A 54930-nucleotide genomic window follows, 5' to 3' on the forward strand; every position below is an offset into this window, starting at 1 on the left:
TACATGTCTGTCAACCGCGAATTTGGAGACGGACATGCTCGCCTTATTTCAAACCATTGATCTGGCTTTGAATCTTTATACCTGGGTGCTGATCGCCAGCGCTATCTTTTCCTGGCTCTATGCGTTCAACGTCATCAATTCGAGCAACCAGTTCGTCAATTCCGTCGGCAACTTCCTCTATGCAGTCACCGAGCCAGCCCTGCGCCCGATCCGCCGCATCCTGCCGGATCTCGGCGGCATCGACATCTCGCCGGTCATCCTGCTGCTGATCATCTTCTTCATCCGCTCGCTGATGTGGAATTCGATCGTCCCGTTGTTCCTGCGGTGAACAAGCCCTGGCAGGCCTTTCCGGATCATGTCAGGCTTTCCGTGCGGCTCACGCCCAATGGCGGGCGTGATGCGATCGATGGGCTGGAAGCCGGCAGCGACGGCGAATGCTATTTGAAGGCGCGCGTCTCGGCAGCACCTGAAAAGGGCAAGGCCAACAAGGCGCTGATCGTGCTGCTTGCCAAGAGCCTCAGCATTCCCAAATCTTCGCTTAGCCTGGTCAGCGGCGACACGGCGCGCAAAAAAATCCTCCGGATCGAGGGCGAACCGGAGGATTTGATGAAGAAGCTTGGAGCTTTGGTAGAGGCCTGATCAGGCCTTTGCCTTCTTGGCGCGGGCGATGGCTTCGACGATGAGCTCACCGGCTTCCTTGGAGCCGCCCCAGCCAAAAATCTTGACCCACTTGCCGGGCTCGAGATCCTTGTAGTGCTCGAAGAAATGCTCGATCTGCTTCACCGTGATCTCCGGCAGATCGGTATATTCCTTGACCTTCTCGTAACGCAGCGTCAGCTTCGGCGAGGGAACGGCGATGATCTTCTCGTCCTTGCCGGAATTGTCTTCCATCTTCAGCACGCCGATCGGGCGGACATTGATGACGCAGCCAGGAACCAGCGGACGCGTGCTGGCGATCAGCACGTCGATCGGGTCGCCGTCTTCGGAGAGCGTGTGCGGAACGAAGCCGTAATTGCCCGGATAGGTCATCGGCGTGTAGAGGAAACGGTCAACGACCAGCGTGCCGGCCTCCTTGTCCATTTCATACTTGATCGGATGACCGCCGACCGGCACTTCAACGATGACGTTGACGTCTTCGGGCGGGTTCTTGCCAATGGAAATCGCGTCGATACGCATACTTGTCCCCTAGATAAGGATGGTTGCCGCCAGCCAAATAATAGGATTCATGCCGCAACGCAACAACACATCGGGAAAGAGGCGGATTTACTGCATGATTCCTTAAATCGGAATCGATGCGCTACAACGCCGCTCAGGGCCAGACGAAACCGATCTTGCGAAGCTGCCTGTGATCGAATGTCTCGATGCCCTCACAGAAATCCGCACCGCCCTGCCCGCGATAGAAGCGGTAGGCATTCTCGTTTTCTTCAAGGCACCAGACGACAAGACCCTTGCAGCCGAGCGACTTCAACAGCCGGCGCGCTTCGCCGAACAACATGCGCCCGAGGCCAAGTCCCTGATATTGCGGGCGAAGATAGAGTTCGTAAATTTCGCCTTCCTGCGGCAGCGCGCGGGCACGGTTGAGGCCGAGCGTGGCATAGCCCGCGATCTCGCCGGCGACATCCAGAACCAGCAGCGTCGCCGGACCGCTGGTCGCCTTGCGCCACCAGTTTTCGCCGCGACGCTCGATCATTTGCCCGAGGGCGCGATGCGGAATGATGCCGGCATAGGTGTACTGCCACGATTGGCGGTGCACCTCCGAAATGGCTCGGGCATCATGGGGTTCTGCCCGCCGAACATCGATCGACAACGTCTTCATAACGTCTACTCTGGTCTTACCTACGCGAATTAACCATCCTCATTCATAAAGATGGCGAACTTGCCCACAGGCTTTATCCGTGGATCATCGACAAAAATTAACGACTTTTTAACCTTTAGGACAAGGGCTCAAAAACCGAACATGCAAATAAAAACCCCGGCACAATGGCCGGGGTCGAATGGCTCGAAGCGAAACAGCCTATCAGGCGAGGCGTGCCTTCTCGTAACGCTTGCGCTCGTTCGGATCGAGATACATCTTGCGGAGCCGGATCGACTTCGGCGTCACTTCCACCAGCTCGTCGTCCTGGATCCAGGATAGAGCGCGGTCCAGCGTCATGCGGATCGGCGGCGTCAGCTTCACGGCTTCGTCCTTGCCGGCGGCGCGGATGTTGGTGAGCTTCTTGCCCTTCAGCACGTTGACTTCGAGATCGTTGTCGCGCGAGTGGATGCCGATGATCATGCCGGCATAGACCTTCTCGCCGGCGTCGATGATCATCGGGCCGCGGTCTTCCAGGTTGAACAGGGCGTAGGCCACGGCTTCGCCGGCTTCGTTGGCGAGCAGCACGCCGTTCACACGGCCGCCGATTTCGCCCTTGTACGGCTGGTAGTCATGGAACAGACGGTTCATGACGGCCGTGCCGCGCGTGTCGGTCAGAAGTTCCGACTGATAGCCGATGAGGCCGCGCGTCGGCGCCAGGAACACCAGACGGACGCGATTGCCGCCCGAAGGACGCAGCTCGGACATTTCAGCCTTACGCTCGGACATCTTCTGCACGACGATGCCTGAATGCTCTTCATCGACGTCGATGACGACTTCTTCGATCGGCTCGAGCAGCTGACCGCTCTCATCCTTGTGCATGACGACGCGCGGACGCGAGACGGCAAGCTCGAAGCCTTCGCGGCGCATGGTTTCGATGAGAACCGCGAGCTGCAATTCGCCACGGCCGGAGACATAGAACGAATCCTTGCCTTCGGCTTCCTCGATCTTCAGCGCGACGTTGCCTTCGGCTTCCTTGAAGAGGCGGTCGCGGATGACGCGCGAGGTGACCTTGTCGCCTTCGGTGCCCGCATAGGGGCTGTCGTTGACGATGAAGGACATGGTGACGGTCGGCGGGTCGATCGGCTGTGCGACCAGCGGCTCACTGACCTGCGGGTCGCAAAAGGTGTCGGCAACCGTGCCCTTGGAAAGGCCGGCGATGGCGACGATGTCGCCTGCCTGCGCTTCTTCGATCGGCTGACGCTCGATGCCGCGGAAGGCGAGGATCTTGGAGATACGGCCGGTTTCGATGAGGTTGCCGTCTGCACCCAGAACCTTGACAGCCTGGTTCGGCTTGATCGAGCCGGAGTGGATGCGGCCGGTGATGATGCGGCCGAGGAAGGGGTTGGCTTCCAGGATCGTACCGATCATGCGGAACGGGCCTTCGCCAACGGTCGGCTCGGGAACGTGCTTGACAACGAGATCGAGAAGCGGGCCGAGGCCCTCTTCCTTCGGGCCGTCAGGCGAATAGTTCATCCAGCCGTTACGGCCGGAACCGTAGAGGATCGGGAAATCGAGCTGCTCGTCGGTCGCGTCGAGATTGGCGAAGAGATCGAAGACTTCGTTGATGACTTCGTCTGCGCGGGCGTCCGGACGGTCGATCTTGTTGATCGCAACGATCGGGCGCAGGCCGACCTTGAGCGCCTTGCCGACGACGAACTTGGTCTGCGGCATCGGGCCTTCGGCGGCGTCGACGAGAACGATCGCGCCGTCCACCATCGAGAGAATGCGCTCGACTTCACCGCCGAAGTCGGCGTGGCCGGGGGTGTCGACGATATTGATGCGGGTGTCCTTCCAGACGACCGAGGTCGCCTTGGCAAGAATGGTGATCCCGCGCTCCTTTTCCAGATCGTTGGAGTCCATGACGCGCTCGGCAACGCGCTGGTTCTCGCGGAACGAGCCGGACTGCTTCAAGAGCTCGTCGACGAGGGTGGTTTTCCCATGGTCAACGTGCGCGATGATCGCGATGTTGCGAAGTGCCATATGTCTTAATCTCTGAGGCTGGGGCGCAGTGTTTCAATAACACGCCAATTGCATTTGGCGCGCTCATAGCCTTTTTTTCGCGAATGCGAAAGGGGGGAGGCAAGAAAGGGGCTGAAAGCTTGCCCTTGCGCCCCAAGAATACATCGATCTCGCGTTGGCCGACGGCAAAGCCTCCGCTGACCCATGCCGCCAAAACAAACTGCATGCTACGCCTTAGCCGGGATTTTTGTGCCCTCCTCAGGCAGCCTGCTTCAGCAACCACGCATCATGATTCACCAGGAAGGCCTTGAGGCGCTCGGGGTAGTCCTGCGTCACCGCATCTCGCACGCTTTGCCGCGATGCCAGCTCTGTGCGCCATGTCTTGACACGCGGTAGGCCGTCGAAAACGCCGGTCGATGTGATGGTGTCGAACACATCGAAGTAACGGAAGATCGGCGCAAAAACTGCATCGACCAGGCTGAACGCCTCTCCGGCAAAAAAGGGACCGTTTCTCAATTCCGCCTCGACACGAGCAAATTTATCGATCAGCGCTCTGCGCTTGGCCTCATAGGTCCCCTCGTCCTTCGCGGTCTCGAACCCCCACAAGTCCGAAAGGATGGAAGAGCCGAATTCCATCCAGCCGCGATGGCGGGCACGCGCGAGCGGATCGGCCGGGTGGAGCCGAGCGCCGGATTGGGTTTCCTCGAGATATTCGCAGATCACAGCGCTTTCGAACAATACCGTTTCTGATCCGTCACCCTGCCGCACGATCAGGAGGGGCACCTTGCCGAGCGGAGAAATGGCAAGAAACCAGTCGGGCTTTGCCGACAGGTCGACATAGCGGATCTCGAATGGCACGGCCTTTTCAGCGAGCGTGATGGCTGCCCGCTGGACGTAGGGGCAGAGATAGTGGCTGACGAGGATCAGCTTTCCGTCGGACATGATCAAATCTCCCAGAGGCTCAGTTCAGATAGATGTAATTGCATCTATATTCGGACTTGCCGCAGCCGTCAATATAGATGTAATTGCATCCATGTCCGATGATTCAGATGCCGCCCCTTCAAAACCCTCCGCCGCGGTGACGCGAGCATGGGTGCGCCTCATGCGCACCCAGCAAATCGTGCTTGCGGCGATCGAACAGGATTTGAAGGCAGCCGGCCTGCCGCCACTCGGCTGGTACGACGTGCTGTGGGAGCTGACGCAGGCCGCGGAAGGGAAGTTACGGCCCTATGAGATCGAGGAGCGCACGCTGCTCGCACAGCATAATCTCTCCCGCCTTCTCGACCGGATGGAAAAGGCCGGTCTTGTTCATCGCGAAATATTTTCCGAGGACGGCCGAGGCCGCTGGGTGGTTATCACCGAGGCAGGGAGTGCCATGCGCAGCCGCATATGGAGCGTCTATGCTGCGGCGCTCCAGTGCCACGTGGGCGATAAGCTGGACGACGCCCAAGCCGATCAGCTCACCGAGTTGTTAGATCTGCTTTCGCGCAAGCCTTGATTGACCGGGAAAGATCAACTCAGTCGCGAAAGTGGACCTTCCGCGACCGATCTTGTCACACACCGAAGGTGGGGAATCAGGCCGCCAGCCCCTTCTTCTTCAGCATCGCATCTGCACTCGGCAGCTTGCCGCGGAAGGCCTTGTAGGCATCTTCCGGATCGATCGAGCCGCCGACGGAGTAGATGTTGGCCTTCAATTTTCCGGCCATGTCGGAATTGAAGGCATCGCCGGTTTCCTCGAAGGCGGCGAAGGCATCGGCATCGAGCACCTCCGACCACATGTAGGAATAATAGCCGGCCGAATAGCCGTCGCCGGAAAACACATGCTGGAAGTGCGGCGTCGCATGGCGCATCACGATGGATTTCGGCATGCCGATCTCCGCAAGCACCTGCGCTTGTACCGCCATAGGATCCTCGACGGCGCCGCGCGTATGGAAGGCCATGTCGACCAGAGCCGAGGAGGTGAACTCGACCGTGTTGAAACCGGCATTGAAGGTGCGGGCCGCCAGAACCTTGTCGAGCAGCGCCTGCGGGATCGGCGCGCCGGTCTCGTAGTGGACGGCATATTCCTTGAGGATGGCGGGTACCGTCAGCCAGTGCTCGTAGAGCTGCGACGGCAGTTCGACGAAATCGCGCGAGACGCCGGTGCCCGATACCGAGGGATAGGTGACGTTGGAAAGCATTCCGTGCAGCGCATGGCCGAATTCGTGAAACAGCGTCCGCGCATCGTCGAGCGACAAGAGCGCCGGCTTCCCTTCCGCCGGCTTGGCGAAGTTGCAGACATTATAGATGATCGGCAGTTCACCGACCTTACCGTTCTTCAGCGGCAGCTTGTGCTGGGACTGGAACGAGCTCATCCAGGCGCCGGAGCGCTTCGAGCTGCGCGCGAAATAGTCGCCGAGGAACAGGGCGACGAGCTTGTCGGAACGGTCACAGATCTCGAAGACGCGGACGTCGGGATGATAGGCGGGAATGCCCTTCTGCTCGACAGCCTTGATGCCGAAGAGGCGGCCGGCGACATCGAAGCAGGCGGCGATGACCTTTTCGAGCTGCAGATAGGGCTTCAATTCGGTTTCGGAGAAATCGAACTTCCGCGTCCGGATCTTCTCGGCATAGTGCCGCCAGTCCCAGGGCATGACCTCGTGATTGCGGCCTTCCTCGGCAATCAGCGCCGCAATATCCCTTTCCTCTTCCGCTGCACGCGCGGCCGCTTTCGTCCACACGGTCATCAGAAGATCGTTCACCGCATCCGGCGTCTTCGCCATGGTATTGTCGAGCTTGAGTTCGGCGAAATTGGCATAGCCGAGCAGCTTTGCCTTCTCTGCCCGCAGCGCCAGCGTCTTGCGGACGATCTCGCGGTTGTCGGTCTCGCCGCCATTGGCGCCGCGCGCCACCCAGGCGTTGAAGGCTTGTTCGCGCAGATCGCGGCGCTCGGACGAGGCGAGAAACGGTTCGATGATCGAGCGCGACAGCGTGACGGCATATTTGCCTTCGTCGCCGCGTTCGCGGGCCGCCGCCGCCATGGCATCGCGCAGATAGTCGGGAAGACCTGCAAGATCGGCCTCCTCAGACAGCAGCAGCGCCCAGTTCTTCTCATCCGCCAGCACGTTCTGGCCGAACTGCGCGCCGAGGCCCGCAAGCGTCTCATTGATCGCAGAAAGCCGCTCCTGCTCCGCCTTCGGCAGCTTTGCGCCCGACTTGACGAAGCCTTTCCAGTGCCGCTCCAGAACGCGGGTCTCTTCAAGCGTCAGCCCGAGCGCTTCGCGGCCCTCCCACAGAGCGTCGAGACGGGCAAAGAGCGCCGCATTCGTGCCGATCTTCGAATAATGCCGCGCCATCTTCGGCGCGATCTCGCGCTCGAGTGCCTGGATGATCTCGTTCGTGTGCGCACCCGCCTTGTTCCAGAAGAGCGCGGAAATGCGCGAGAGTTCATCGCCGGCGATTTCGAGCGCGATCACGGTATTGGCGAAGGTCGGCGCCTCGCTATTGCCGGCAATCGCATCGATCTCCGCCTCATGCGAGGCGAGCGCCGCATCGAAGGCAGCGGCAAAATCCGTATCCTTCACCGCATCGAAACGCGGCAGCCCCTGATGTCCGGTCCATTCGGTGAGCGCAGGATTGACGGCGGCAAGAGAAGACATGCAAGGCATCCTTTCGACAGCATCTGATCGAAGCACGATATAAGGCTGCTCCCGCCGAATTGGTATGGCGGGGGAGCGAACAAATTGAACGAGGATGGTCAGGCCTTGCGCCAGCCAAGCAGGCCGGGCGTGGCATGCCAGAGCGCCTGTGCCGCAAAGCCCATGAAGAGCACGCCCGAGCAGCGCACGATCAGCCGCTCATGTGCGCGATAGAAACGCCGGACAGCGCTGGCGCCGATGATGCTGATCAGGATAAGATCGGCAGTGATGAAACCCGCAAGGGAAACGGCGAGCAGCAACGGCAGCGCGCTGAAGGTCAATGCGCCGGCGGAACCCGCGACAAGAGCCGTGAAAGTCGCCAGGGCCACGGGATATCCCTTGGGATTGGTAACGCCGAAGATCAGGCCGCGACGGAACGGGCGGTTAACATTGACGAGTGCCTTGCCGTCACCCTTCGGCTTGGCGGTCACGGCGCTCCAGCCGATCCAGGCGAGATAGAAGCCGCACAGCAAACCGAGCAGATCGAAGACGAAGGTGCCGATGGTCTTGGCACCGACGATGGCGACCAATGCGAGCGTCGACCAGACGAGATCACCAAGCAGATGGCCGCTGACGAAGAATGCACCCGCCTTGCGACCCTGGCCGGCGCCAATGCCGAGCAGCGCCAGGAATGCGGGACCGGGAATAAGGACGTAGAAAAGCGCGGCCAGAAAGGCGCCGACAACAAGCGATTGCGTCATGATGAGTGTTCCCGCTGTTAATCGCGCGAGAGTAGCAATCTGCTGAACCCGGTCAAGCAGCAGCGCGTTTTCGGACAGAAGTCGTTGTGTTCATAGAACGAAATCAATAAGAACGTTGTGGGGCCTAAAAATTAAAGAGCGTAGGTAGGGAAGCGCTTATGAGCAGCAGGATTAATACGGATTCACTTGCCTTTCTTGTGACCGACTGCGCCCGACTGATCAGGGCGGCCTTCGAGCGACGTATTCTTGTCGCGGGGCTCGGACTGACGGCGGGCGAAGCGCGGACGCTGATGCAGGTGGCTGCCATCAACGGCAGCCGCCAGCTCGACATCGCCTCCCGGATGGGGCTGGAGCCGATGACGGTCAGCGCCTTTCTGGACAAGCTGCAGGCGCGCGGCTTGATCGAACGCCAACCCGACCCGCTCGATCGCCGCGCCAAGCGGATCGTGCTTTCGGAATCCGCCGACGCCAAATTGAAGCAGATTGACAGGGAAATCTGCGAAGTTGAACGCAACGCGACGCAAGGCTTCGACAAAGACCTTCAAGTTCAGCTGCATGACGCACTCTGCGCCTTCCGCAGCAATCTGCAGAAAGCCGAAGCACCTGCCGAAGTCGAACGTGAATTGAGGCCGGTCGATTAACTCCGGCCGCCACTTTCCACATAAGAAAGCCCGCCTCCGGCGACCGGAAGCGGGCCCTTCAGCATCTGGAAATGTCGATTATTTCGACAGGTTGCGCTTGGCGAGCGTGCGCAGGCGCAGCGCGTTCAGCTTGATGAAGCCGGCGGCATCCTTCTGGTCGTAGGCGCCCTGATCGTCCTCGAAGGTGACCAGCTTGTCGGAATAGAGCGACTTCGGGCTTTCGCGGCCGATGACCATGACATTGCCCTTGTAGAGCTTCAGCGTCACTTCGCCTTCGACGTGCTCCTGGCTCTTGTCGATCAGTGCCTGCAACATTTCGCGCTCCGGCGAAAACCAGAAGCCGTAATAGATCAGCTCGGCATAGCGCGGCATCAGCTCGTCCTTGAGATGTGCGGCGCCGCGATCAAGCGTGATGGACTCGATGGCGCGATGGGCTGCGAGCAGGATCGTACCGCCGGGCGTTTCGTAGACGCCGCGCGACTTCATGCCGACGAAGCGGTTCTCGACGAGGTCGAGACGGCCGATGCCGTTGTCGCGGCCATACTCGTTCAACTTCGCAAGCAGCGTTGCCGGGCTCAGACGCTCGCCATTGATCGAAACTGCATCACCCTTTTCGAAGCCGATCTTGATGACCGTGGCCTTATCGGGAGCAGCTTCTGGCGAGATCGTGCGCATATGCACATACTCAGGCGCCTCCTGCGACGGATCTTCCAGAACCTTGCCTTCGGAAGAGGAGTGCAGCAGGTTGGCATCGACGGAGAACGGCGCTTCGCCCTTCTTGTCCTTGGCAACCGGAATCTGGTGCTTCTCGGCGAATTCGAGGAGGTCGGTACGGCTCTTGAACGACCAGTCGCGCCAGGGGGCGATGATCTTGATATCCGGGTTCAACGCATAGGCCGAAAGCTCGAAACGAACCTGGTCGTTGCCCTTGCCGGTCGCGCCATGCGCGATGGCGTCGGCACCGGTTTTCCTGGCGATATCGATGAGGTGCTTGGAGATCAGCGGACGGGCGATCGAGGTGCCGAGCAGGTAGACGCCTTCGTAAACGGCATTGGCGCGGAACATCGGGAAGACGAAATCGCGCACGAATTCCTCGCGCACGTCCTCGATATAGATTTCCTTGATGCCGAGCATTTCAGCCTTCTTGCGCGCCGGCTCCAGCTCTTCGCCCTGGCCGAGATCGGCGGTAAAGGTGACGACTTCGGCGCCGAGCTCCGTCTGCAGCCACTTCAGGATAATCGAGGTGTCGAGACCGCCGGAATAGGCGAGAACGACTTTCTTCACGTCTTTATGTGATGCCATGATGAGTTCCGTTTCAAGGCGGACCAGAGAAAAGGCCCGCAAAGCTGTATCGCGGAACTTTTAGCGAGATTATCGTGCGGCGCAAGGGGAAGCGCGGCGGGACCTCTCAGGACGGCATCAGAGATGAGCGCCGATGTTCATCCGCCGATGCAGGATGCGGATGATCGTGACCGTTTGGGCGCTATCCTTATAGCCGGAGGCGAGAGCAAGATAATCTCGTTTGATGCCGCTGACCTTGCGACCACGTGCGGTCCCAGCTGCCAGTTCCGGAAAACAACCAATCAGCTCTTTATAATAAGTATTTGCCTGCTGAAGAGACCAAGCCTCAAATGTATATCGCCAAATAGCTTCCAAATCCTGTCGTGCTTTCGGCAAGAGCTTATAGGATCGGCCTTTAACGGACATGTTTGCGGTGCAGCTCGGTCAGAAACGCTTCACCGTCAAACTCCTCCGGCTCGCCCGAGGCTTCGCCTTCGGCGATCGCCGCCGCAATCGCTTCTATTTCCGCCCGGCTGCGCAGCAATTTCAGCGCAGCATCGATGACCTCGCTTGGCGAATCGTAATTGCCGTGGCTGATCTGCTCGCCGATAAAGGCGTCCATCTGCTCGTCGATCTCTACGGACATATGTTTTGTCACGGGCGCGACCTCCAGCGGTTTGACTTGATTGCCGAAAGTACCATATTCGGCGGCGACCGAACAATGCCTGAGGAGGGCGCCGCTCGTGACCGATATTCAAACCATTTTCAAGAAATCCAATGTTGCCGTCATCACCGGAGGTGCATCCGGCATCGGTTTTGCCGCGGCGAAATATTTCGCCTCGCTGGGCATGAGCGTCGTTATCGCCGACCTCGCGGGCGAACGGCTGGCCGACGCTAGCGCTGAACTCAAGGCAATCACCGGCGAAGAGCATGTCATGGCCATCGAGACCGATGTCGCCAGCAAAGACGCGCTGGAAGCGCTGGAGCGCGCTGTCCTGCAGCGTTTCGGCCGCGTACATGTGTTGATGAACAATGCCGGCATCGGCCCGGACACCTCGATCTTCAGCGGCCAGGCCGGCTGGGACGCCATCCTTAGCGTCAATCTGCTCGGCGTCATCAACGGCACACGCACCTTTGGACCCGGTATGCTGGCGCATGGCGAACCGGGTGTCATCATCAACACCGGCTCGAAACAGGGCATCACCACCCCTCCCGGCAATCCTGCCTACAATGTCTCGAAGGCCGGCGTGAAGGTCTTCACCGAGGCGCTGCAGCACGAACTGCGCAATACGGAAGGCGCCAAGATTTCGGCCCACCTCCTCATCCCCGGCTTCGTCTTCACCGGTCTGACCAAAGGTGATCGAAGGGAAAAGCCTGCCGGAGCCTGGACGCCGGAGCAGACTGTCGAGTTCATGGTGGAAAGCCTGAAGCGCGGCGACTTCTATATTCTCTGCCCCGATAACGACGTGGCCCGGCCGGTCGACGAACGTCGCATGCTCTGGGCCGCCGGCGATATCGTCGAGAACCGGCCGCCGCTATCGCGCTGGCACCCCGACTATGCCGATCAATTCAAGGCCTTCCTCGAAAAGAAGGATTGATTTGCAATCAACCGAAAGCCGGATAACAACGGGCAGACCCTAAAGCACGTCGCGATCTTTCAGATTCGCTTCCTGTGCTTTAGGTCGTTAATTTTGTGCATGTCGTTCTGCAAAACCGCTACACACTTTTGCGCGACATGCTTTAATCCGGCTTGCGGAGCGACTTTCATGGATTTCATACCGAGCCTGCCGACCCTCCTTGCCTTTGCGGCAGCGAGCCTGTTGCTGGCCATGACCCCAGGTCCCGACATGACGCTGTCGATCAGCCGGGCACTGGCACAGGGCAAGAAGCCGGCGCTCTTCGTCGTACTTGGCACCAGCCTCGGCGTCATCGTCCACACCTGCCTGGTGGCCTTCGGCATTTCGGCGCTGATAACAGCCTCCCCGCTTGCCTTCACCATGCTCAAGACCGGTGGCGCTGCCTATCTGCTTTGGCTGGCGATCCAGGCAATCCGCTTCGGCTCAAGCCTGTCGGTCAAAAAGGTCGATGCCATCAGGGGCACGCCGCTTGCCAACATTTCAACCGGCTTCTGGGTCAATCTGCTGAACCCGAAGGTCATCATCTTCTTCATGACCTTCCTGCCGCAGTTCGTCACGGCGGGCGATCCGGCCGTCACGCACAAGCTGCTCTTCCTCGGCTTCTTCTTCATCGTCATCGGCATGCCGGTAAACATGCTCGTCGTCCTTGCCGCCGATGGCCTGTCGTCGTGGCTGCAGAGGAACCGCGGCGTGATGCGCGGCCTCGACTATGCCTTCGCCGGAGTCTTCTCAATCTTCGCGGTGAAGATCTTCTTCACTCAGGCTCGTTGAGTATGGTGCAACGGCCGGCAAACCGGCCGGCAATCCACCAATAGACGGTGGCGCTGGCCATGCCCAGGAATGCGAAGCAGACCGCAATGGTGATCAGATTGAGGGTCTGCGGTCGTTCAATGCCGCCGGAAATCAGGGTGGAAGCCACGGCAGACAGACTGGCCCCGTAGATCGCATAGCCGTACCAGCGACGGACCCGCCGCCATTCGAGGATGGGGATCACGACCAGGGACGGCAGGATGCTGACGATCATGGCGACCTTCGTCAACCCGACGGTCAGAACGAAAAGCTCGGGCGCCGCAGTCTCCGGCACTGTCCATACGGCAGCGCAGGCCAGCACGAAGCCCATCAGAACGCAAGCGGCGAGATAGCCCCATAAGAGCCGTATCGGCTTGCGCAGTCCAAGAAGCATCAATCTCAATCCTCGCCGTGGTTGGCGATCATCATTGCTTCGAAAGCCAACCGCTCCGTCTTGCGCATGCGCTCCGACTCCGATTTCAGCTGACCGCAGGCGGCAAGAATGTCACGCCCGCGCGGCGTGCGGATCGGAGAGGCATAACCGGCCGAATTGATGAAATCGGCAAACTTCTCGATCTGCTCCCAATCGGAACACTGATAGTTCGTGCCTGGCCAGGGATTGAAGGGGATCAGGTTGATCTTGGCCGGAATGCCCTTCAGAAGCTGGATCAGCCCCTTGGCGTCTTCGAGGCTGTCGTTGACGCCCTTCAGCATCACATATTCGAAGGTGATGCGGCGCGCATTCGACAGGCCAGGATAGGCGCGGCAGGCATCCATCAGCTCCTTCAGCGGATACTTCTTGTTGATCGGCACCAGCATGTCGCGCAGATCGTCCCGCACGGCATGCAGCGAGATCGCCAGCATGACGCCGATCTCGTCGCCGGTGCGGTAGATTTCCGGCACGACGCCAGAGGTCGAAAGCGTGATGCGGCGCTTGGAGAGCGACAGGCCGTCGCCGTCGGAGGCGATGAGCAACGCCGTCTTGACGCTGTCGAAATTATAAAGCGGCTCGCCCATGCCCATCATCACGATATTGCTGACCTTACGGCCCTCGGCGGGCATGATCGTGCCCTGCGGCGCTTCGCGGTCCGGGAAATCTCCCAAACGATCGCGCGCCAGAAGCAATTGCGACAGGATCTCTTCCGCCGTCAGATTGCGCACCAGCCGCTGCGTGCCGGTATGACAGAAGGAACAGGTGAGCGAACAGCCGACCTGGCTGGAAATGCAGAGCGTGCCGCGCCCTTCTTCCGGAATATAGACGCTCTCGACCTCGACGGGACGCCCGGCGCCACGCGGCGGGAAGCGGAGCAGCCATTTGCGGGTGCCGTCATTGGAGACCTGTTCCTCGACGATTTCGGGACGCGCGATGGTGAAATGCGTCTTCAGCATTTCGCGCATGTCTTTCGACACATTGGCCATGGCATCGAAATCGGAGACGCCGCGCACATAGATCCAGTTCCAGAGCTGGCTGACGCGCATCTTGATCTGCTTGTCGGCTACGCCTTTTTCCTTGAGGGCGGCGCCCATCTCTTCACGCGTCATGCCGATCAGCGACGGCTTCGGCGAAAGCTCGACCGGCTGCGACACGGGCATCGGCTTGAGCCTGGAGGGGGTTATGACATCGGTGGCGGACATAGGATCGTTCCAACGGTTCACATCGGCGATGCCGCAAAAGCTGACCATAGCTGCGGATGCGGGCAAGGCACGGAAATCTGAAGATTCATGCGGTGGCGGGACAAGCTGTCTGCCGGACACCTATCGTTGGCGCGGCCTTTAGCATTAATTTCCGCTCGCGTCATCCCTTTCCCTGAAAAGCAAAAGGCCGGTCGAATTGACCGGCCTTGTCATTACGGTCGTGGCGTTTGGGCGATCACGTTTCCGTGATGCCTCGGCCTTCGATCTTACTTGCAGTTTTCGATCTGCTTGAGCGCAGCGCTGACGCCCTTCAGCGAATAGGTGTAGGAGGTCGCCGTGCCCTTCTTGGAGGTCGCCGAAACCTTCAGCGAATGGCCGGACTTCAACGCTGCGACCAGAGCAGGTTCTTGCGCTGCGTTTTCGACCCAGGCAGCCTTGTCCTTGGTGAACATCACGAAGGTCTTGTTGTCGATGGCGACGTTGACCTTGGAGTTCTCCTTGAGCGAGTAGCCCATCATCGCCTGCGGCTCATACGAGATGTTCTGGCCCGGACGCTGCGACACGATGAAGAAATTGTCGCCGTGATCAATGCCCGTTGCCGGCGTCTTCGCAGTCGGCACGGAGAGGACGTAGCAGACTTTGCCGCCGGCGGACTGGTAGGAATAGGCACCCCAGGCGTCGAACTGCTGAATGCGCGTCGGAGCCGCCGGCGCTGCTGGCGCCGCTGCCTGCGTCTGCGTCTGCTTCTTGGTCTGCGCGGACGCTATGCCGGTTCCGGCCAGAACGAGCGAGAGGGCGATTGCGAAGCTTTTTACAAACATGGTTTCCTGCCGATTTCTTGCGATCCAGAGCGCATGGCGATTCGATTGACGCACGCCTGTGCTCGTGAGCTGCTTTATTTTGACTTTATTCAGGTTACCAAACCGTCAACGGAGCGCTGCCGCCACCGGCCCCGTGCCATTTCAATCCAGTTATCGCGTAAAGCTTGAAACGCATCAGAAGGAATTGGAAAACCCGGATGATGAAGTACCACCCTGCAGGTTCGATTTAAGACAGAAAGATTCAGGCAAGAATTTGACCTCGCTAAAATCAGGGGCGTCTCATAAATCTCTGGAAACCTGAGAGGATTCAGATCGGCTCTTTAAGACAGGCATCAGGCAGTCTTGACAGACTCCGGCTCGTTCTCCAGCGCGCGGTCGGCGGCGTCGTAATGTTCCTGACGGATATGCCCCCTGATCATGCTGAAAGCGAGCGTCAGCACCGCGACATCGTCGGAAAAGCCGATGACGGCAAAGAAATCGGGGATGATATCGACCGGCATGACGAAATAGCCGAGTGCTGCCAGGAGGATGCCGCGAACACGCGTCGGCGTCTGGGGGTCGAACGCACAATAGAAGGCGGCCACGACGTCGCGGGAAAACGGAATATGGCGAGCTGCCTTCCGCAAGGTCGGCCAGAATTTGCTGCGCACCGATTTCTCCTGCTCCCTTTGGGTCTCTTCATCACCAGGCATCAGGATTTCCCCATACTTGATGTCATCCATTCCATTCACCTCTAGCGAGGCCCGTCGCCCGGGCCGGGTAAACATATGGTGATCGCTTGCCGCGATTCAATCGAGCCGGCGTGCAGCCGCCTTCTCCATCGCCTTTGCCAGCTTGACGTCATGGTCGGTCAGGCCACCGACGTCGTGCGTCGTCAGCTTCACCTCGACCCGGGAATAGACGTTGAACCATTCCGGGTGATGGTTGAATTTTTCCGCGGCAAGGGCGGCTTCCGTCATGAAGCCGAAGGCCTCGACGAAATTTCGGAATTTGAAGGTCTTCGAAATCGAAAGGCCGTCATCCGCAAGCGCCCAGCCGGAGAGCTCCGCAAGATTTTCCTCGATTGCCGCGCGGTCCAGCTTGTCGTACTTCATGGCAAGTCACTCCTCTCTAAAGCAATTCCGGGAAAAGTGCGTAGCGGTTTTCCGTCCGGAATTGCGTATAAACAAAAGGATGGAGGGTTTTCGCATTCGAAGAAAAGCTGAAAAGCTCCAGCGGTTGAACGATAACATGGATCGTCACAGGATTCTTTTCGTCTGCGCCGGCAATATCTGCCGGTCGCCCCTTGCCGAAGGCATATTCAAACATCTGGCAGGCGAGGCGGGCCGCACGGCAGAGTTCGAAGTCGATTCGGCCGGTACCGGCGGCTGGCATCAGGGCGAGCGTCCGGATCGGCGTTCGATTGCCGTTGCGGCCAATCACGGAATCGATATCTCGGATCAGCGCGCCCGGCGTATCGAACCCGCCGATTTCGGCAGATTCGATCTGATCCTGGCAATGGATCAAGACAATTTGAAGAACTTGCGCAAGGCGGCATCCGCCGATGCGCTCGGCAAGCTGCATCTCTTCAATGCCCTGGCGCTCGGCAGCAACCAAGACATTCCCGATCCCTACTACGGCGATCGCGGGGATTTCGAGACCGTTTACACCATGCTCTTGGCGGGCTGCAGCATGCTGTTGCCCAAGGCCGGGAAGGTGCCGCGCGGCTCGTGAAGCGGGAATATCTCTTCGGTGAGATAGGGCCCGCCGCCAACCGATTCGCGCGAGGACAGAAGCACGAAACGCCCGACCGTGAACGGCGCGGTATAGAAGTTGCCGCGACCGGAGAGATAGTGGACGACATCATCGACCCGTGAGGATTTCAGCCTGGCGAGCGTCACGTGCGGCGTGAACTTGCGGGGGTCCGGCTGCAGGCCGATACGCTGGCAGATGCGCTCGATCTCGCCTTGCAGCGCGAACATATCCGGTGTCTGCGAGACCCCGGCCCAAACCGAATGCGGTTTCTTGGAGCCGAAGGAACCGATGCCCTCCAGCCGAAGCTGGAATTCAGGCCGATCTATCCGGTCCAGACGGTCGACGATCTCATCCGCAGTACGGCCATCGACATCGCCGATGAAGCGCAAAGTGATGTGATAATTTTCAACGTCGATCCACCTGGCTCCCGGGAGACCACCGCGCAACAATGACAGGCTCATGGCCGCATTGCGCGGAATTTCGAGGGCGGTAAAAAGTCTCGGCATGACGAGCACTCCCCGAATCTCTTGCAGGTACAACTAGGGAATCACGCATTTGCAGTCGGTGCAAGCACCTATTTCGCACCTGCGTCAATCGTCCCTACAAAACTGATAACAGCCGGCAACATATGCTCGACCATCACATCCACGCCCTTAGAGTTCGGATGCATGCCATCGGCGAGCTGCAGATCCGCATGCGTGGCGACGCCATCGAGGAAGAACGGATAGAGCGCAAGCTTATATTTGTCGGCAAGACGCTTGTAGATCGGGTTGAATTTATCGGCATAATCCGGCCCCATGTTCGGCGGCGCCAGCATGCCGACGAGAAAGATCGGAATTTTTCTGCCCTTCAACCGCTCGATCATCATCTCGAGATTCTTTTCCGTCTGCTCCGGCGGAATGCCGCGCAGCGCGTCGTTGGCGCCGAGCTCGAGAATGACGCCATCGGTCCCATCCGGCACCGACCAGTCGATGCGTGAAAGCCCGCCCGAGGTCGTATCGCCGGAGACGCCGGCGTCGGCGACGGCAAGATCCAGCCCCTTGGCCTTCAGCGCGGCCTCCAGTTTGGCGGGAAAGCCATCGCCTGATGGCAGCTGGTAGCCCGCCATCAGGCTGTCGCCGAAGCCGACCAGCTGGATCGTCCGTGCGTTTGCAGCAGCAGCCGCGCCAAACAAAAGACCGAAAGTGATGACAGCGAAGTGAAGCGCAGCAACTTTAAAACCCATGATCCATTTCCTAAATTCGCTGCTCGGGCCAGTCGCGCCCGCCATTGTCTCTGATGTTCTCTGATATATAGGGCGTTCGCATTGGCAAAAACCATCATCGAGCTGAAGAAGGCGGATTTGACGCTCGGCAATGCCGCCGCCTCGGTCCATGTGCTGAAGAGCATCGATCTCACGGTCATAGAAGGTGAGGCCGTCGGCATCGTCGGCCCCTCCGGCTCCGGCAAGTCGACCCTGCTGATGGTGCTGGCCGGTCTCGAAAAGCTCGACAGTGGCGAACTACTGATCCGCGACACGCCGCTGCACAGCCTCAGCGAAGACCGCATCGCCGATTTCCGCGGCCGCAATATCGGCATCGTTTTCCAGTCCTTCCATCTCATCGCCAATATGACGGCGCTGGAAAACGTCGCCGTGCCGCTGGAGCTTGCCAATATCCGCAATGCCTTCGACATCGCCCGGCGCGAGCTGGAAGCTGTCGGGCTTAGTGAGCGGCTCAATCACTATCCCGGCCAGCTTTCCGGCGGCGAACAGCAGCGCGTGGCGATCGCCCGCGCGCTTGCCCCCTCGCCAGCCGTCCTGATCGCAGACGAACCCACGGGCAATCTCGACACCGACACCGGCCGGCAGATCGCCGATCTGCTCTTCGCCCAGCAGGCCGAGCGCGGCACGACCATGCTGCTCGTCACCCATGATCCCGCACTTGCCGCCCGCTGCTCGCGCCAGATCCGCGTCCGCTCCGGCGAGATAGAGAACGACGGTACGCGCACACGCACCGGCCAGGCGGCGATTGCATGAGCGGGGCGGGATTTCGCCTGAGGCTCGCCTTCCGCCTTGCCCTGCGCGAATTGCGCGGGGGGCTCGCCGGCTTCTACATCTTCCTCGCCTGCATCGCACTCGGCACCGGCGCGATTGCCGCCGTCAATTCCGTATCCCGCTCGATCACCGATGCTATCGCGACGCAGGGGCAATCGCTGCTGTCAGGGGATGCACGGTTCGAGCTGCGCAACCGCGAGGCGACGCCGGAAGAATTCGCCTATCTCCAAAGCTTGGGGAAAGTCTCCCGCTCCACCGGCCTGCGCTCCATGGCACGCCTGCCCGACGGCTCCGATCAGGCGCTGGTCGAGGTCAAGGCGGTTGACGATGCCTATCCGCTCTACGGCACCTTCGAGGCGGAGCCGGACCAGCCGCTCGCAGCGCTGCTCGCCGCCAGGGACGGCACCTACGGCGCCGTCGTCGCTCCCCTGCTGCTCGAACGCCTGAACCTCAAGATCGGCGATACCCTGCTGCTGGGTAACGCCAAGCTTCGCATATCAGGCACGGTTGAGAGAGAACCGGATGCGGTCTCCGAAGGCTTCGGCTTTGCGCCTCGCGTGATGACGAGCCGCGACGCCCTGATTGCCTCCGGCCTGATCACGACAGGCAGCCTCGTCGAACAGGCTTACCGAATCCGCATGGACAACCCCGCAGCCGGCATTCGCAATCTCACCGACCGCGCCAATGCCGCCTTCCCGCAAGCCGGCTGGTCGATCCGCAGCAGCGACCGCGCCGCACCTCAGCTTGCCGACAACGTCACCCGCTTCTCGCAATTCCTCACGCTCGTCGGCCTGGCCGCTCTCATCGTCGGCGGCGTCGGCGTTGCCAACGCCGTGCGGGCCTTCCTCGATTCGAAGCGCACGACCATTGCCACCTTCAAGTGCCTGGGCGCGCCGGCCTTTGTGGTGGTGCTGATCTATCTCATCCAGATTGCCGTCATTGCGCTCGCCGGCATCGTTATCGGCCTCGCCCTCGGCGCTATTGCGCCGATGATCGCTTCGCAATTCATGGCGGAATTCCTGCCGATTTCGACCGCACCGAGGCTTTACCCCGGCGCATTGACGCTGGCGGCCCTTTTCGGCCTGCTGACGACGCTGGCCTTCGCCATTCCGCCGCTCGGCCACGCTCGTGAAGTGCCGGCAACGGCGCTGTTCCGCGAACAGGGTTTCGAAGCGCGCCGCCTGCCCGGCTGGCCTTATCTGCTGGCTGCCGGTGTCCTGATGGCAGCCCTTGCTGCCCTTGCGATCGTTACCGCCTATGACCGCTTCATCGCGATCGTCTTCGTCGTGTCGATCGCCGGCGCTTTCGTGGTGCTGCGCGCCGTTGCCGCCCTGCTCTCCTGGCTTGCCCGCCGCAGCCCGCGCGTGCGCTCCCCCGCTTTGCGCCTGGCGATCGGCAACATCCACCGGCCAGGCGCTCTCACCTCGTCCGTCGTGCTGTCGCTGGGCCTCGGCCTGGCGCTGCTCGTCACCCTGACGCTGATCGACGGCAATATGCGCCGCGAGCTGATGGGCCGCATGAGCGAACAGGCGCCGAACTTCTTCTTCGTCGACATTCAGGGGCCGGAGCTAGAGGGCTTCCGCAAGATCGTGCTCGCCGAGGATCCGAAAGGCAAACTCGTCGAGGCGCCGATGCTGCGCGGCCGCATCGTCGCCTTCAACGGCGAGGATGTCACCAAGATGAAGGTGCCGGCAGCAGGCCAATGGGTGCTGCGCGGCGACCGCGGCATCACCTATGCCGAAACCGTGCCGGAAAACGCCTCGGTTACGGAAGGCAAATGGTGGGACAAGGATTATAGCGGCGAACCGCTGGTCTCCTTTTCCGAAGAGGAAGGCAAGGCGCTCGGCCTGAAGCTCGGCGACAAGGTCACCGTCAATGTCCTCGGCCGCAACGTCACCGCCAAGATCGCCAGCTTCCGCAAGGTTCAATGGCAATCGCTGTCGATCAATTTCGTGATGATCTTCTCGCCCAATACCTTCAGGGGCGCCCCGCATGCGTGGCTGGCAACATTGACCGACGCTTCGGCCACCTCCGCTCAGGAGGCCGCAATCCTGAGGAAAGTCACCAATACCTACCCGACCATCACAAGCGTCCGCGTAAAGGATGCACTCGATGTCGTCAACACGCTCGTGGGACAGCTGGCGACGGCGATCCGTTCCGCCGCCTCCGTCGCGCTCATCGCATCCGTGCTCGTGCTGGCGGGAGCGCTTGCCGCCGGCAACCGCGCCCGCACGCATGATGCGGTCATCCTCAAGACGCTCGGCGCGACGCGCGCGACACTCATTCGCGCCTTCAGCTACGAATATCTGATCCTCGGCGCGGCGACCGCCATCTTCGCGCTGATCGCCGGCTCCGCATCCGCCTGGTATATCGTCAGCCGCATCATGCGCCTGCCGTCGGCTTTCCTGCCCGACGTCGCCTTCTCGACGCTGATCATCGCCCTGGTGCTGACCGTCGGCATCGGCCTGATCGGCACCTGGCGCATCCTGGGCCAGAAGGCGGCGCCTGTTCTGCGCGAGCTCTGATTCGTTGCGGAGATGAACCGGAAGCCGGCAAAACGGCTCGATATTACATCGATTTAACCTGCGCCGGATCGCTTGACCCTTGTGTATGAGGCCCGAAAGCCTCATATTCTCTGCAGGCATGCTGAGCTCCGCAGCGGCGCCTGGGCCTCGAGAGACCCGACACCGTAATCAAATCGGAGCTTGAAAGAGGAAAACATGGCTGACTTCCGCAATTACCAAAACCGGGCGCAGAGCGGTGCGCAATCCGGTGCGATGATAGACGAGGGCCTTCGAGCCTACATGCTCAAGGTCTATAACCTGATGGCGCTGGGTCTGGCGATCACGGGTGTTGCCGCCTATCTATCCTTCTCGCTCGCCTTTGCAAACGGACAGATCACGGCCTTCGGCCAGGCGATCTATCTCAGCCCGCTGAAGTGGGTTGTCATTCTCGCCCCGCTGGCAATGGTCTTCTTCCTGAGCTTCAGGATCAACCGCATGAGCGTGGCCGCCGCGACGACGACCTTCTGGGTCTACGCCGCACTGGTGGGATTGTCGCTGTCGTCGATCTTCATCATCTACACCGGCCAGAGCGTCGTGCAGACCTTCTTCGTGACCGCCGCCTCCTTCGGCGCGCTGTCGCTGTTCGGATACACGACGAAGCGTGATTTGTCCGCGATGGGCTCGTTCCTGATGATGGGTCTCTTCGGCCTGATCATCGCAACGCTCGTCAACATCTTCCTGGCTTCGTCCGCCCTGCAGTTCGCCATCTCCGTGATCGGCGTCCTGATCTTCGCCGGCCTCACCGCCTGGGATACGCAGCGGATCAAGGAAATGTACTACGAAGCCGACGACGTGACCGTGGCTGGCCGCAAGGCGATCATGGGCGCCCTGTCGCTCTACCTCGACTTCATCAACCTATTCATGTTCCTGCTGCAGTTCATGGGCAACCGCCGTTGATCGCAGCATGAAATGAGTAGCGAAAAGGCGGCCTCGGCCGCCTTTTTATTTGCCTGGCCGATAACCCTGCTATTTGATAGCGGCCTTCGCAAACCGCAGATCAGGCAATGAAAACAATGTCCGTCAGCCTTCGCAACGCTACCGCAGACGACCTTCCCCATATCACAGCAATCTATCGCGACTCCGTTCTCAACGGCACCGCGAGCTATGAGATCACGCCGCCGACCCAGGACGAGATGGCAGACCGTTTCCAGGCAATCTGTGAAAAGGGCTATCCCTATCTCGTCGCCGAAGACGAGACCGGCGCGTTCCTGGGCTATGCCTACGCCTCGGCGTTCCGCACGCGGCCGGCCTATCGCTGGATGGTGGAGGATTCGATCTATCTGGCGCCGGAGGCGCGCGGTCGCGGCATCGGCAGGCTGCTGCTCGACGCGCTCGTCGAACGCTGCGAGGCGCTCGGCTTCCGCCAGATGATCGCCGTCATCGGCGGCGTCCATCCCGCCTCCGTCGCCGTGCATCGCGCCGCAGGCTTCACCGAAACCGGCCTTTTGAAAGGCACCGGCTACAAGCATGGCCGATGGTTGGATACGATGCTGATGCAGAAAGCGCTCGGAGACGGCGCGGAAACCGATCCGGATCCGTCGGTTTATCCGGGGACGTTGTTTGGGGAGTAGTGTCGAGCTGCCTTTATGCCGAACCTCTGGCACCCCCTCTGTCACAAAGTGACAGAGGGGGTGCCACACTCGCCACAAGCGCGTAGCCAATGACGAGAAACTACTTCTCCACCAGCTTCAGCTGCTTGTCGAACACCTTCAGAACCTGCTGCACCTCGTGGCCACGCTTCAGGATCATGCCGTTGGTGTTGACGACGGAAAAGGCGCCCTGCTTGGCGGCGAGCTTCGGATTCTTTTCGATGCGGAAGAGCGGCATCTCACCGGAGCGCTTGAAGACGGAGAAAACCGCCTTGTCCTTCAGATGGTCGATGGCGTAGTCGCGCCACTCACCTTCGCCAACCATGCGGCCGTAGATCCACAAAATCGCGTCCAGCTCCCGGCGATGGAAGGTCACCGGTAGCGGATCCTTGCTTTGTTTGTATTCTCTGAGATCGACGACGGTGGAATTAGTATCGGCGGAAGGGCGTTCGCCGCGTCGCAAATCCGGCTGATCAGTCATCAATCCCCCAAGGGTTATCTCATGACAGGAGAATGACAGTTTGCCTCAGCCGCACCAAATTGCAAGACGGCTGACGGCTCACAATTTTTTTCCCGTGCCCGAAAGCATCTCGGCAACGCCGCATTTCAGACAAAACGACGCCCAATTTACAGGAAGTATAGGCAGCCGTTTGGCGCCGCCGCGTCAAACGGCCCGGCCGGGGCGTATCGATTAAACCCCAGCCCCGAATGCGTCCCCGCCGGGCACCTCCCCTTTTTGGTACAGCCAAAATAGGGCCCTTTTTGGCGCCCGCAAAAATAGGGAGCCTTTCGGCACCAGTCAAAATTCAGAAATGCCGCTCAGCCGTCCGAGCCGATGGTCAGAACCGTCGCTCCAAGAATGGCGGCCGGATCGCCCGAAGGCGTCGACGATTGCAGAAGGACGGCAAGGCCCCTTCGGCCGGCCTTTTCAAGCACGGTGGAGGGCAATACCAGGCTCATGGCCTTGCCATCCCACATGCCCACGGTCTCGACGTCCGATACGGCATGCATGTAGGCAATCTGCTGGCCGGTGTTTTCGCCGCCTTTCGGCGCCACCATCTGTTCCTTGTCGAAATAGACGACAACAACATTGGCCTTGCCGGCGCCGGCGCCGATCTTGATCTCGAGTTCGTCGCCCTTGGTGGCGGCATTCACCGGAACCGTCAGTCCTTCGCCGTCACGCTGGAAATCGTCGAGCTTGACATTGATGGCGTCGAGATCGGCGCCGTTCATATGGTCCCTGCCGTTGACGATCGCCTGTGGCGTATAGACCCCGCTGCGTCCCATCGAGCGGGCATAGGCATATTGGCGCGCCGTATTGTCCTTGGACGCCATTGTATCGTTCCAGCCGAGATAGTTCCAATAGTCGACATGATAGGCGAGCGCGACGACATTGCCCTGGCGGATCAGCTTGCGGAACGCCGCGTCGGCGGGAGGACAGGAGGCGCAGCCCTGCGAGGTGAAGAGTTCGACAACGCCCTTGATCTTCGGGGCTTCCTGCGCATGCAGCGAACTTGCGAGCACGATGCCTGCCAGAAGTGGAGCCGAAAATCGAAGGCGCATTTCCCTTTTACCTCTTTCGCAAAATTCCGGCGCCACTCACGAGTGCACACGCCCGGACCAATCACGCTCCTTGGGGCCGCCCAGCCCACATCAAGCCCGAAAAATCTGAAACAAGAGATAATGGTTTAGCGCGATGACGCAAAGTCACGATGGGGTGAGGCAGAGGACCGGCAACGGCTTGCCGTACACATCACCGTGAAAAACAAGACGCCGCCGGGAGACTTTTCCCGGCGGCGTGCAAGAGGAGTTCAGACGCCTATCAGGCGGCGAGATCGCGCAGAACGGTCTGCAGGATGCCGCCATTGTTGACGTAGACGACCTCATCCAGCGTATCGATACGGCAGATGATGGGAACATCCTTCACGGAACCGTCGCCATAGGTGATCTTGGCGATCTTACGCTCGCGTGGCTTGATGTTTTCCAGGCCTTCGATCGTCACGAGTTCGTCGCCTTTCAGGCCGAGGCTTGCCCAGGTAGTGCCTTCCTCGAAGACGAAGGGGATGACGCCCATTCCCACCAGGTTCGAGCGGTGGATGCGCTCGAAGGACTGGGCGATCACGGCGCGCACGCCGAGCAGGTTCGTGCCCTTGGCAGCCCAGTCGCGCGACGAGCCGTTGCCGTATTCGACACCGGCGAAGATGACGAGCGGGACGCCCTCGGCCTTGTACTGCATGGCCGCATCGTAGATCGACGTCTCTTCCTTGGACGGATAATGGATGGTGTAGCCACCTTCCTTGCCGTTCGGGCCAAGCATGTGATTGCGGATGCGGATGTTGGCAAAGGTGCCGCGCATCATGACTTCATGGTTGCCGCGGCGCGTGCCGTACTGGTTGAAGTCGGCAACGCCGACGCCGTGACCGAGGAGATACGAGCCGGCGGGCGAGGCAGCCTTGATCGAACCGGCCGGAGAAATATGGTCGGTGGTGATCTTGTCGCCGAAGAGGCCGAGAACGCGCGCGCCCTTGATGTCGGAAACGCCGGCGCCCTTCTTGCCCATGCCCACGAAGTAAGGTGGGTTCTGCACATAGGTCGAGTTGTCGTCCCACGCATAGGTCTGGCCCGGAGGAACCTGCACGGCCTGCCAGTTGGCGTCGCCCTTGAAGACGTCGGCATACTTGGTTTCATAAAGCTCGCGGGTGACGTACTTCTGGATGAACTCCTGAACCTCGTGCGAGGTCGGCCAGATGTCCTTCAGATAGACCGGCTTGCCGTTCTGGTCTTCGCCGATCGGCTCCTTCGTTAGGTCGAGCTGCACCGAGCCGGCGAGCGCGTAGGCGACGACGAGCGGCGGCGAAGCAAGATAGTTCGCCTGGACGTCTGGCGAGATGCGGCCTTCGAAGTTGCGGTTACCGGAGAGAACGCCGGCAACGATCAGGCCCTTGTCGTTGATCGTCTTGGAGATCGGCGCCGGCAGCGGGCCGGAATTACCGATGCAGGTGGTGCAGCCGAAGCCGACCAGGTTGAAGCCGAGCTTGTCGAGATCGGCCTGCAGGCCGGACTTGGCGAGATATTCGCCGACGACCTGGGATCCCGGTGCGAGCGAGGTCTTGACCCACGGCTTGCTCTTCAGGCCCTTGGCAACGGCGTTGCGGGCGAGAAGGCCGGCTGCGATCAGCACCGACGGGTTGGAGGTGTTGGTGCAGGAGGTGATGGCAGCGATGGCAACGTCGCCATGGCCGATATCGAAATCCGTGCCTTCGACCGCATAGCGGTTGGAGAGCTGGCCGGGCTTCTTGTATTCGGTTTCGAGCGAGGTTGCGAAGCCGGAAGCGATGTTTTCCAGCGCGATGCGGCCTTCCGGACGCTTCGGGCCGGCCATCGACGGCACGACGTCGCCGAGATCGAGTTCCAGCGTGTCTGTGAAGACGAGATCGGAACCATCATTATCGCGCCACATGCCCTGAGCCTTGGAATAGGCTTCGACGAGCGCGATACGGTCCTTGGCACGGCCGGACATGTTGAGGTAGTTCAGCGTTTCCTTGTCGACCGGGAAGAAGCCGCAGGTCGCGCCATATTCCGGACCCATGTTGCCGATGGTGGCGCGGTCGGCGAGCGGCATGTTGTCGAGGCCGGGGCCGAAGAATTCGACGAACTTGGAAACGACGCCCTTCTTGCGCAGCATCTGCACGACGGTCAGAACGAGGTCGGTCGCGGTAACGCCTTCCTTGAGCTTGCCGGTCAGCTTGAAGCCGATGACTTCAGGCAGCAGCATGGAGACCGGCTGGCCGAGCATGGCGGCTTCAGCTTCGATACCGCCGACACCCCAGCCGAGAACGCCGAGGCCGTTGATCATGGTCGTGTGCGAATCGGTGCCGACGCAGGTGTCGGGATAAGCGATCGTTTCGCCATCCTCTTCCTTCGTCCAGACGGTCTGGCCGAGATATTCGAGGTTCACCTGGTGACAGATGCCGGTGCCGGGAGGAACGACGCGGAAGTTCTTGAATGCCTGCTGGCCCCACTTCAGGAAGCGGTAGCGCTCGCCGTTGCGCTGGTATTCCAGCTCGACGTTCTTGGCGAAAGCCTGCGGTGTGCCGAATTCGTCGACGATGACCGAGTGGTCGATGACGAGATCGACGGGAACGAGCGGATTGATCTTTTCCGGATCGCCACCGAGGGAGACCATCGCGTCGCGCATGGCAGCAAGGTCGACGACGGCCGGAACGCCGGTGAAGTCCTGCATCAGCACGCGCGCCGGGCGATAGGCGATTTCGTTCTCGACGGTGCCCTTGTTGGTCAGCCATTCGGCGACGGCAAGGATATGCTCCTTGGTGACCGACTGCCCGTCTTCAAAACGCAGCAGGTTTTCCAGCAGTACCTTCATGGAGTAAGGCAGCTTGGAAACGCCGGGCAGACCATTGGCTTCAGCCTTGGGAAGGCTGAAATACACATAGTCTTTCCCGCCCACGGTCAGCGTGGAACGACAATTGAAACTGTCAAGAGATTTAGACACGAGATACCCCGTTTCTGATAGCCAACACAGTCGTGCGAACGCCTATGCACTTTATGCACATCAGGATGCGGGTGCGGCCATTTCCGCTGTCCGCACGTAAGGCAGAAAACCTTATGTTCGGCGCAAGGATGAAATTCACGCCGACCGCTGGCGTGGTTGCAGGTCTTATAGATAATTTCGTAAAGACTTGCCAGAGTGGCAAAGCGCAAATTTGGACAATTTTTTGCGCGCTGCGGCAACGACAACGGGGAAAGTCTGAGCGAATGCATCTATGCGCTGAAAATCTGGCGGCAAGGCGGGGCGAAGACCTGATTTTCTCGAATGTTTCCTTTGACTTGGAGGGTGGTGACGCCCTCGTTCTGACCGGGCGCAATGGATCGGGAAAGACAACGCTTCTGCGTGTCGTGGCAGGCCTTCTGAAGCCGGAAAAAGGTCGTGTCACCTTCACCGGAAGTGATGGCGAATCGAGCCGGCCACCGGGCGAAACCAGCCACTATCTCGGCCACCGCAACGCGATGAAATCCGAGCTGACCGTCGCGGAAAATCTGACCTTCTGGAAAACCTTCCTCGGCGATGTGCCGGGCGGCTCCGGCCTGGCTGCCGATGAAGCCGCCGACGCCGTCGGCCTTGCCGGTATCACCCATTTGCCTTTCGGCTATCTCTCCGCCGGCCAGCAGCGGCGAATCGCTTTCGCCAAACTTCTGGTCGCCCACCGCCCCATCTGGATTCTCGACGAGCCGACCGCGGCGCTGGACAGCTCGGCAGACCGGCTGTTTGCGGAGCTAATCATCGCGCATCAGAAGAGTGGCGGCATCGTTCTTGCGGCCACGCATCAGCCCCTGGGGTTGGAGAATGTGCAGGAGATGCGAATGACGGGATTTGCCGGGGTGAGTGAGGGGGTGTGGGGATGATGCAGATATTTCCTCTTATGCCGCACCTTCGTCACCCCCCTCTGTCACTTCGTGACATCTCCCCCACGAGGGGGGAGATCGCTGGGAGTTTGCCGCATCCGCCTACAAAGCCGGCGGACTCCGCTTCTGCTTCTACAGATTCGATGTTGGATCAGGCGATGCGCGCGCCACAAGTTACCAATCTCCCCCCTTGTGGGGGAGATGTCGCGACAGCGACAGAGGGGGGTGAGGAGCGGAGCGACGATCATCTGACGTATATACAAAGTGACGGTTCTTTCCTGGGTAAAAGCCCCCTCATCCGACCCGTCGGGCCACCTTCTCCCCGAGGGGAGAGGGAGATTGGTGCCGCCCGATGACCGCCCTCTTCCTCCGTGACCTCAGACTTTCGGTGCGCGCCGGCGGCGGAGCGTTGATCGGCATCCTGTTCTTCCTCACCGTCGTCGCCGTCATTCCCTTCGGCGTCGGCCCCGACCTGAAGCTCCTCTCGCGCATCGGCCCGGCCATCGTCTGGATCGGCGCGCTGCTCGCAAGCCTGCTTGGCCTCGATCGGCTGTTCCAGGCAGAACGCGATGACGGCTCGCTCGATCTGCTTGTCATGCAGGAAACGCCACTGGTATTGACGGTCTTCATTAAATGCGTGGCGCATTGGGTCGCGGCAGGCTTGCCCCTCGTCATCGCCTCGCCGCTGCTCGGCCTCTTTATGAATATGAACGAGACGGCGATCGGCGCGACGGCCCTGACCCTGCTCGTCGGCTCGCCGGCGATCACCTTCATCGGCGCGGTTGGTGCTGCCGTTGCCGTGGCGCTGCCGCGCGGCGGGCTGCTTGTCTCCATTCTGGTGCTACCGCTCACGATCCCCGTGCTGATCTTCGGCGTCAGCGCCACCTATGCCACAGTCGAAGGGCCGCAGCCGTTCCTACCGCCCTTCCTGATCCTGATCGCGCTCACCTTGTTCTTCGCCGTCCTCGGCCCGGCCGCTGCTGCTCTTGCCCTACGGAACACGACTGATTGATCGCAATAAGATACTGTTTCGTCCATCCGGGACAATGCGGTCGATTGCCGGAAAAGCCATATCGGGTTAAACAAGCCGCATGAGCGATATCACTGCGATCAGCCGATTTTCCGACCTTGCCAACCCCACGCGGTTCCTGGCTTTCTCGGCGCGTCTCATTCCCTGGCTCGCGGCCATCTCGGCGATGCTCTTCGCGATCGGCCTCTATCTGTCCTTTACGACCGAGGGCGATTACCAGCAGGGCGATACCGTCCGCATCATGTATATTCACGTTCCGGCCGCCTGGCTGTCGATGATGTGCTACACGATCATGAGCATGTCGGCGATCGGCACACTTGTCTGGCGCCACCCGCTCGCCGATGTCGCCGGTAAGACGGCAGCCCCGCTCGGCGCCGCCTTCACGCTGATCGCGCTGGTCACCGGCTCGCTCTGGGGCAAGCCGATGTGGGGCACCTATTGGGTCTGGGATGCGCGGCTGACCTCGGTCTTCATCCTGTTCCTCATGTATCTCGGCCTGATCGCGCTGAACCGCGCCATGGACGACCCATCAAAAGCTGCCCGTGTCGCCTCGATCCTGACGCTGGTCGGCTTCATCAATATCCCGATTATCAAGTTCTCCGTGGACTGGTGGAACACGCTGCATCAGTCGGAAAGCATCATGCGGATGGATGGCCCGGCCATCGACGCGGAGTTCCTCTGGCCGCTCTTCACCATGGCGCTCGCCTTCACGCTGCTGTTCTTCACGCTGCACCTGATGGCGATTCGCAACGAGATTTGGCGCCGCCGCATCGCCGCGCAGCGCCGCATCGCCGCACGCATGGCAAGCCGGGAGGACTAGCATGACGCATCCCTTCTACGTCTACGGCTCCTACGGCTTTGCTGCCGTCATGATCCTCGCCGTCATCGCCTGGACATGGATCGACGGACGCCTTCGACGTCGTGAGCTCGCCGCATTGGAAGCCTCCGGCATCCGCCGCCGCTCACAGCGCGCGCCGGAAAGCGAGACGAAATGACCACGGATGCCGATAACAAGGATCAGCCGAAATCGAGCGGCACCGCACGCTATCTGCTGGCGCTGATCCCGCTGATCGTCTTTGCCTGCATCGCTTTTGCCGTCGGCAAGGTCATGTATGATCAGGAAGTGCACGGCACCGACATATCGGCCATTCCTTCGGCGCTGATCGGTACGAAGGCGCCGAAGCTCGCGCTCCCACCTCTCGAAGGCTCCAACCTGCGGGCGCTGACCGATGACGCCATCAAGGGCAAGCTTACGCTCGTCAATGTCTTTGCCTCCTGGTGCATTCCCTGTCGCGACGAGCATCCAGTGCTGAAGGAGCTTGCCAAGAGCGGTCAGCTCAATATCGTGGCCATCAATTACAAGGACACGAGCGAGAACGCACTTCGCTTCCTCGGCGAACTCGGCAATCCCTACAACGCCATCGGCATCGACCCGAACGGCTCTGCCGCCATCGACTGGGGCGTCTACGGCATTCCGGAATCCTACCTCGTCTCGCCCGACGGCACGATCCTCTACAAGCAGGTCGGCCCGTTCACGCCGACCAGCCTGAAGGAAGGGCTCTATCCGGCCATAGCGAAGGCGCAGGGGAAGCCGGCGTCTTAATTCCCTTTTCTCCTTGGGAAGAAGGTGCCCGAAGGGCGGATGAGGGGGCTGGGGCACGAAGCAAAAAGGTCTTGAGCGACGAGCGAAAGTCAGCACTCTCCCGGTAGCGCCTCCTCACCCGGCGCTATCGTGCCTCCATCTCCCCGCAGGGGCGAGGGTTAAAAGACTAAATCCCGCCCTGCCAAGTCTTGATCGCCTCGACCGGCCAGACCAGCATCAGCACGTTGAGCGTAAGATTGTCGCGGATCAGATAACCGGTAAGCAGCTCGAAGAAGATGGCGATGACAACCGTCACCAGCACCGGCGCGCGCCAGGCAAACAGGAATCCGACCACCATGAACACCGCATCCATCGAGGAATTGAGGATGCTGTCGCCGACATAATCGAGCGAGATCGTCGTGGCGCGGTAGCGGTTGATGATGATAGGGGAATTTTCCAGGATCTCCCAGCCTGATTCGATCAACATGGCAACGAAGAGCCGCATCGACAGCGGCTTGCCGCGCATGATCAGATGCGTGAGACCGAAAAAGAGAAAACCGTGGATGATGTGCGACGGCGTGTACCAGTCGGCGATGTGCTGCGAATTGCCACTGGATTTCACCACCGGCTCGAAGAGCTTCACATAGCCGCAAGTGCAGATCGGCACACGGCCCATCATGTATTCGGTCACGATCTGCACCAGCAGAACGACGGCGCAGGCGATGAACCAGAAGCTCTGTTGCCGATAGCGGCTTTGGGCGTCGATGGCTTGGCTCATTTACCGTTTTCCACCGGCGGCTCGACCGTGTGCTTCATGATCAGCGGCATCTGCGACAGCGTGAAGAGGATGGTGATCGGCATCGTTCCCCAGACCTTGAAGTTCACCCAGAGATTATCCGCGGCCTTGGTGTCCGGAAGATAAAGCCAGTTCGAGCCGCGCCAGACGACTTCGTTGAGCACGGCGAGAACGAAGAAGAAGATACCCCAGCGCAGCGTCAGCTTGCGCCAGCCCTCGGCATCCAGCTGAAAGGCGGCATTGAAGACATAGCCGAGCAGCGACTTGCCGAAAGCAAGGCCGCCGAGCAGCACGATGCCGAACAGCGCATTGACGATGGTCGGCTTCATCTTGATGAAGGTTTCGTTCTGAAGATAGATGCCGAGCGCACCGAAAATCAGCACCACAATGCCGGAGACGAAGGGCATTAGCGGCAAATGGCCGAGCATGACCTTCGAAACGATGAGCGAGATCACCGTTGCCGCCATGAACAGGCCGGTGGCGACGAAGAGCGGGCCGCCGAGCGCTGCCAGTTGCGGAAAATGCTGCGCCAGCCATTCGCCGCGCAAATTGCCGAAGAAGAACACCAGCAAAGGCCCGAGTTCCAGCACCAGCTTCAGCATCGGATGATGCCTGTCGGCGGCACTTGGGGTGAGATCGCTGTCGCTGGTCGTCATTGCGGCACTTTCCCTATCATCAAACTTGTTCTTGTCATTCATTGGCTGTTTACAGCCCCCGTACCGGCGATGGCATGAGCAAAATCCTCGGCTTCGAACGGCTCGAGATCCTCTACACCTTCGCCGACGCCGATGAAATAGACCGGCAGCTTATGCTTGGCCGAGATGGCGACAAGGATGCCGCCGCGCGCCGTGCCGTCGAGCTTGGTCATGATGAGCCCGTTGACGCCGGCAACATTGCGGAAGATTTCCACCTGGTTCAAGGCGTTCTGGCCGGTGGTGGCATCGAGCGTCTGCAGCACGGTATGCGGCGCGTCCGGATCGAGCTTGCCGAGGACGCGCACGATCTTTTCGAGCTCCGCCATCAGCTCCGCCTTGTTCTGCAGACGGCCGGCCGTATCGATGATCAGCACGTCGCTCTTGTTGGCCTTGGCCTGCTGGAAGGCATCGAAGGCAAGACCGGCAGCATCGGCGCCGAGCTTCGTCCCTATGAAGTCCGATTTCGTACGCTCGGCCCAGATCTTCAATTGCTCGATGGCAGCCGCGCGGAACGTATCGCCGGCAGCCAGCGTGACCTTCAGCCCCGCACCGGAGAGTTTTGCGGCCAGCTTGCCGATCGTCGTCGTCTTGCCGGTGCCGTTGACGCCGACGACGAGGATCACATGCGGCTTATGGCTGAGATCGAGCTGCAGCGGCTTTGCCACAGGCTTCAGCACCTTGGCGATTTCCTGCGCCATGATGCGGCCGACATCTTCGCCGGTCACATCCTTGCCATAGCGCTCGGACGCCAGCGTATCGGTGACGCGCATCGCCGTCTCGACGCCGAGATCGGCCTGGATCAGCAGATCCTCCAGATCCTGCAGCGTCTGATCGTCGAGCTTGCGCTTGGTAAAGAGCGCCGCGATCTGACCGGTCAGCTGCGACGAGGTCCGCGCAAGCCCGGCGCGTAGGCGCTGGAACCAGGAGAGTTTCTGCTTGGGGGCCTCCGGAGCCGGTGCGGGAGCAGAGGCGGCGGCCGAAAAGCCCTTGGGAAGGATGGGGGCTTCGACTGGGGGGGCGCTAATTTCGGATGAGGATTCGGCGTCTTCCGACGAAGATTCCGAGCTTGCCGTACCTTCGTCAGCCCCCTCTGTCCTGTCGGACATCTCCCCCACAAGGGGGGAGATCGGTTCGATGGGGTGCTCTTCCGAAACTACGTGGACTTCAGGATCGGCAGGTTGCTCCGATTCGATGGCCTTACGGTCTTCGGGCTGTTCTTGCAGCTCGGATTCGAGAGAATGAGCAGCCTCAACGGCCTCAATCTCTTTCGCGCCGGCCGCATCTGCAGGCTCTTCAGCCTGCGGCTCTTGCTCGGTCGGCGCTCCACTCTCCAACCGATCTCCCCCCTCGTGGGGGAGATGTCCCGAAGGGACAGAGGGGGGCGACGGCGGCTCGACAGACTCGGAAGCCGGCGAAACATCCACAGCAGGCGCCTGCTCCTCAGCCGGCTTTTCGCGGCCGAAGGTGAAGACTTTTTTGATGAAACCGAGCGCCATGAAGTGTCCGTTGAAGCATTAGGCCGCGTCGGCGGCCAGAAGTTGCATGTCGAGGTGCTTGCCATTGTGGCCGGTGATTGCGACCTGCACAAGGTCGCGCGGGCGAAGGCCGGGGGCGGCGACAAGCGTGAAGTTTTCCGTATGCGCCAGTCCGCCATTCTCCACAAGCAGCCATTGCCGCGTGCCGACCATGCTGTCGAGATGGGTCCGGTGCAATCTTTGTCCGGCCTCGCGCAGGCGGGCGGCACGTTCCTTGATCAGCCCGCGATCGAGCTGCGGCATGCGGGCGGCCGGCGTGCCGGGGCGCGGGCTGTAGGGGAAGACGTGCAGATGCGCGATGCCGGCCTCTTGCGCCAAGCCGACAGCATTGGCGAACATCTCTTCCGTCTCAGTCGGGAAGCCGGCGATCATATCGGCGCCGAAGCTCGTCTCCGGGCGCAGGCGGCGCACATCCTCGATGAAACGCACGGCATCGGCGCGCGAGTGCCGCCGCTTCATGCGCTTGAGGATCATGTCGTCACCATGCTGCAACGAGAGATGCAGATGCGGCATGAATCGCGGCTCGTCGGCGATGAGATCCATCAGGTGCCGGTCTGCCTCGATACTGTCGATCGAGGAGAGCCGCAGCCGGCGGATCTCCGGGATCTGCTTCAGCAGCGTCTTGGCAAGCAGGCCGAGCGTCGGCGTACCCGGCAGGTCGGCGCCATAGCTTGTTGCATCGACGCCGGTCAGCACGATTTCGCGATAGCCGCTTTCGACGAGATTGCGCGCCTGATCGACCACAGCACCCATCGGCACCGAACGCGAATTGCCGCGGCCATAGGGAATGATGCAGAAGGTGCAGCGGTGATCGCAGCCGTTCTGCACCTGGATGAAGGCGCGCACGTGACCATCGATATGACGGATCATCTGCGGCGCGGTCGCCCGCACGCTCATGATATCGTTGACGCGCAGCTTTTCTTCGGCCGAAACGCCAAAATCCGGCAGGGAGCGGTAGGAGGCGCTTTTCAGCTTCTCCTCGTTGCCGAGCACGGCATCGACTTCCGCCATCTCGGCAAAGGTCTGCTTCTCGGTCTGCGCGGCGCAGCCTGTGACGATGATACGGGCATGCGGATTGCCACGGCGCGCGCGGCGGATTGCCTGCCGCGCCTGGCGCACGGCCTCGCCCGTCACGGCACAGGTATTGACCAGAATGGCGTTGTTGAGCCCGGCTTTCTCTGCCTCGGCCCTCATCACTTCGGATTCATAGGTGTTGAGACGACAGCCGAAGGTAATGACCTCGACCCCGCTCACCGCGCCTGAGCCTCTTGCTCCGGATCGCGCGAGAAGCTGCCAGTGACAGGATCGACGGTGCCGGACCATTCCCATTCGGCAGGCCCGGTCATGACGACATGGTCGTTGCTCTCGAGCCATTCAATGGTGAGCTTGCCAGGCGCCGGCGCGGAGGCAACTTCGATCATCACCTTGCGGCCGGTGCGGCCGGTGCGCGCGGCGCTGACGGCGGAGGCACAGGCGGCCGAACCGCATGCAAGCGTCAGGCCGGCGCCGCGCTCCCAGGTGCGTGTGCGCAGCGAGGTCGGCGACAGCACCTGCGCCAGCGTGATATTGGCGCGCTCGGGAAACATCGGGTGGTTTTCGAGCAGCGGGCCGAAACGATCGAGATCGAAGGACATCGGATCCCTATCGACCCAGAAGATCGCATGCGGATTACCCATCGACATCACGGAAGGCGAATGCAGTACGGGATTGTCGATCGGCCCGATCTGCAGCTCGATGCGGCTGGTATCGGCAAATTCCTCGGCAAGCGGGATCTGGTCCCAGGCAAAGACGGGCGTGCCCATATCGACCGAGATCGTGCCGTCCTCATGCTCCCTGGCATTCAGGATGCCGGCGACCGTCTGGAAGGTGAACACCTTTTTGCCAGTTTCGGCCGCCAGCGCCTGCACGACGCAGCGCGTGCCGTTGCCGCAGGCCTGCGCCTTCGTTCCGTCGCAGTTCAGGATATCGATCCAGGCATCGGTGCCCTGCAGCTTCGGATCGTGGATCGCCATGATCTGATCGAACTGGGTGGCCGGATCGGCATTGAGCGCAATCGCCGCAGCGGGCGTCACCACATCCTTGCGGCCGCGCATGTCGATAACCAGGATCTTGTTGCCAAGCCCGTTCATCCTCGCGAATTCGACCGTATTGCTCATGATGCCAAGTCCGTCCGTGTTTCGAGCTGTATATGGCGGAAATGCGGGGGAATTACCAGTGGGACATGAAGAACGGCATTATTCAGGATTGGGCGAGCTCTCCCGGGCCGCCCCGATCCTTCGAGGCTTCACTCTTCGAGCTCCACACCCCAGGATGAGGCGGAGTTAGCATCGTCGCTGCGGCCATGATTTGTGCTGCAGTGCCTAGATCCCGGAAATGTATGATCGACGCAAAAGATCAGCCCTCACGGTTAGGAGGCCTGCAGGGCCGTCTCGAACCACGAGGGGCGGGCGGCCGTCCTTTGACCACAGCAAAAATCCCACCGAGAAGTCTTGACCCGCATTATTTTGAGAAAAGATCATTCATCGATGTCGGATTACCAAAAGCTGCCACGTCCTAGGCTCGTCCACTCCGTCAAACCATAGGGATTATGACCATGCCGAATACCATACGCCTGCACCGCGTCCTGGCCACCAGCCCGGAAAAGGTCTATCGCGCATTCATCGAAGCGGATGCGCTGGCCAAATGGTTGCCGCCGAACGGTTTTGCCTGCAGCGTGCATCACTTCGAAGGAAAAGTCGGCGGCACGTTCAAGATGTCGTTCCGCAACTTCACGACCAGCGAGAAGCACTCCTTCGGCGGCGATTTTCTCGAGCTTATCCCGGGCGAACTTGTGCGCTACATTGACAGATTCGACGATCCGAACCTGCCCGGCGAAATGGAAGTGACGGTGACCCTGAAGAAGGTTCTCGTCGGAACCGAGGTCAACATCACTCAAGCCGGCATTCCCGATGTCATCCCGCCGGAAGCCTGCTATCTCGGTTGGCAGGAATCGCTGATCAATCTCGCGAAACTGGTTGAGCCCGAGATCAAGCAGTAAGGCTTCCAACGCAGGACGCAACCCTTCTCCCCTCGGGGAGAAGGGATATTTGGCGCCCTCAGACGACAGGCACATCGAAAACTTCCCCCGCCCTGAGCGGACGAAAGCGATCCGCCTCCACACTCTCAGCTTTCAAGGCCGCATCCAGCGCCTGAACGGGCTCATCGATCCCTTCGTCCGTCAGCTGGAAGGTCGCGAAGTGATGCCCGGCGACATAGGCCGCGTTGCAGAGCTTCATGCCCTTCACCGCCTCTTCCGGATTCTGGTGCTGACCCTTCATGAACCAGCGCGGCTCGTAAGCGCCAAAAGGCAGGATCGCGAGGCGGAAACCGCCATGTTTTTGCCGGGCAGCCTCATAATTGATGCCATCGTGAAAGCCGGTGTCGCCGACATGGTAGATCTTGCCCGCTGGTGTGCTCAGCACGAAAGCGGCCCAGAGTGCCATGCGCCGGTCGCCCATGCCGCGCGCCGACCAGTGATGGCAGGGCTCGGCATCGATCGTCACGCCGGCCTTGAGGGCGATGCGATCGCCCCAGTCGACCACCGTGATGTCGGCATCGGGAACGGCACGGCGGATGATCATGTCGTTGCCGAGCGGCGTGACGATCTTTGGCCGATGCGCCTGCTGCAGGCGGGCAAGCGTTGCAACATCGAGGTGGTCATAGTGATTATGCGTGACGAGCACGACGTCGATATGCGGCAGATCCTCGAAGCGGATGCCGGGCGGCACCACACGCTTCGGTCCGAAAGATCGGAAAGGGCTGACCCGCTCCGACCAGACCGGATCCGTCAGAATGTTCAGCCCGGCAATCTGCATCAGCATCGAGGCATGCCCGACCATGGTCACCCGCATCTGCTCGCCGAACACGTGCCGGTCCGGCCTAGCCGGAGGAAAGGCGCTGATGACCGGGTTGGGCCACCGCACCCGGCCACCGCCGAACTGCCAGCGCAAAAGGTCGAATGCACCGCCCGGCGCGACGCCACCGGGATTGAAGAAGCGCACGCCGTCGAAATGATCGGAAACCGGCCCCTGGTAATAGGGATTCTTCTTGGCTGAGTCGGATGAGCTCGTCATGGCTTGTCCACCGCCTGTGCGCTTGTCGCCTTCCCGGCTGGTAAGCCGAACCTGGCGAGCCACTCTTCGACCTCACGCGCCGTCAGCGTCTCCTCCAGCACGACATTCGCCGGCATGACGAAAAGCTGCGGCGTGAAAAAGCTCGTATCCCACAATGCAGCGCCCTTGACCGGCGATGAAAGCAGGATGACCTGCCGGTCATCGATGCGGGCAATCGTCTCGACGGATGCTTCTCCGGAAATCTCGACAAGCCCTTGCTCATCCGGCTGCACCGTCTCGTAGCGCCACCAGGGCTCGTCATTGCCATCTTCCGCCACGGTCACGCAGCGCGCCATGTCGATTATGAACCTGTTGGGCACGCGGCCGCCGGGAAGCGTCTCGCCGAATGCCGCCTGGATCAGCGTGAACAGATGGAAGCAATTGACGATATTCTGATAGCGCAGGCGAAAACCCTGACGGCTCGGCAGATGCAGCACCAGCAGCGCGTCGCTGCGGCTCAGGAGCATCTGGCGGACCCAGGCCGCACCCGGCGTATAATCCTGCAGCTGGGCAAGCTGCGCCATCAGCGCCTTGTCGCCGGCGGCGCGCTCGCGTTCCCGCGGCATGGCAGCAAGATGCGATACCGCCGATTGGCCAAGCAGCTGGAAAGCGTCGAGCAGCTGCCTTTGCCTCGGGCTCAGCTCCTTGCGGCCGGCAAAGCCGCGATGGATTTGCGGCAACCACGCCATGTAGAGCTCCCACACCGCAGCACCGCTGCGCTCCACCGACCCGCCCTTTTCGACGATGGTGCCGAGCATATTCGCAAGGATCGCGGCCCCCGGCGGCGGCAGGCGGCTAAGCTCGCGCGCCGCCCGCGCCATGATCTTCGGCTGGGCAATGGCACTCGCGTAGAAGGCCTGGGCCGCCGCGTTGAATTGTGCGTCGACACGACCGCCGGCGTAAGCGCGGCAGGCGGCGAGAAGATTGGTCAGGGCTGCATCATTCATTCGGAGCTGTCTCGGGGAATCACTTGATGACGGGGATCGATGTAACGATTGGAAGAGGATGGTATGGTCAAATCGAGGTTGAGATAACGCTGTCATCCGCGCATTTCAGGCATTTCGGCCGCATTGGGTTGACTTTGGCGGCCTTTTCCTGTTTATCGCCCGCAATCTGCGACGAGCACAAGCCTCCGAGCCACCGACCGGGACCCATAAAGGTATAAAGAGATCCCGGAGGTCAACACCCGACAGCGCGATGCGCCCTCGGGTGCTTTTTGGCTTTGCGTCTTGTTTTCGTCATGGAAAAGCACGACGTTTTCGGGCGAGGAACGGCGCAAACTTGCGCCAAGTCCAAATCCCAAGCGATCGATAAGGAAGAACCGATGTTTGAAAACCTCCAGGACCGTCTTGGTTCCATTCTGAATGGACTGACAGGCCGCGGCGCGCTTTCGGAAGCCGATGTTTCCGCTGCGCTTCGCGAGGTTCGCCGCGCGCTGCTCGAAGCCGACGTGGCGCTGGATGTCGTGCGCTCCTTTACCGATCGCGTTCGCGAAAAGGCCGTCGGCGCCGAGATCCTAAAGTCGATCAAGCCGGGCCAGATGGTCGTCAAGATCGTCCATGACGAGCTGATCGAGATGCTTGGCGGCGAAGGCGTCGGCATCGACCTCAATGCGCCGGCTCCGGTCGTCGTCATGATGGTGGGTCTGCAGGGCTCCGGTAAGACGACCACCACGGCCAAGATCGCCAGCCGCCTGACGAGCCGCGACCGCAAGAAGGTCCTGATGGCCTCCCTCGACACGCGCCGTCCGGCAGCCCAGGAGCAGCTGCGTCAGCTCGGCGTCCAGACCGGCGTCGACACGCTGCCGATCATATCAGGCCAATCGCCGACCGATATTGCCGCACGCGCAGTCCAGGCCGCCAAGCTCGGCGGCCATGACATCGTCATCCTCGACACCGCCGGCCGTACGCATATCGACGAGCCGCTCATGGTCGAGATGGCGGATATCAAGAAGAAGTCCAATCCGCACGAAATCCTGCTGGTCGCCGATAGCTTGACCGGTCAGGACGCCGTCAACCTCGCCCGCAATTTCGACGAGCGCGTCGGGATCACCGGCCTCGTGCTGACCCGCATGGACGGCGATGGCCGCGGCGGTGCGGCCCTTTCGATGCGCGCAGTCACCGGCAAGCCGATCAAGCTGATCGGCGTCGGCGAAAAGATGGGCGAGCTGGAGGAATTCCATCCCCGCCGTATCGCTGACCGCATCCTCGGCATGGGCGACATCGTCTCGCTCGTCGAGAAGGCTGCCGAGAATATCGACGCCGAGAAGGCGGCCGCCATGGCTGCCAAGATGGCCAAGGGCAAGTTCGACCTCAACGATCTCGCCGACCAGCTCGGCCAGATGCAGAAGATGGGCGGCATGGGCGGCATTATGGGCCTGATGCCCGGCATGTCCGGCATGAAGGACAAAATGGCAGCCGCCGGCCTCGATGACCGCCTGTTCAAACGCCAGCTCGCTATCATCTCCTCGATGACCAAGGCCGAGCGCGCCAATCCGGATCTCCTCAAGCATTCCCGCAAGAAGCGTATCGCCGCAGGCTCCGGCACCGACGCCTCCGACATCAACAAGCTTCTGAAGATGCACCGCCAGATGGCGGATATGATGAAGATGATGGGCGGCAAGGGCAAAGGCGGCATGATGAAGCAGCTGATGGGCGGCCTTGCCGGCAAAATGGGTCTCGGTGGCGGTATGGGTGGGATGCCCGACCTGTCGAACATGGATCCCAAGCAGCTCGAAGCCTTGCAGAAGCAAGCCGAAGCGGCCGGCCTCGGCCGTCCCGGCGGCCTGCCGGGTGGCTTGCCGGGTCTGGGCGGCGGTGGCGGTTTGCCGGGTCTCGGCGGCGCCAAACTGCCGGGCCTTGGCGGTGGTTTCCCGGGCCTCCCCGGTTTGCCGAAGAAGAAGTGAGAAGGATCGTTGACCCCCATGATTGATCCAGACGTAAAGGCCCAACTGGGCAAATACCGCCAGTCGATCGACAATATCGATGCCGCACTGGTGCACATGCTGGCCGAGCGCTTCCGCTGCACGAAGGAAGTGGGCGTGCTGAAGGCCAAGTACGACCTGCCGCCGGCCGACCCGGCGCGCGAAGAATTTCAGATCGAGCGCCTGCGCCGCCTGGCAAAGGACGCCAATCTGGACCCGGATTTCGCCGAGAAGTTCCTGAACTTCGTCATCAAGGAAGTCATCCGGCATCATGAACAGATCGCTGCGGATTTCAAAGGGTAACCCCTGGCCGCATGATCCCGAAGGACGCAGGGCGTTTTGAACCGGGATCACGCGGTACGAGAAAAGCAGCGCGACGTAACCATACCGCACAACGAAGCGGTCAAGAAAAGCCTAAGGAGAATTGACATGGCACTGAAAATTCGTCTCGCCCGCGGTGGCTCCAAGAAGCGCCCGTACTACCACGTTGTCGTAGCCGACGCTCGCTCGCCGCGCGACGGCCGTTTCCTGGAGACCCTCGGCTCCTGGAACCCGATGCTTGCCAAGGACGACGCCAAGCGCGTTGAACTGAAGGTCGAACGCATCAAGCATTGGCTCGACCACGGCGCACAGCCGACCGACCGCGTTCTGCGCTTCCTCAACGAAGCCGGCATCGCAAAGCGCGAAGCCAAGAACAACCCGGAAAAGGCAAAGCCGGGCAAGAAGGCTCAGGAGCGCGCTGCCGAAAAGGCACAGAAGGCTGCTGACGCCGCTGCCGCTTCCGAGTAATCGGACCTCGCATTGATTGAAAACGGGTGGCATGGCGACATGCCACCCGTTTTTTGTTTCCCATCGGCAAATGTTCAGCCTATGAGAGAACCAACGACAGCGCCGCGTGTCACATGGGGTGGACAAAGGTCGCTGTAGCATTTTGGATCTGCTGCATAATCCCGGCAATCGACGAAGAGACCATGACGAAACTGCAAAATCCGGTATTGATGGCCACCATCGGCGCTGCACAGGGCTTGCGAGGCGAAGTGCGTGCCCGCGCCTATACATCCGATCCGACCGCACTTGGCGATTACGGCCACCTGCACAGCATGGATGGCCGCAGCTTCGAAGTTCTGGAAATCCGCGAGGCCAAGAATGTCGTCATCGTGCGCTTTCGCGGCATCAACGACCGTAATGCCGCCGAGGCGCTGAACGGGCTGGAACTCTATATCGAGCGCGACAACCTGCCGGATGACGAGCTCGACGACGACGAATTCTTCTACACCGATCTCGAAGGGCTGGAAGCCGTCGATGACCAAGGCGTCGGCTACGGCACCGTCAGCGGCATCTATGATTTCGGCGCCGGCGACCTATTGGAGCTGAAGGGGCCGGGCAAGCGCCCGGTGCTGATCCCCTTTTCCGAAGCCGCCGTGCTCGAAATCGACCTCGAAGCAGGCAAGATCCTGATCGATCCGCTCGCCGCCGGCTTGATCGACAGCCCCGATGACCTCATCGGCAAGCCGGAAAAGCCGCAGGACAAGACGAAGAAGTAACCCTCATTGGGAAGTGCCCTCATTAGGAAGTGATCGCGCCATGAGTTTTCGGGCGACCATACTGACGCTTTATCCCGAGATGTTTCCCGGCCATCTCGGCACGTCGCTTGCCGGCAAGGCGATGGAACGCGGGCAATGGTCGCTGGACACCGTGCAGATCCGTGATTTCGCCACCGACAAGCACCGCACCGTCGACGACACGCCGGCCGGCGGCGGCGCCGGCATGGTGCTGAAACCGGATGTGCTTGCCCGCGCCATCGATCATGCCAGCGAAAACGACAGCCGCCCGCGCCTGCTGATGAGCCCGCGCGGCAAGCCGCTGACGCAGAAGCGTGTGCGCGAGCTTGCAAGCGGCGACGGCGTCATCATCGTCTGCGGCCGCTTCGAAGGCGTCGACCAGCGCGTCATCGACGGCCGTGGCCTCGAGGAAGTCTCGATCGGCGACTATATCCTTTCGGGCGGCGAGCCGGCTGCCCTCATCCTCCTCGACGCTATCGTTCGCATCCTGCCCGGCGTCATGGGCAACGACCTCTCCGGCCTTCATGAAAGCTTCGAAGGCGGCCTGCTGGAACATCCGCATTATACGCGACCGCAGATCTGGGAAGGCCGCGAGATTCCCGCCATCCTCACCTCGGGCAATCACGCGGCGATCGCCAAATGGCAGAGGGAGAAGGCCGAAGAGCTGACGCGAGCGCGCCGGCCGGATTTGCTGGACGAATTGCGGAAGAAGTAGCGGCAACACCGGCTAGATGAGCGACATTGGTTCAAGCGCCGCAAAACTGGCACCAATCGCCACTTAATTCAGCCGCAAGGGGTGACAAAGGCGTGACAATAGGATATGTGCGCGGCCGGCATGGGAAATTTCCCATCAACCAGCAAAGAAGAGCAGACGTATTCGCTCCTGCCTGAACGGGCATACATCCGAGGCGTGATCTCCGGGTCCGACCAAAGATAGAATGATGAGCGCTCTGGCTGTTGAAGCAACAACGAGGTTGATAACATGAACATCATTCAGCAATTGGAAGCCGAACAGGCTGCCAAGATCGAAGCCAAGCGCACCCTTCCCGAATTTTCCGCTGGCGACACCGTTCGCGTCAACGTAAAGGTCACGGAAGGCAACCGTACCCGCGTTCAGGCCTATGAAGGCGTTTGCATCGCTCGCTCCGGCGGCGGCCTGCAGGAAAACTTCACCGTTCGCAAGATCTCCTACGGCGAAGGCGTCGAGCGCGTATTCCCGGTTTACTCGCCGATGATCGAAAGCGTCGAAGTCGTTCGCCGCGGTAAGGTCCGTCGCGCCAAGCTCTACTACCTGCGCGACCTGCGCGGTAAGGCTGCCCGTATCGTCGAAAACACCGGCACCCGCGCCCGCAAGCTCAACGATGCCGAGCGCCAGGCTCTGGCCGACGAGAAGGCACGTATCGAAGCCGAGAAGGTTGCAGCCGCTCAGGCACTCGCAGCTGAAAAGGCAGCAGCAGAAGCTGCAGAAGCAAAGGCAGCTGCCGAAGCTGCTGCAGCCGCCGCAGCCGAGCCGGCAGCGGAATAAGTTTCGATCCCGACGGATTGTGACAATTGAAGGCGGTCTTCGGGCCGCCTTTTTTACTGCCTGTCGCAATGCGACGCGGCAAACGGAAATTTCTTAGGCAGCCGTATGTTTTAGAGCTGCTTTTCCTTTTTTATGATCGCTACGATGGCTATAACCTTGCCATCCGCTTTCCAAATATGACACTTTCCCGCCACGCTAATCGGGGAGATTTCCATGGCATTCCGTCGTTCGTTCCTTCTGGGCCTCAGCGCCCTCGTGCTTGCACCTTTCGCCGCCTTTGCGGCCGACCTTCCGAACCTGAATGGCAAGACGGTCGTCGTCGTCACCGAGAATGCCTATCCGCCGCTGCAGTTTATCGACCCAAAAACGAACAAGGCGATCGGCTGGGAATATGACGCAATGAACGAGATCGCCAAGCGTCTGAACTTCAAGGTCGAGTACCAGAACACCAGCTGGGACGCGATGATCCAGGCCGTTTCCGAAGGCCAGTACAACATCGGCATGACCGGCATCACCATCAAGGAAGACCGCAAGCAGAAGGTCGATTTCTCCGACCCCTATATGCGCTCGCAGCAGTTCATGCTCGTGCGCGGCGACGAGAAGCGCTTTGCCGATGCCAAGAGCTTCGCCGCCGTCAAGGAGGCCCTGATCGGCGCGCAGCCGGGCACGACGCCCTTCTACACCGCCGTCTATGAAGTCCTTGACGGCAACGAGCAGAATCCGCGCATCAAGACCTTCGAAACCTTCGGCGCGACAGTGCAGGCGCTGAAGACCGGAGACGTCGACATGGTGCTGACCGACGGCACGGCCGGCAAAGGCTACGTCGACGCTTCCAATGGCGGCCTGAAGCTGGTCGGCGGCCCGCTCGGCACAGAGGATTTCGGCTTCATCTTCCAGAAGGGTTCCGATCTTGTCGCCCCGGTCAATGCCGCCATTGCCAGCCTCAAGGCCGACGGCACGCTCGACTCGCTGAACAAGAAGTGGTTCCTCGACTACAAGATGGGCCAATGAACTCTGAAGACCGATATATTGGAAGCCCGCTCTGATGGCACCTTTGGCAGGTCCGGGCGGGCACCGCGGCAAGGAAGACTTTCCCTGGTGGCTGGTCGCCCTCGCTATCCTCGGCATCGCCGCCTCATTCGTAATTGCGGCGAACGGCCTCTATGCCCAGATTTTCTCTCTTCTGCTGAATGGCATCGGCGTCACGGTCTTCGTGACGCTGGTGGCCTTTACGCTAGCCATGCTGCTCGGCCTGGCGCTGGCGCTGCTCGGTCTTTCCGATTTCCTCGTGCTGCGACAGGTGGCGCGCTTTTATATCGAGATCGTGCGCGGCATCCCGATGCTGGTGCTGCTCTCCTATGTCGCCTTCGTCGGCACACCGGCCTTTGTCGCCGTCTATAACTTCATCACGTCTCCATTGGCCTCCGCAGGCTGGGCGACGCCCCTCGTCACCCGCGATGTGCCTTTCGTCTGGCGCACGATCATCGCGCTGACGATCGGCTATTCGTCCTTCATCGCCGAAATCTTCCGCGCTGGCATCCAGGCGGTCGACCAGGGCCAGATCGAAGCGGCAAAGGCCTTGGGCCTCAGCCGCTTCCAGCGCTTCCGGCTTGTCGTCTTCCCCCAGGCGATCCGCGTCATCCTGCCGCCGCTGTCGAATGATTTCATCGCCATGGTGAAGGACAGTTCGCTCGTGTCCGTGCTCGGCGTCGCCGATATCAGCCAGCTCGCCAAGCTCTATTACTCGGCCAATTTCCGCTACTTCGAAACGCTGTCGATCCTCGCCTTCATCTACCTGCTGCTGACGATCGGCCTGTCGCTGCTGCTCAGGCAACTCGAAGCCTGGATGCGCCGCCGCTCAGGCAGCGACCGCTCCGCTTTCCCTCGCTTGGCGGCGGGCCAACCGCCAGGCGCACAGGTGTGATTGGTCCGGCCGGATCCCGGCCGTTCCGATACAGCCTGTCGTCGCCATTGCCGAAGGTTTTGAAAATTGATATGAGCATGGCCATGAGTAAGATCATGAGCAAAGACGGACGATACGTCACGGCTTTCGTGCTGCAGGACCATAAGCGCCTGCCGGCACGATTCTTTGCGATGATTTCGGGCGCGCTCAACAGCCGACTTCGCTGATCACACCCGAGGCCGGCGGTCCTGATCCGTCAACCCCCATCTTCGATAATGCCAATATGGATTTGTAGCCATGAGCGCTCCACGCACACTGTACGATAAAATCTGGGACGACCATCTGGTCGACGCCCAAGAAGACGGCACCTGTCTTCTCTATATCGACCGTCATCTCGTTCACGAGGTGACGTCGCCGCAGGCTTTCGAAGGTCTGCGCATGTCCGGCCGCAAGGTTCACGCGCCGCAGAAGACGCTGGCTGTCGTCGACCACAATGTCCCGACCTCGCCGGATCGCCACCTCGGCATCAAGAACGAGGAAAGCCGCATTCAGGTCGAGCAGCTCGCCAAGAATGCCGCCGAATTCGGCGTGGAATACTACTCCGAGAACGACAAGCGTCAGGGCATCGTTCACATCATCGGTCCTGAGCAGGGCTTCACCCTGCCCGGCATGACCATCGTCTGCGGTGACAGCCACACCTCGACCCACGGCGCCTTCGGCTCCCTGGCCCATGGTATCGGCACCTCCGAAGTCGAACATGTGCTTGCCACGCAGACGCTGATCCAGAAAAAGGCCAAGAACATGCTGGTGCAGGTCGACGGCCAGCTTCCGCCGGGCGTCACCGCCAAGGACATTATCCTCGCCATCATAGGCGAAATCGGCACCGCAGGCGGCACCGGCTACGTCATCGAATATGCTGGCGAAGCCATTCGCTCGCTATCGATGGAAGGCCGCATGACCATCTGCAACATGTCGATCGAAGGCGGCGCCCGCGCTGGCCTGATCGCTCCGGATGAGGTCACCTTCGAATATATCAAGGGCAAGCCGCGCGCGCCGAAGGGCGAAGCGCTGGAACAGGCGATCGCCTACTGGAAGACGCTGAAGTCCGACGAAGGCGCGCATTACGACCGCATCGTCAAGCTCGATGCCGCAAGCCTGCCGCCGATCGTCTCCTGGGGTTCCTCGCCGGAAGACGTCATCTCCGTTCAGGGTATCGTTCCGAACCCGGACGAAATCCAGGACGAGACCAAGCGCGCCTCCAAGTGGCGTGCGCTCGACTATATGGGCCTGAAGCCGGGCACCCCGATGACCGAGATCAACATCGATCGCGTCTTCATCGGCTCCTGTACCAATGGCCGCATCGAAGACCTGCGCGCTGTCGCCAAGGTCGTCGAAGGCAAGACGGTTGCTTCCACGGTCAACGCCATGATCGTGCCGGGCTCCGGCCTCGTGAAGGAACAGGCCGAGGCCGAAGGCCTCGACAAGATCTTCAAGGCTGCCGGCTTCGACTGGCGCGAGCCTGGCTGTTCCATGTGCCTCGCCATGAACGACGACCGCCTGAAGCCGGGCGAGCGCTGCGCCTCGACCTCGAACCGCAACTTCGAAGGCCGCCAGGGCTTCAAGGGCCGCACCCATCTGGTCTCGCCGGCCATGGCCGCAGCTGCCGCAATCGCAGGCCACTTCGTCGATATCCGCGAGTGGAAGTGATCGGCCTGAAGGCATGAATGACGAAGGGCGGCTGCAAGGGCCGCCCTTTTCGTTTGTAGGCAGAGCAGCCGCATATGAGGTGAGGTCGGTGCCGCGCACTTCTTCTCCCCTCGGGGAGAAGGTGCCGCCAAGCGGATGAGGGGTGCCCCGCCAAGCGCACTGAAATTCATGAATTCTGCCGGTGAAATCCCCTCATCCGACCTCATGAGTTTATCGAAGGGCGGGCCACCTTCTCCCCGAGGGGGAAGAGGGTTGAGCGGCCGGACCCAGCTGCGCTCGCTGGCTGAGCCAGACGCTGGCGAGCACGGTGACGATGCCAAAGATCTGCATCGGGCTCAGCTGCTGGCCGAGCACGGCCCACCCCAGGATGACCGCCGTCGTCGGGCTGAGGAAGCCGAGCGGCGAGACCATAGAGGGCTCCAGCCGCGACAGACCCTGAAACCAGAGAATATAGGTGAGTGCTGCGCCGATCAGCCCGAGATAGGCGAAGCCGAGAATGTTGGCTCCGGTCAGATGCGGCAGCGGCGGCTCAAGCAGCAGCGCCACTGGCAGCAAAAGCACACCGCCTGCCGTCAATTGCCATGCCGTGAAGGTCAGCGGCGAGACATCAGGCCGCCAGCGGCGGCTGAGGACGGTGCCGGCTGCCATGGAGAAAGCACCGCCGATGCCCGCAACAATGCCGATCGGATCGAGCGTCGCATTCGGCGTCAGGATCAGCAGCCCGACACCGCCGATGCCGGCAATCGCGGCAACAATCGAAAGACTACGGATCGGCGAGCCCAGCAGCAACCGCGCCAGCACGATGACGATCAGCGGCTGGACGGCACCGACCGTCGCGGCCACGCCACCGGGCAGCCGATAAGCCGAAATGAACAGCAGCCACCAGAAGATGGAGAAATTCAGCGCCCCAAGAACCAGCGACTTCAGCCACCAGACCCCATGCGGCAGCCGCCGCACGATCAGGAGCAGCAACAAGCCGGCCGGCAGCGCCCGCAGCATGGCGACAGTCAGTGGATAACCGACCGGCAGAAGCTGCGTCGTTACCAAATAGGTGCTGCCCCAGATCGCCGGCGCGATGGCGGTGAGCAACAGGTCGAAATTGCGATTCATGGCATCAGTCTCGAAATTTATCTTGACCTCAAGATAAATCGAAATGTCTTGACGTCAAGATAAAATCATGGCGAGGTCTTGACATGGATCGCATCGATAAAATTCTCGCGCAGTGGCGCCGCGAACGGCCGGATCTCGACACGACGGCCATGGGCCTGTTCGGGCGCATGCGCAATCTCGCGCTCCATCTCTCCCGCGAGATGGAGAAGACCTTCGGCCGTTTCGGCCTGAACGCGGCGAACTTCGACATGCTGGCGACCCTGCGCCGCTCGGGGGAGCCCTATACTCTCTCCCCTAGTGATCTGATGGATACGATGATGGTGTCGTCGGGCACGATGACCAATCGCATCGATCAGCTGGAGAGGGCCGGCCTCGTCACGCGCAGCCAGAACCCGGATGATGGCCGCAGCTTCCTGATATCCCTGACGCCGAAAGGCTTCGAGCTTATCGATGCGGCGGTGACGGCACATGTCGAAACGCAGGCACGCCTGATCTCCACTCTTTCCGAAGGCGAACGAAAGGCTTTTGACCGCCTGCTACGCAATTATCTAGCCGACTTCGAATCCAGTTGATCGCTCCGAACGCCGCTCGGCGCAGACATCGCGAATGCAGCCCCGCAGCCAGCGATGCGCCGGATCCGCATCCATCCGCGGATGCCAGAGCAGCGAGATCATGACGTCCGATGTCGGCACCGGCAGTGCGAAACTGTACATGTCAACACGCAGATTGCCCGTATAACGCTCCGGCACACTGACGATCAGGTCGGAGGCGCGCACCAAGGCCAGCGCAGCCGAGAAGCTGCCGACAATCGTTGCGATCTGTCGCTTCAGGCCCAGCTTTTCCAGCATCTCGTCGATCTGCCCTTTTTGGAGGCCGCGCCGCGAAACGAGGATATGCTGTCCCGCGGCGTAGCGCTCCGGCGTCACAACACCCTCGCTCAACGGATGTCGGCGCCGGACCACGCCGATGAAGCGATCGCGGAACAGCGCCTGCGTCCTGAGCTCCGGACCTGTATCGCCGCCGACAATACCAGTCTCGAAGTCGATCGTCCCATCGCGCAAAGGTGTGCTGTCCTTGTCCAACTTCTGCGTGAAGTAGAGCCGAACGCCAGGCGCCTGCTCAGCAATGCGCGCAATCAGTTCGGCACCAAAGTTCTCCACGAAGCCTTCGCGGGTGCGCAGCGTGAAGATTCGAGCAAGCTGCTTCAGATCGAGGCTTTGGGCGGGCCGCAAGGCGGCCTCCGCCTCCTGAATGAGATGACCGACGCGCTCGCGTAGCTCCAGCGCCCGCGGCGTCGGCACGAGCCCCCGCCCCGCCCGAACCAGCAGCGGATCCCCCATCGTCTCGCGCAGGCGCGCCAGCTGCCGGCTCATCGCCGATGGGCTCAGCCGCAGCCTCCGGGCAGCACGCGCAACGCTGCCTTCGGCAAGCAGGACATTCAGGGTAACAAGCAGGTTGAGATCGGGCGTGGACATGAGGAGAGCATAGCACGGTTTGTATAAGATATAGCGTCAAACGCACGAATGAAGTGCAAATGCTGCGCATTCCGCCATATCGCGTCGAGAACTACCTTTCTGCCGGGACTTTTTAGACGTCACCAGAAATGGAGCTCATGTTGCAGCCAATCATCGAAAATCCGGGCAAAGCCGGCCACACAAAATCAGCATCCTCGACCCGCTGGGCGCTCGCCAGCCTCTCGCTTTCCATGCTGATGCCGTCGCTCGGCACCAGCATTGCCAATATCGCTCTGCCGACACTTGCACAGGCATTCGGCGCCTCCTTCCAGCAGGCGCAATGGATCGTGCTTGCCTATCTGCTCGCTATCACCACGCTGATCGTCAGCGTCGGGCGCCTGGGCGACATTTTCGGCCGGCGGCGCCTGCTGCTGATCGGAATCAGCCTCTTCACCCTCGCCTCCCTTTTCTGCGGCATCGCTCCGACGCTTTCCCTCCTGCTTGCCGCCAGAGCTTTTCAGGGCCTAGGCGCAGCAATGATGATGGCGCTCACTGTCGCGATGGTCGGCGAAACCGTTCCCAAGGAGAGGACCGGCAGCGCCATGGGCCTGCTCGGCACCATGTCTGCGATCGGCACCACGCTCGGCCCGTCGCTCGGCGGCATCCTGATCGCCGGCTTCGGCTGGAAGACCATCTTCCTGATCAACGTGCCGCTCGGCATTGTAAACGTCCTGCTCGCCGCGCGCTTCCTGTCGGCGGATCGTCCGAACGAAAAAACCACGCAGGGGCGGCCGGATGCGATCGGCACCCTGCTGCTGGCGCTGACGCTTGCCGCCTATGCGCTGGCAATGACCATAGGGCGCGGCAGCTTCGGCGGGGTAAATATCGGCCTCCTGCTGGCCACGGCTTTCGGAACGGCACTGTTCCTGCTTTCGCAAGCCAAGGTGAAATCGCCGCTGCTGCGCCTTTCCATGTTCCGCGATTCGACGCTGACGGCGGGCCTTGCCATGAGCACATTGGTTTCGACCGTGATGATGGCGACGCTGGTGGTCGGCCCCTTCTACCTCTCTTCCGCACTCGGTTTCGACGCGGCTGAAGTCGGCGCCATCATGTCGGCGGGTCCGCTGGTGGCGGCATTGATGGGCGTGCCGGCAGGCCGCATCGTCGACCGTTTCGGCACTCACCGCATGACGATCGCAGGCCTCGCCGGCATGATAGCCGGCCTCTTCCTGCTCTCGGCCATGCAAGGTAGGTTCGGAGCGGCCGGTTACATCGGGCCGATCGCCGTCGTCACGGCAAACTACGCGCTGTTTCAGGCGGCCAATAACACCATGGTCATGACTGATATCCAATCCGAGCAGCGCGGCGTCATATCGGGTATGCTGAACCTGTCGCGAAATCTCGGCCTGATCACCGGCGCATCCGTCATGGGCGCAGTCTTCACGCTGGCCTCGGGAACCACGGACATTACCACCGCAGCGCCGCAGGCGGTGGCAAGCGGAATGCAGATCACCTTTGCGGTGGCCGCTCTGCTAATCGTCGGGGCATCGGCAATCGCACTCACCGGTTTTGCCTGCGCGAAGCGAGCGTCTTTTTCAGAAGAAGCGCTATGATCCGCTTATAGCGAAAAGGCCGGACGCAAATGCTTCCGGCCCTCCAGAGTTCGATTTCTGAAATCAAAAGCTCGCCGTCAGCGGATCCGGACCGATGCGACCGCCAGCCGAATCGAGCTTGGCGATCTCGGCCAGATCGTCGCCATCGAGCTTGAAATCGAAAACCCTGAGGTTTTCCTCGATGCGGCTCGGGGTCACCGACTTCGGGATGACGATCAGGCCGTTGTCGATATGCCAGCGGATGATGACCTGCGCCGGCGTGCGGCCGTGCTTGGCGGCGACCTTGCCGATAACGGCATTGGTGAGAAGCTTGCCCTGGCCGAGCGGGCTCCAGGATTCCGTCTTGATGCCGAGCTTGTCGTGCACCTCGCGAAGCGCCTTCTGCTGGAAGGTCGGGTGCAGCTCGATCTGATTGAGCACAGGTGTCACGCCGGTTTCGCCGATGATGCGGTCAAGATGCTCCTTGGCGAAGTTGGAAACGCCGATCGACCGCGCGCGGCCTTCTTCCTTGAGACGGACGAAAGCCTTCCAGGTATCGAGATAGCGGTTGCGATGCGGTGACGGCCAGTGGATGAGGTATAGATCGACGTAATCAGTGCCGAGGCGCTTCAGGCTTTGGTCGAAGGCCTTCAGCGTGGAATCGAAGCCCTGCTCCTCGTTCCAGAGTTTGGTTGTGAGATAGATGTCCTTGCGGGCGACGCCAGACTGGCGCATGCCTTCGCCGACGCCATCCTCGTTGGCATAAATGGCCGCCGTATCGACATGGCGGTAGCCGGCTTTCAGCGCTGTGCTGACCGCCATCGGCGCGACGTTTTCCGGCGTCTGCCAGACGCCGAGGCCGACCTGCGGAATGGAATTGCCGTCATTGAAAGTGATTGTCGGTTGCGTGGTCACGATAAGTCTCCAAAGGATGAGAGAGGGTGGAGTGAAGGCGTGATTTTAAATTCGAAATGAAAGGACCGGGCCAAGCCCTGCGCGGGCGCGCCGGTAAAAGCCCATATGGTCGAGGATGTTGGAATTCTAACCCCGGGCCGCCGCTCAGACAACCCGGATAGTCGTTCCCTTGCGCAACAGCGGAAGGATGCGCTGCATGTCGCGAAGACTGATCGCAACGCATCCTGCCGTCGGCTCGTAGCCCGGCCTGATCAGATGGAAGAAGATCGCCGAGCCGCAATGACGCCGGCGCGAAGTCACGTTCCAGTCGAGCACGAGACATATGTCATAGAGACCGTCGCTCCGCCGCATTTCCTCGTGGCCCGGCTTGAAGGGAGCCTTCACCAGCCTGTTGTAGTTGGCATTGTCAGGCTGATCGCACCAGAGCATGTCCTTGCGGATACGCCGCATCGGCAGGCTCGTCTTGAGAAAGCGGACGTGATCGCCGCGCGTGAAGCCATAAAGCAGCTTCATGCAGGCGATCGGCGTCGCGCCGTCCCCTTCCCGCTTCAAGATGCTGCGCCCCGATCTGCCGATTGCCGCCGGCATGACAAGTGATCCGATCTGCACCAGCGCTCGGGTCCTCTTGCCCGGCGCGGGGCGCACGACGATGGTGGAAGCGGTCCGCCTGACCGCCGCCCTTGTCTTTTCCATTTTCCTCACATGTTTTTGCTTTGCGTGTGATTTCATTTGAAATCATAGCAGTTTCAGTCAAACGACCAAGCCTGAGCCGCGTCGCGACTTGCCAAAAATGCAATTTGGCGTAGGACTTAGGTGGGATTAGAACGAGGATCCGAACGGCATGACCGCACGCACCATTCTCCTGGTGGACGATGATAACGACCTTCGCGAGATGCTGGTCGAGCAATTGTCGCTTTACGAGGAATTCAACGTCCTGCAGGAAGCCACCGCCGGAAAGGGCGTGCAGACCGCGCGCACCGTGCCTGTCGATCTCCTCATCATGGATGTCGGGCTGCCTGACATGGACGGCCGCGAAGCGGTGAAACTGCTGCGCAAGAACGGCTTCAAGGCGCCGATCATCATGTTGACGGGCCATGACACTGATTCCGACACCATCCTCGGCCTGGAAGCCGGCGCGAATGATTACGTGACCAAGCCTTTCCGCTTCGCCGTGCTGCTCGCCCGCATCCGCGCGCAATTGCGCCAGCACGAGCAGAGCGAAGATGCGACCTTCACTGTAGGACGCTACCTCTTCAAGCCGAGCCAGAAGCTGCTCACCACGGAAGACGGGCAGAAGATCCGGCTCACGGAAAAGGAAGCCGCCATCATCCGGTATCTCTATCGGGCCGACCAGAAGGTCGTGACCCGCGATATCCTTCTCGAAGAAGTCTGGGGCTATAATTCCGGCGTCACCACCCATACGCTCGAAACCCACGTCTACCGCCTCCGCCAGAAAATCGAGCGCGACCCTTCCAATGCCGAGATCCTGGTGACGGAAAACGGCGGTTACAAGATCATTCCATAGGCGATCGATGGCGCTGAACGACGATATCCGACTGCTGTCGCAACTGCCGCTGTTTCACGGCATGGGCGATGAGCCGCTGCGGCTGATCGCTTTCGGCGCCGACCGCCGCCATGTGAATGAGGGCCAGACGCTGTTCCGGGAAAAATCGCCGGCCGAATGCGCCTATGTCATCACGCGAGGCAGTTTCGAGCTCAGCATCATCGATGCCGACGGCCAGAAACAGGTGGAAGCGATAGTCCAGGCAGGCACCATGCTTTCGGAACTGGCGATGGTGACCTTGGTGGAGCGGAAATACACGGCTGTTGCCGCCGAGGAATCCGACGTGATCCGCATCACGCGTGCCCTCTTCCACCGGCTGATCGAGGAATATCCCGACGCCGGCCTGCTGATCCAGAACCGCATCCGCGAAAACTTCGCAACACTTGCGCGGCAAGCGGCCGCATTGCTCGGCCGCTTTTCTTGAAAAACTCGCCCCACTCAGAGATTGAAATGCGCCGTCACGGGCACATGGTCGGACGGACGATCCCAGCCGCGCGCCGCCTTGAGGATATCGATCCGCTGCAGGAGCGGGCCGAGATCGGAG

Annotated in this window: 62 protein-coding genes (1 of these 62 running past the window's edge); 31 read left to right on the forward strand and 31 right to left on the reverse strand. The window is 60.8% G+C overall.

The window, feature by feature from the left end:
* Positions 1-34: 34 nt before the first annotated feature.
* Both DQ393_RS08895 and DQ393_RS08900 read left to right on the forward strand, forming a co-directional pair.
* Entirely contained in the window at positions 35-328 is a 294-nt protein-coding gene (locus DQ393_RS08895) for a YggT family protein (RefSeq protein ID WP_112341383.1), read from the forward strand.
* Positions 325-639 carry a DUF167 domain-containing protein gene (locus DQ393_RS08900; RefSeq protein ID WP_112341384.1) on the forward strand — a complete coding sequence of 105 codons (315 nt, stop codon included), beginning with the start codon at positions 325-327 and terminating at the stop codon, positions 637-639. Before DQ393_RS08895 ends, DQ393_RS08900 begins: the two co-directional genes overlap by 4 nt.
* On the opposite strand, the gene ppa is transcribed toward DQ393_RS08900, so the two are convergent.
* The 4 genes from ppa to DQ393_RS08920 form a co-directional block, all read right to left on the reverse strand.
* Positions 640-1176 carry an inorganic diphosphatase gene (ppa, locus tag DQ393_RS08905; RefSeq protein WP_112341385.1) on the reverse strand — a complete coding sequence of 179 codons (537 nt, stop codon included), beginning with the start codon at positions 1174-1176 and terminating at the stop codon, positions 640-642.
* Between the two features lie 133 nt (positions 1177-1309).
* Entirely contained in the window at positions 1310-1816 is a 507-nt protein-coding gene (locus DQ393_RS08910) for a GNAT family N-acetyltransferase (RefSeq protein WP_112341386.1), read from the reverse strand.
* A 201-nt stretch (positions 1817-2017) separates the two neighbouring features.
* Positions 2018-3835, reverse strand: coding sequence for a translational GTPase TypA (typA, locus tag DQ393_RS08915; RefSeq protein WP_112341387.1), 1818 nt, complete (start codon positions 3833-3835; stop codon positions 2018-2020).
* Between the two features lie 237 nt (positions 3836-4072).
* Entirely contained in the window at positions 4073-4756 is a 684-nt protein-coding gene (locus DQ393_RS08920) for a glutathione S-transferase family protein (protein ID WP_112341388.1), read from the reverse strand.
* Between the two features lie 91 nt (positions 4757-4847).
* Between DQ393_RS08920 and DQ393_RS08925 the strand changes: the two genes are divergently transcribed.
* Entirely contained in the window at positions 4848-5312 is a 465-nt protein-coding gene (locus tag DQ393_RS08925; RefSeq protein ID WP_112341389.1) for a MarR family winged helix-turn-helix transcriptional regulator, read from the forward strand.
* A 76-nt stretch (positions 5313-5388) separates the two neighbouring features.
* Here DQ393_RS08925 and DQ393_RS08930 read toward each other — a convergent pair whose 3' ends face one another.
* Positions 5389-7452 (reverse strand): M3 family metallopeptidase, encoded by a 2064-nt coding sequence (locus tag DQ393_RS08930; RefSeq protein ID WP_112341390.1) that lies wholly within the window; start codon positions 7450-7452, stop codon positions 5389-5391.
* A 98-nt stretch (positions 7453-7550) separates the two neighbouring features.
* Positions 7551-8192 carry a LysE family translocator gene (locus DQ393_RS08935; RefSeq protein WP_112341391.1) on the reverse strand — a complete coding sequence of 214 codons (642 nt, stop codon included), beginning with the start codon at positions 8190-8192 and terminating at the stop codon, positions 7551-7553.
* A gap of 158 nt (positions 8193-8350) precedes the next feature.
* On the opposite strand from DQ393_RS08935, the gene DQ393_RS08940 reads away from it, so the two are divergent.
* On the forward strand, positions 8351-8833 hold the full coding sequence (locus DQ393_RS08940; RefSeq protein ID WP_112341392.1) for a MarR family winged helix-turn-helix transcriptional regulator: 483 nt from the start codon (positions 8351-8353) through the stop codon (positions 8831-8833).
* Between the two features lie 78 nt (positions 8834-8911).
* On the opposite strand, the gene DQ393_RS08945 is transcribed toward DQ393_RS08940, so the two are convergent.
* From DQ393_RS08945 to DQ393_RS08955, 3 genes are all read right to left on the reverse strand, one after another.
* Complete coding sequence (locus DQ393_RS08945; RefSeq protein WP_112341720.1) at positions 8912-10135, reverse strand: argininosuccinate synthase; 1224 nt, start codon at positions 10133-10135, stop codon at positions 8912-8914.
* 117 nt (positions 10136-10252) lie between these two features.
* Entirely contained in the window at positions 10253-10540 is a 288-nt protein-coding gene (locus tag DQ393_RS08950; RefSeq protein WP_112341393.1) for a type II toxin-antitoxin system RelE/ParE family toxin, read from the reverse strand.
* On the reverse strand, positions 10530-10772 hold the full coding sequence (locus DQ393_RS08955) for a type II toxin-antitoxin system ParD family antitoxin (RefSeq protein ID WP_112341394.1): 243 nt from the start codon (positions 10770-10772) through the stop codon (positions 10530-10532). Before DQ393_RS08955 ends, DQ393_RS08950 begins: the two co-directional genes overlap by 11 nt.
* Positions 10773-10857: 85 nt before the next feature.
* Between DQ393_RS08955 and DQ393_RS08960 the strand changes: the two genes are divergently transcribed.
* Together DQ393_RS08960 and DQ393_RS08965 are read left to right on the forward strand one after the other, a co-directional pair.
* Positions 10858-11712, forward strand: coding sequence for an SDR family NAD(P)-dependent oxidoreductase (locus DQ393_RS08960; RefSeq protein ID WP_112341395.1), 855 nt, complete (start codon positions 10858-10860; stop codon positions 11710-11712).
* Positions 11713-11880: 168 nt separating this feature from the next.
* Positions 11881-12522, forward strand: a complete 642-nt coding sequence (locus DQ393_RS08965; RefSeq protein WP_112341396.1) for a LysE family translocator — start codon at positions 11881-11883, stop codon at positions 12520-12522.
* Here the strand turns inward: DQ393_RS08965 and DQ393_RS08970 are convergent.
* From DQ393_RS08970 to DQ393_RS08990, 5 genes are all read right to left on the reverse strand, one after another.
* Positions 12506-12934, reverse strand: coding sequence for a hypothetical protein (locus DQ393_RS08970; RefSeq protein ID WP_112341397.1), 429 nt, complete (start codon positions 12932-12934; stop codon positions 12506-12508). The genes DQ393_RS08965 and DQ393_RS08970 overlap by 17 nt on opposite strands.
* A gap of 5 nt (positions 12935-12939) precedes the next feature.
* Positions 12940-14175, reverse strand: coding sequence for a 23S rRNA (adenine(2503)-C(2))-methyltransferase RlmN (gene rlmN / locus DQ393_RS08975; RefSeq protein ID WP_112341398.1), 1236 nt, complete (start codon positions 14173-14175; stop codon positions 12940-12942).
* A 266-nt stretch (positions 14176-14441) separates the two neighbouring features.
* Complete coding sequence (locus DQ393_RS08980) at positions 14442-14996, reverse strand: invasion associated locus B family protein (protein ID WP_112341399.1); 555 nt, start codon at positions 14994-14996, stop codon at positions 14442-14444.
* Between the two features lie 332 nt (positions 14997-15328).
* Positions 15329-15718, reverse strand: a complete 390-nt coding sequence (locus DQ393_RS08985; protein ID WP_112341400.1) for a YkvA family protein — start codon at positions 15716-15718, stop codon at positions 15329-15331.
* A gap of 66 nt (positions 15719-15784) precedes the next feature.
* Positions 15785-16090, reverse strand: a complete 306-nt coding sequence (locus DQ393_RS08990) for a 4a-hydroxytetrahydrobiopterin dehydratase (protein ID WP_112341401.1) — start codon at positions 16088-16090, stop codon at positions 15785-15787.
* A 136-nt stretch (positions 16091-16226) separates the two neighbouring features.
* Here DQ393_RS08990 and DQ393_RS08995 point away from each other — a divergent pair, with 136 nt between their 5' ends.
* Positions 16227-16709 (forward strand): low molecular weight protein-tyrosine-phosphatase, encoded by a 483-nt coding sequence (locus tag DQ393_RS08995; RefSeq protein WP_112341402.1) that lies wholly within the window; start codon positions 16227-16229, stop codon positions 16707-16709.
* Here the strand turns inward: DQ393_RS08995 and thpR are convergent.
* Together thpR and DQ393_RS09005 are read right to left on the reverse strand one after the other, a co-directional pair.
* Positions 16640-17236 carry an RNA 2',3'-cyclic phosphodiesterase gene (gene thpR, locus DQ393_RS09000; RefSeq protein ID WP_112341403.1) on the reverse strand — a complete coding sequence of 199 codons (597 nt, stop codon included), beginning with the start codon at positions 17234-17236 and terminating at the stop codon, positions 16640-16642. The two genes, DQ393_RS08995 and thpR, sit on opposite strands and share 70 nt — an antisense overlap.
* A 68-nt stretch (positions 17237-17304) precedes the next feature.
* Positions 17305-17955, reverse strand: coding sequence for an arylesterase (locus DQ393_RS09005; RefSeq protein WP_112341404.1), 651 nt, complete (start codon positions 17953-17955; stop codon positions 17305-17307).
* Positions 17956-18036: 81 nt separating this feature from the next.
* Here DQ393_RS09005 and DQ393_RS09010 point away from each other — a divergent pair, with 81 nt between their 5' ends.
* From DQ393_RS09010 to DQ393_RS09025, 4 genes are all read left to right on the forward strand, one after another.
* A complete protein-coding gene (locus tag DQ393_RS09010) occupies positions 18037-18747 on the forward strand; it encodes an ABC transporter ATP-binding protein (RefSeq protein WP_112341405.1) in 711 nt (236 codons plus the stop codon).
* On the forward strand, positions 18744-21290 hold the full coding sequence (locus DQ393_RS09015) for an ABC transporter permease (protein ID WP_112341406.1): 2547 nt from the start codon (positions 18744-18746) through the stop codon (positions 21288-21290). Before DQ393_RS09010 ends, DQ393_RS09015 begins: the two co-directional genes overlap by 4 nt.
* Positions 21291-21485: 195 nt before the next feature.
* Positions 21486-22226: a Bax inhibitor-1/YccA family protein gene (locus DQ393_RS09020; protein ID WP_095433002.1), complete on the forward strand. Its 741-nt coding sequence runs from the start codon at positions 21486-21488 to the stop codon at positions 22224-22226.
* 116 nt (positions 22227-22342) lie between these two features.
* A complete protein-coding gene (locus tag DQ393_RS09025) occupies positions 22343-22900 on the forward strand; it encodes a GNAT family N-acetyltransferase (protein ID WP_112341407.1) in 558 nt (185 codons plus the stop codon).
* A 100-nt stretch (positions 22901-23000) separates the two neighbouring features.
* Here DQ393_RS09025 and DQ393_RS09030 read toward each other — a convergent pair whose 3' ends face one another.
* The 3 genes from DQ393_RS09030 to acnA all read right to left on the reverse strand — a co-directional run bounded on the left by DQ393_RS09030 (position 23001) and on the right by acnA (position 27431).
* Positions 23001-23399 (reverse strand): DUF2794 domain-containing protein, encoded by a 399-nt coding sequence (locus DQ393_RS09030; protein ID WP_112341408.1) that lies wholly within the window; start codon positions 23397-23399, stop codon positions 23001-23003.
* A gap of 338 nt (positions 23400-23737) precedes the next feature.
* On the reverse strand, positions 23738-24481 hold the full coding sequence (locus tag DQ393_RS09035; RefSeq protein ID WP_112341409.1) for a DUF1223 domain-containing protein: 744 nt from the start codon (positions 24479-24481) through the stop codon (positions 23738-23740).
* Positions 24482-24740: 259 nt separating this feature from the next.
* Positions 24741-27431 carry an aconitate hydratase AcnA gene (gene acnA / locus DQ393_RS09040; RefSeq protein WP_112341410.1) on the reverse strand — a complete coding sequence of 897 codons (2691 nt, stop codon included), beginning with the start codon at positions 27429-27431 and terminating at the stop codon, positions 24741-24743.
* Positions 27432-27694: 263 nt separating this feature from the next.
* Between acnA and ccmA the strand changes: the two genes are divergently transcribed.
* From ccmA to DQ393_RS09065, 5 genes are all read left to right on the forward strand, one after another.
* Positions 27695-28342 carry a heme ABC exporter ATP-binding protein CcmA gene (gene ccmA / locus DQ393_RS09045; RefSeq protein ID WP_112341411.1) on the forward strand — a complete coding sequence of 216 codons (648 nt, stop codon included), beginning with the start codon at positions 27695-27697 and terminating at the stop codon, positions 28340-28342.
* 352 nt (positions 28343-28694) lie between these two features.
* Positions 28695-29354 carry a heme exporter protein CcmB gene (gene ccmB / locus DQ393_RS09050; protein WP_112341412.1) on the forward strand — a complete coding sequence of 220 codons (660 nt, stop codon included), beginning with the start codon at positions 28695-28697 and terminating at the stop codon, positions 29352-29354.
* A gap of 79 nt (positions 29355-29433) precedes the next feature.
* A complete protein-coding gene (locus DQ393_RS09055) occupies positions 29434-30192 on the forward strand; it encodes a heme ABC transporter permease (RefSeq protein WP_112341413.1) in 759 nt (252 codons plus the stop codon).
* 1 nt (position 30193) lies between these two features.
* Positions 30194-30367, forward strand: a complete 174-nt coding sequence (gene ccmD, locus DQ393_RS09060; protein WP_112341414.1) for a heme exporter protein CcmD — start codon at positions 30194-30196, stop codon at positions 30365-30367.
* Positions 30364-30975 carry a DsbE family thiol:disulfide interchange protein gene (locus tag DQ393_RS09065; protein WP_112341415.1) on the forward strand — a complete coding sequence of 204 codons (612 nt, stop codon included), beginning with the start codon at positions 30364-30366 and terminating at the stop codon, positions 30973-30975. Before ccmD ends, DQ393_RS09065 begins: the two co-directional genes overlap by 4 nt.
* Positions 30976-31141: 166 nt before the next feature.
* On the opposite strand, the gene DQ393_RS09070 is transcribed toward DQ393_RS09065, so the two are convergent.
* Genes DQ393_RS09070 through dapF form a run of 5 tightly spaced genes read right to left on the reverse strand, consistent with a single transcriptional unit; the run spans position 31142 to position 36136 of the window.
* On the reverse strand, positions 31142-31732 hold the full coding sequence (locus tag DQ393_RS09070) for a DUF2585 domain-containing protein (RefSeq protein ID WP_112341416.1): 591 nt from the start codon (positions 31730-31732) through the stop codon (positions 31142-31144).
* Entirely contained in the window at positions 31729-32448 is a 720-nt protein-coding gene (locus DQ393_RS09075) for a septation protein A (RefSeq protein WP_112341417.1), read from the reverse strand. The genes DQ393_RS09070 and DQ393_RS09075 overlap by 4 nt, the downstream gene beginning before the upstream one ends.
* Positions 32445-33941 carry a signal recognition particle-docking protein FtsY gene (gene ftsY, locus DQ393_RS09080; RefSeq protein WP_112341418.1) on the reverse strand — a complete coding sequence of 499 codons (1497 nt, stop codon included), beginning with the start codon at positions 33939-33941 and terminating at the stop codon, positions 32445-32447. The genes DQ393_RS09075 and ftsY overlap by 4 nt, the downstream gene beginning before the upstream one ends.
* Positions 33942-33959: 18 nt before the next feature.
* Positions 33960-35234 (reverse strand): tRNA (N(6)-L-threonylcarbamoyladenosine(37)-C(2))-methylthiotransferase MtaB, encoded by a 1275-nt coding sequence (gene mtaB / locus DQ393_RS09085; protein ID WP_112341419.1) that lies wholly within the window; start codon positions 35232-35234, stop codon positions 33960-33962.
* Entirely contained in the window at positions 35231-36136 is a 906-nt protein-coding gene (gene dapF / locus DQ393_RS09090; RefSeq protein ID WP_112341420.1) for a diaminopimelate epimerase, read from the reverse strand. Before dapF ends, mtaB begins: the two co-directional genes overlap by 4 nt.
* 437 nt (positions 36137-36573) lie before the next feature.
* On the opposite strand from dapF, the gene DQ393_RS09095 reads away from it, so the two are divergent.
* Positions 36574-37017 carry an SRPBCC family protein gene (locus DQ393_RS09095; RefSeq protein ID WP_162736934.1) on the forward strand — a complete coding sequence of 148 codons (444 nt, stop codon included), beginning with the start codon at positions 36574-36576 and terminating at the stop codon, positions 37015-37017.
* A 58-nt stretch (positions 37018-37075) separates the two neighbouring features.
* Here the strand turns inward: DQ393_RS09095 and DQ393_RS09100 are convergent, their stop codons facing one another.
* Positions 37076-38092, reverse strand: a complete 1017-nt coding sequence (locus DQ393_RS09100; RefSeq protein ID WP_112341422.1) for an MBL fold metallo-hydrolase — start codon at positions 38090-38092, stop codon at positions 37076-37078.
* Positions 38089-39078, reverse strand: coding sequence for a hypothetical protein (locus DQ393_RS09105; RefSeq protein WP_112341423.1), 990 nt, complete (start codon positions 39076-39078; stop codon positions 38089-38091). Before DQ393_RS09105 ends, DQ393_RS09100 begins: the two co-directional genes overlap by 4 nt.
* 377 nt (positions 39079-39455) lie before the next feature.
* Between DQ393_RS09105 and ffh the strand changes: the two genes are divergently transcribed.
* The 10 genes from ffh to leuC all read left to right on the forward strand — a co-directional run bounded on the left by ffh (position 39456) and on the right by leuC (position 47751).
* Entirely contained in the window at positions 39456-41036 is a 1581-nt protein-coding gene (gene ffh, locus DQ393_RS09115; protein ID WP_112341424.1) for a signal recognition particle protein, read from the forward strand.
* A gap of 18 nt (positions 41037-41054) precedes the next feature.
* Positions 41055-41357, forward strand: a complete 303-nt coding sequence (locus DQ393_RS09120) for a chorismate mutase (RefSeq protein WP_069614775.1) — start codon at positions 41055-41057, stop codon at positions 41355-41357.
* Positions 41358-41483: 126 nt separating this feature from the next.
* Positions 41484-41843: a 30S ribosomal protein S16 gene (gene rpsP / locus DQ393_RS09125; RefSeq protein ID WP_069614776.1), complete on the forward strand. Its 360-nt coding sequence runs from the start codon at positions 41484-41486 to the stop codon at positions 41841-41843.
* A gap of 182 nt (positions 41844-42025) precedes the next feature.
* Entirely contained in the window at positions 42026-42598 is a 573-nt protein-coding gene (gene rimM / locus DQ393_RS09130) for a ribosome maturation factor RimM (protein WP_112341721.1), read from the forward strand.
* A 40-nt stretch (positions 42599-42638) separates the two neighbouring features.
* Entirely contained in the window at positions 42639-43331 is a 693-nt protein-coding gene (gene trmD / locus DQ393_RS09135; protein ID WP_112341425.1) for a tRNA (guanosine(37)-N1)-methyltransferase TrmD, read from the forward strand.
* A 267-nt stretch (positions 43332-43598) separates the two neighbouring features.
* Positions 43599-44141 (forward strand): 50S ribosomal protein L19, encoded by a 543-nt coding sequence (rplS, locus tag DQ393_RS09140; protein WP_075853612.1) that lies wholly within the window; start codon positions 43599-43601, stop codon positions 44139-44141.
* A gap of 213 nt (positions 44142-44354) precedes the next feature.
* Positions 44355-45152: a transporter substrate-binding domain-containing protein gene (locus DQ393_RS09145; RefSeq protein ID WP_112341426.1), complete on the forward strand. Its 798-nt coding sequence runs from the start codon at positions 44355-44357 to the stop codon at positions 45150-45152.
* Positions 45153-45186: 34 nt separating this feature from the next.
* Complete coding sequence (locus DQ393_RS09150; protein ID WP_112341427.1) at positions 45187-46065, forward strand: amino acid ABC transporter permease; 879 nt, start codon at positions 45187-45189, stop codon at positions 46063-46065.
* Positions 46066-46148: 83 nt separating this feature from the next.
* Positions 46149-46271, forward strand: a complete 123-nt coding sequence (locus DQ393_RS34105; protein WP_280117190.1) for a hypothetical protein — start codon at positions 46149-46151, stop codon at positions 46269-46271.
* 70 nt (positions 46272-46341) lie between these two features.
* Positions 46342-47751: a 3-isopropylmalate dehydratase large subunit gene (gene leuC, locus DQ393_RS09155; RefSeq protein ID WP_112341428.1), complete on the forward strand. Its 1410-nt coding sequence runs from the start codon at positions 46342-46344 to the stop codon at positions 47749-47751.
* 210 nt (positions 47752-47961) lie between these two features.
* On the opposite strand, the gene DQ393_RS09160 is transcribed toward leuC, so the two are convergent.
* A complete protein-coding gene (locus tag DQ393_RS09160; RefSeq protein ID WP_112341429.1) occupies positions 47962-48861 on the reverse strand; it encodes an EamA family transporter in 900 nt (299 codons plus the stop codon).
* An 83-nt stretch (positions 48862-48944) separates the two neighbouring features.
* On the opposite strand from DQ393_RS09160, the gene DQ393_RS09165 reads away from it, so the two are divergent.
* The gene (locus tag DQ393_RS09165) at positions 48945-49433 is read left to right on the forward strand and encodes a MarR family winged helix-turn-helix transcriptional regulator (protein ID WP_112341430.1); all 489 of its coding nucleotides are present in this window, start codon (positions 48945-48947) and stop codon (positions 49431-49433) included.
* On the opposite strand, the gene DQ393_RS09170 is transcribed toward DQ393_RS09165, so the two are convergent.
* Positions 49410-50336 (reverse strand): LysR family transcriptional regulator, encoded by a 927-nt coding sequence (locus DQ393_RS09170; protein ID WP_112341431.1) that lies wholly within the window; start codon positions 50334-50336, stop codon positions 49410-49412. The genes DQ393_RS09165 and DQ393_RS09170 overlap by 24 nt on opposite strands.
* Positions 50337-50473: 137 nt before the next feature.
* Here DQ393_RS09170 and DQ393_RS09175 point away from each other — a divergent pair, with 137 nt between their 5' ends.
* On the forward strand, positions 50474-51928 hold the full coding sequence (locus DQ393_RS09175; RefSeq protein WP_112341432.1) for an MFS transporter: 1455 nt from the start codon (positions 50474-50476) through the stop codon (positions 51926-51928).
* 63 nt (positions 51929-51991) lie between these two features.
* Here DQ393_RS09175 and DQ393_RS09180 read toward each other — a convergent pair whose 3' ends face one another.
* Entirely contained in the window at positions 51992-52822 is an 831-nt protein-coding gene (locus tag DQ393_RS09180) for an aldo/keto reductase (RefSeq protein ID WP_112341433.1), read from the reverse strand.
* A gap of 144 nt (positions 52823-52966) precedes the next feature.
* Entirely contained in the window at positions 52967-53515 is a 549-nt protein-coding gene (locus DQ393_RS09185; RefSeq protein ID WP_112341434.1) for a L,D-transpeptidase family protein, read from the reverse strand.
* 148 nt (positions 53516-53663) lie between these two features.
* Here DQ393_RS09185 and DQ393_RS09190 point away from each other — a divergent pair, with 148 nt between their 5' ends.
* A complete protein-coding gene (locus tag DQ393_RS09190) occupies positions 53664-54347 on the forward strand; it encodes a response regulator transcription factor (RefSeq protein ID WP_092717256.1) in 684 nt (227 codons plus the stop codon).
* Positions 54348-54354: 7 nt separating this feature from the next.
* On the forward strand, positions 54355-54810 hold the full coding sequence (locus DQ393_RS09195) for a cyclic nucleotide-binding domain-containing protein (RefSeq protein ID WP_112341435.1): 456 nt from the start codon (positions 54355-54357) through the stop codon (positions 54808-54810).
* A 14-nt stretch (positions 54811-54824) separates the two neighbouring features.
* Here DQ393_RS09195 and DQ393_RS09200 read toward each other — a convergent pair whose 3' ends face one another.
* Positions 54825-54930 carry the end of an exodeoxyribonuclease III gene (locus DQ393_RS09200; RefSeq protein ID WP_112341436.1) on the reverse strand. The gene runs 698 nt beyond the window's last position, so the window shows 106 of its 804 coding nt (coding positions 699-804); the start codon falls outside the window, past its right edge; it ends in the stop codon at positions 54825-54827.

Origin of the sequence: Martinezella tropici, from assembly GCF_003287875.1 — a bacterium.
GTDB lineage: Bacteria > Pseudomonadota > Alphaproteobacteria > Rhizobiales > Rhizobiaceae > Rhizobium > Rhizobium tropici_C.

Coding starts and splice junctions, on each gene's coding strand:
- DQ393_RS08895 (WP_112341383.1), top strand. CDS start 35: ATGCTCGCCTTATTTCAAACCATTGATCTGGCTTTGAATCTTTATACC.
- ppa (WP_112341385.1), bottom strand. CDS start 1,176: ATGCGTATCGACGCGATTTCCATTGGCAAGAACCCGCCCGAAGACGTC.
- DQ393_RS08910 (WP_112341386.1), bottom strand. CDS start 1,816: ATGAAGACGTTGTCGATCGATGTTCGGCGGGCAGAACCCCATGATGCC.
- typA (WP_112341387.1), bottom strand. CDS start 3,835: ATGGCACTTCGCAACATCGCGATCATCGCGCACGTTGACCATGGGAAA.
- DQ393_RS08920 (WP_112341388.1), bottom strand. CDS start 4,756: ATGTCCGACGGAAAGCTGATCCTCGTCAGCCACTATCTCTGCCCCTAC.
- DQ393_RS08925 (WP_112341389.1), top strand. CDS start 4,848: ATGTCCGATGATTCAGATGCCGCCCCTTCAAAACCCTCCGCCGCGGTG.
- DQ393_RS08930 (WP_112341390.1), bottom strand. CDS start 7,452: ATGTCTTCTCTTGCCGCCGTCAATCCTGCGCTCACCGAATGGACCGGA.
- DQ393_RS08935 (WP_112341391.1), bottom strand. CDS start 8,192: ATGACGCAATCGCTTGTTGTCGGCGCCTTTCTGGCCGCGCTTTTCTAC.
- DQ393_RS08940 (WP_112341392.1), top strand. CDS start 8,351: ATGAGCAGCAGGATTAATACGGATTCACTTGCCTTTCTTGTGACCGAC.
- DQ393_RS08945 (WP_112341720.1), bottom strand. CDS start 10,135: ATGGCATCACATAAAGACGTGAAGAAAGTCGTTCTCGCCTATTCCGGC.
- DQ393_RS08950 (WP_112341393.1), bottom strand. CDS start 10,540: ATGTCCGTTAAAGGCCGATCCTATAAGCTCTTGCCGAAAGCACGACAG.
- DQ393_RS08965 (WP_112341396.1), top strand. CDS start 11,881: ATGGATTTCATACCGAGCCTGCCGACCCTCCTTGCCTTTGCGGCAGCG.
- DQ393_RS08970 (WP_112341397.1), bottom strand. CDS start 12,934: ATGCTTCTTGGACTGCGCAAGCCGATACGGCTCTTATGGGGCTATCTC.
- rlmN (WP_112341398.1), bottom strand. CDS start 14,175: ATGTCCGCCACCGATGTCATAACCCCCTCCAGGCTCAAGCCGATGCCC.
- DQ393_RS08980 (WP_112341399.1), bottom strand. CDS start 14,996: ATGTTTGTAAAAAGCTTCGCAATCGCCCTCTCGCTCGTTCTGGCCGGA.
- DQ393_RS08985 (WP_112341400.1), bottom strand. CDS start 15,718: ATGGATGACATCAAGTATGGGGAAATCCTGATGCCTGGTGATGAAGAG.
- DQ393_RS08990 (WP_112341401.1), bottom strand. CDS start 16,090: ATGAAGTACGACAAGCTGGACCGCGCGGCAATCGAGGAAAATCTTGCG.
- DQ393_RS08995 (WP_112341402.1), top strand. CDS start 16,227: ATGGATCGTCACAGGATTCTTTTCGTCTGCGCCGGCAATATCTGCCGG.
- thpR (WP_112341403.1), bottom strand. CDS start 17,236: ATGCCGAGACTTTTTACCGCCCTCGAAATTCCGCGCAATGCGGCCATG.
- DQ393_RS09005 (WP_112341404.1), bottom strand. CDS start 17,955: ATGGGTTTTAAAGTTGCTGCGCTTCACTTCGCTGTCATCACTTTCGGT.
- DQ393_RS09015 (WP_112341406.1), top strand. CDS start 18,744: ATGAGCGGGGCGGGATTTCGCCTGAGGCTCGCCTTCCGCCTTGCCCTG.
- DQ393_RS09020 (WP_095433002.1), top strand. CDS start 21,486: ATGGCTGACTTCCGCAATTACCAAAACCGGGCGCAGAGCGGTGCGCAA.
- DQ393_RS09025 (WP_112341407.1), top strand. CDS start 22,343: ATGTCCGTCAGCCTTCGCAACGCTACCGCAGACGACCTTCCCCATATC.
- DQ393_RS09030 (WP_112341408.1), bottom strand. CDS start 23,399: ATGACTGATCAGCCGGATTTGCGACGCGGCGAACGCCCTTCCGCCGAT.
- DQ393_RS09035 (WP_112341409.1), bottom strand. CDS start 24,481: ATGCGCCTTCGATTTTCGGCTCCACTTCTGGCAGGCATCGTGCTCGCA.
- ccmA (WP_112341411.1), top strand. CDS start 27,695: ATGCATCTATGCGCTGAAAATCTGGCGGCAAGGCGGGGCGAAGACCTG.
- ccmB (WP_112341412.1), top strand. CDS start 28,695: ATGACCGCCCTCTTCCTCCGTGACCTCAGACTTTCGGTGCGCGCCGGC.
- DQ393_RS09055 (WP_112341413.1), top strand. CDS start 29,434: ATGAGCGATATCACTGCGATCAGCCGATTTTCCGACCTTGCCAACCCC.
- ccmD (WP_112341414.1), top strand. CDS start 30,194: ATGACGCATCCCTTCTACGTCTACGGCTCCTACGGCTTTGCTGCCGTC.
- DQ393_RS09065 (WP_112341415.1), top strand. CDS start 30,364: ATGACCACGGATGCCGATAACAAGGATCAGCCGAAATCGAGCGGCACC.
- DQ393_RS09070 (WP_112341416.1), bottom strand. CDS start 31,732: ATGAGCCAAGCCATCGACGCCCAAAGCCGCTATCGGCAACAGAGCTTC.
- DQ393_RS09075 (WP_112341417.1), bottom strand. CDS start 32,448: ATGAATGACAAGAACAAGTTTGATGATAGGGAAAGTGCCGCAATGACG.
- ftsY (WP_112341418.1), bottom strand. CDS start 33,941: ATGGCGCTCGGTTTCATCAAAAAAGTCTTCACCTTCGGCCGCGAAAAG.
- dapF (WP_112341420.1), bottom strand. CDS start 36,136: ATGAGCAATACGGTCGAATTCGCGAGGATGAACGGGCTTGGCAACAAG.
- DQ393_RS09095 (WP_162736934.1), top strand. CDS start 36,574: ATGCCGAATACCATACGCCTGCACCGCGTCCTGGCCACCAGCCCGGAA.
- DQ393_RS09100 (WP_112341422.1), bottom strand. CDS start 38,092: ATGACGAGCTCATCCGACTCAGCCAAGAAGAATCCCTATTACCAGGGG.
- DQ393_RS09105 (WP_112341423.1), bottom strand. CDS start 39,078: ATGAATGATGCAGCCCTGACCAATCTTCTCGCCGCCTGCCGCGCTTAC.
- ffh (WP_112341424.1), top strand. CDS start 39,456: ATGTTTGAAAACCTCCAGGACCGTCTTGGTTCCATTCTGAATGGACTG.
- DQ393_RS09120 (WP_069614775.1), top strand. CDS start 41,055: ATGATTGATCCAGACGTAAAGGCCCAACTGGGCAAATACCGCCAGTCG.
- rpsP (WP_069614776.1), top strand. CDS start 41,484: ATGGCACTGAAAATTCGTCTCGCCCGCGGTGGCTCCAAGAAGCGCCCG.
- rimM (WP_112341721.1), top strand. CDS start 42,026: ATGACGAAACTGCAAAATCCGGTATTGATGGCCACCATCGGCGCTGCA.
- trmD (WP_112341425.1), top strand. CDS start 42,639: ATGAGTTTTCGGGCGACCATACTGACGCTTTATCCCGAGATGTTTCCC.
- rplS (WP_075853612.1), top strand. CDS start 43,599: ATGAACATCATTCAGCAATTGGAAGCCGAACAGGCTGCCAAGATCGAA.
- DQ393_RS09145 (WP_112341426.1), top strand. CDS start 44,355: ATGGCATTCCGTCGTTCGTTCCTTCTGGGCCTCAGCGCCCTCGTGCTT.
- DQ393_RS09150 (WP_112341427.1), top strand. CDS start 45,187: ATGGCACCTTTGGCAGGTCCGGGCGGGCACCGCGGCAAGGAAGACTTT.
- DQ393_RS34105 (WP_280117190.1), top strand. CDS start 46,149: ATGAGTAAGATCATGAGCAAAGACGGACGATACGTCACGGCTTTCGTG.
- leuC (WP_112341428.1), top strand. CDS start 46,342: ATGAGCGCTCCACGCACACTGTACGATAAAATCTGGGACGACCATCTG.
- DQ393_RS09160 (WP_112341429.1), bottom strand. CDS start 48,861: ATGAATCGCAATTTCGACCTGTTGCTCACCGCCATCGCGCCGGCGATC.
- DQ393_RS09165 (WP_112341430.1), top strand. CDS start 48,945: ATGGATCGCATCGATAAAATTCTCGCGCAGTGGCGCCGCGAACGGCCG.
- DQ393_RS09170 (WP_112341431.1), bottom strand. CDS start 50,336: ATGTCCACGCCCGATCTCAACCTGCTTGTTACCCTGAATGTCCTGCTT.
- DQ393_RS09175 (WP_112341432.1), top strand. CDS start 50,474: ATGTTGCAGCCAATCATCGAAAATCCGGGCAAAGCCGGCCACACAAAA.
- DQ393_RS09185 (WP_112341434.1), bottom strand. CDS start 53,515: ATGGAAAAGACAAGGGCGGCGGTCAGGCGGACCGCTTCCACCATCGTC.
- DQ393_RS09190 (WP_092717256.1), top strand. CDS start 53,664: ATGACCGCACGCACCATTCTCCTGGTGGACGATGATAACGACCTTCGC.
- DQ393_RS09195 (WP_112341435.1), top strand. CDS start 54,355: ATGGCGCTGAACGACGATATCCGACTGCTGTCGCAACTGCCGCTGTTT.